At 34.8% G+C, this 57671-nt stretch carries 57 protein-coding genes, 1 other RNA gene and 1 riboswitch (1 of these 59 running past the window's edge); of the genes, 33 read left to right on the forward strand and 25 right to left on the reverse strand.

What is annotated here, in order from left to right; translation table 11 throughout:
* From DYH56_RS06370 to DYH56_RS06380, 3 genes are all read left to right on the forward strand, one after another.
* On the forward strand, positions 1-575 hold a 575-nt coding region (locus DYH56_RS06370; protein ID WP_147269596.1), incomplete at its 5' end, for an alanine:cation symporter family protein.
* Positions 576-686: 111 nt separating this feature from the next.
* Positions 687-1505: a MerR family transcriptional regulator gene (locus DYH56_RS06375; RefSeq protein WP_114642036.1), complete on the forward strand. Its 819-nt coding sequence runs from the start codon at positions 687-689 to the stop codon at positions 1503-1505.
* 64 nt (positions 1506-1569) lie between these two features.
* Complete coding sequence (locus DYH56_RS06380) at positions 1570-2241, forward strand: DUF554 domain-containing protein (protein WP_114642037.1); 672 nt, start codon at positions 1570-1572, stop codon at positions 2239-2241.
* Positions 2242-2400: 159 nt separating this feature from the next.
* Here DYH56_RS06380 and DYH56_RS06385 read toward each other — a convergent pair whose 3' ends face one another.
* From DYH56_RS06385 to DYH56_RS06395, 3 genes are read right to left on the reverse strand one after another with little or no spacing between them, the layout of a single operon-like run.
* Positions 2401-2820: a pentapeptide repeat-containing protein gene (locus tag DYH56_RS06385; protein ID WP_114642038.1), complete on the reverse strand. Its 420-nt coding sequence runs from the start codon at positions 2818-2820 to the stop codon at positions 2401-2403.
* A gap of 16 nt (positions 2821-2836) precedes the next feature.
* Positions 2837-3175, reverse strand: a complete 339-nt coding sequence (locus DYH56_RS06390; protein ID WP_114642039.1) for a hypothetical protein — start codon at positions 3173-3175, stop codon at positions 2837-2839.
* Positions 3176-3216: 41 nt separating this feature from the next.
* The gene (locus tag DYH56_RS06395) at positions 3217-3519 is read right to left on the reverse strand and encodes a hypothetical protein (RefSeq protein ID WP_114642040.1); all 303 of its coding nucleotides are present in this window, start codon (positions 3517-3519) and stop codon (positions 3217-3219) included.
* A gap of 579 nt (positions 3520-4098) precedes the next feature.
* Here DYH56_RS06395 and DYH56_RS06400 point away from each other — a divergent pair.
* From DYH56_RS06400 to ffs, 5 genes are all read left to right on the forward strand, one after another.
* A complete protein-coding gene (locus DYH56_RS06400) occupies positions 4099-4449 on the forward strand; it encodes an STAS domain-containing protein (protein ID WP_114642041.1) in 351 nt (116 codons plus the stop codon).
* Positions 4443-6566, forward strand: a complete 2124-nt coding sequence (gene glgX / locus DYH56_RS06405) for a glycogen debranching protein GlgX (RefSeq protein WP_114642042.1) — start codon at positions 4443-4445, stop codon at positions 6564-6566. The genes DYH56_RS06400 and glgX overlap by 7 nt, the downstream gene beginning before the upstream one ends.
* Before the next feature lie 95 nt (positions 6567-6661).
* Positions 6662-7069, forward strand: a complete 408-nt coding sequence (locus DYH56_RS06410) for an ATP-binding protein (protein WP_158539083.1) — start codon at positions 6662-6664, stop codon at positions 7067-7069.
* Between the two features lie 46 nt (positions 7070-7115).
* Positions 7116-9278, forward strand: coding sequence for a SpoIIE family protein phosphatase (locus DYH56_RS06415; protein WP_158539084.1), 2163 nt, complete (start codon positions 7116-7118; stop codon positions 9276-9278).
* Between the two features lie 82 nt (positions 9279-9360).
* Positions 9361-9626: signal recognition particle sRNA large type (gene ffs / locus DYH56_RS06420), an RNA gene on the forward strand.
* Positions 9627-9633: 7 nt separating this feature from the next.
* Here ffs and DYH56_RS06425 read toward each other — a convergent pair.
* Complete coding sequence (locus DYH56_RS06425) at positions 9634-10227, reverse strand: DNA-3-methyladenine glycosylase (RefSeq protein WP_202922757.1); 594 nt, start codon at positions 10225-10227, stop codon at positions 9634-9636.
* A 211-nt stretch (positions 10228-10438) separates the two neighbouring features.
* Here DYH56_RS06425 and DYH56_RS06430 point away from each other — a divergent pair, with 211 nt between their 5' ends.
* From DYH56_RS06430 to DYH56_RS06480, 11 genes are all read left to right on the forward strand, one after another.
* Entirely contained in the window at positions 10439-12046 is a 1608-nt protein-coding gene (locus DYH56_RS06430) for an oleate hydratase (protein WP_199532984.1), read from the forward strand.
* A 250-nt stretch (positions 12047-12296) separates the two neighbouring features.
* On the forward strand, positions 12297-13520 hold the full coding sequence (locus DYH56_RS06435; protein ID WP_114642046.1) for a GNAT family N-acetyltransferase: 1224 nt from the start codon (positions 12297-12299) through the stop codon (positions 13518-13520).
* 108 nt (positions 13521-13628) lie between these two features.
* Entirely contained in the window at positions 13629-15794 is a 2166-nt protein-coding gene (locus DYH56_RS06440; protein WP_114642047.1) for an ATP-dependent helicase, read from the forward strand.
* Between the two features lie 11 nt (positions 15795-15805).
* A complete protein-coding gene (lpxC, locus tag DYH56_RS06445) occupies positions 15806-16636 on the forward strand; it encodes a UDP-3-O-acyl-N-acetylglucosamine deacetylase (protein WP_114642048.1) in 831 nt (276 codons plus the stop codon).
* A gap of 13 nt (positions 16637-16649) precedes the next feature.
* Positions 16650-17069, forward strand: coding sequence for a 3-hydroxyacyl-ACP dehydratase FabZ (gene fabZ, locus DYH56_RS06450; RefSeq protein WP_114642049.1), 420 nt, complete (start codon positions 16650-16652; stop codon positions 17067-17069).
* A gap of 11 nt (positions 17070-17080) precedes the next feature.
* Entirely contained in the window at positions 17081-17854 is a 774-nt protein-coding gene (gene lpxA / locus DYH56_RS06455; protein ID WP_114642050.1) for an acyl-ACP--UDP-N-acetylglucosamine O-acyltransferase, read from the forward strand.
* Positions 17854-18657 carry an LpxI family protein gene (locus tag DYH56_RS06460; RefSeq protein ID WP_114642051.1) on the forward strand — a complete coding sequence of 268 codons (804 nt, stop codon included), beginning with the start codon at positions 17854-17856 and terminating at the stop codon, positions 18655-18657. Before lpxA ends, DYH56_RS06460 begins: the two co-directional genes overlap by 1 nt.
* Positions 18658-18669: 12 nt before the next feature.
* Complete coding sequence (lpxB, locus tag DYH56_RS06465; RefSeq protein WP_114642052.1) at positions 18670-19740, forward strand: lipid-A-disaccharide synthase; 1071 nt, start codon at positions 18670-18672, stop codon at positions 19738-19740.
* A 1-nt stretch (position 19741) separates the two neighbouring features.
* A complete protein-coding gene (locus DYH56_RS06470) occupies positions 19742-21499 on the forward strand; it encodes an ABC transporter ATP-binding protein (RefSeq protein WP_158539085.1) in 1758 nt (585 codons plus the stop codon).
* A 120-nt stretch (positions 21500-21619) separates the two neighbouring features.
* Positions 21620-22342 carry a ribonuclease PH gene (gene rph, locus DYH56_RS06475; protein WP_310739948.1) on the forward strand — a complete coding sequence of 241 codons (723 nt, stop codon included), beginning with the start codon at positions 21620-21622 and terminating at the stop codon, positions 22340-22342.
* A gap of 345 nt (positions 22343-22687) precedes the next feature.
* Positions 22688-23266, forward strand: a complete 579-nt coding sequence (locus DYH56_RS06480; RefSeq protein WP_114642054.1) for an XTP/dITP diphosphatase — start codon at positions 22688-22690, stop codon at positions 23264-23266.
* 177 nt (positions 23267-23443) lie between these two features.
* Here the strand turns inward: DYH56_RS06480 and DYH56_RS06485 are convergent, their stop codons facing one another.
* Entirely contained in the window at positions 23444-24034 is a 591-nt protein-coding gene (locus DYH56_RS06485; RefSeq protein ID WP_114642055.1) for a DJ-1/PfpI family protein, read from the reverse strand.
* Positions 24035-24181: 147 nt separating this feature from the next.
* Here DYH56_RS06485 and DYH56_RS06490 point away from each other — a divergent pair, with 147 nt between their 5' ends.
* Complete coding sequence (locus DYH56_RS06490; RefSeq protein WP_114642056.1) at positions 24182-25063, forward strand: LysR family transcriptional regulator; 882 nt, start codon at positions 24182-24184, stop codon at positions 25061-25063.
* A 218-nt stretch (positions 25064-25281) separates the two neighbouring features.
* Here the strand turns inward: DYH56_RS06490 and DYH56_RS06495 are convergent, their stop codons facing one another.
* The 12 genes from DYH56_RS06495 to DYH56_RS06550 form a co-directional block, all read right to left on the reverse strand.
* On the reverse strand, positions 25282-26241 hold the full coding sequence (locus DYH56_RS06495; RefSeq protein WP_114642057.1) for a carbohydrate kinase family protein: 960 nt from the start codon (positions 26239-26241) through the stop codon (positions 25282-25284).
* A gap of 141 nt (positions 26242-26382) precedes the next feature.
* The gene (locus DYH56_RS06500; RefSeq protein ID WP_114642058.1) at positions 26383-26700 is read right to left on the reverse strand and encodes a cell division protein SepF; all 318 of its coding nucleotides are present in this window, start codon (positions 26698-26700) and stop codon (positions 26383-26385) included.
* Positions 26701-26714: 14 nt separating this feature from the next.
* Complete coding sequence (locus DYH56_RS06505) at positions 26715-27542, reverse strand: GNA1162 family protein (RefSeq protein WP_114642059.1); 828 nt, start codon at positions 27540-27542, stop codon at positions 26715-26717.
* 1 nt (position 27543) lies between these two features.
* Complete coding sequence (locus tag DYH56_RS06510) at positions 27544-28461, reverse strand: CsgG/HfaB family protein (protein ID WP_114642060.1); 918 nt, start codon at positions 28459-28461, stop codon at positions 27544-27546.
* A complete protein-coding gene (locus DYH56_RS06515; RefSeq protein WP_114642061.1) occupies positions 28461-29474 on the reverse strand; it encodes a DHH family phosphoesterase in 1014 nt (337 codons plus the stop codon). Before DYH56_RS06515 ends, DYH56_RS06510 begins: the two co-directional genes overlap by 1 nt.
* On the reverse strand, positions 29464-30357 hold the full coding sequence (folK, locus tag DYH56_RS06520) for a 2-amino-4-hydroxy-6-hydroxymethyldihydropteridine diphosphokinase (RefSeq protein WP_114642062.1): 894 nt from the start codon (positions 30355-30357) through the stop codon (positions 29464-29466). The genes DYH56_RS06515 and folK overlap by 11 nt, the downstream gene beginning before the upstream one ends.
* The gene (gene folB, locus DYH56_RS06525) at positions 30344-30718 is read right to left on the reverse strand and encodes a dihydroneopterin aldolase (RefSeq protein ID WP_114642063.1); all 375 of its coding nucleotides are present in this window, start codon (positions 30716-30718) and stop codon (positions 30344-30346) included. Before folB ends, folK begins: the two co-directional genes overlap by 14 nt.
* A gap of 36 nt (positions 30719-30754) precedes the next feature.
* Positions 30755-31624 carry a YitT family protein gene (locus DYH56_RS06530; protein ID WP_114642064.1) on the reverse strand — a complete coding sequence of 290 codons (870 nt, stop codon included), beginning with the start codon at positions 31622-31624 and terminating at the stop codon, positions 30755-30757.
* A gap of 24 nt (positions 31625-31648) precedes the next feature.
* Positions 31649-33550 carry an HPr(Ser) kinase/phosphatase gene (gene hprK / locus DYH56_RS06535; protein ID WP_114642065.1) on the reverse strand — a complete coding sequence of 634 codons (1902 nt, stop codon included), beginning with the start codon at positions 33548-33550 and terminating at the stop codon, positions 31649-31651.
* 34 nt (positions 33551-33584) lie between these two features.
* Positions 33585-33785, reverse strand: coding sequence for a hypothetical protein (locus tag DYH56_RS06540; RefSeq protein WP_114642066.1), 201 nt, complete (start codon positions 33783-33785; stop codon positions 33585-33587).
* Positions 33786-33789: 4 nt separating this feature from the next.
* The gene (locus DYH56_RS06545; protein WP_114642067.1) at positions 33790-35022 is read right to left on the reverse strand and encodes a bifunctional folylpolyglutamate synthase/dihydrofolate synthase; all 1233 of its coding nucleotides are present in this window, start codon (positions 35020-35022) and stop codon (positions 33790-33792) included.
* Between the two features lie 275 nt (positions 35023-35297).
* On the reverse strand, positions 35298-35990 hold the full coding sequence (locus tag DYH56_RS06550) for a 5'-methylthioadenosine/adenosylhomocysteine nucleosidase (protein ID WP_114642068.1): 693 nt from the start codon (positions 35988-35990) through the stop codon (positions 35298-35300).
* A 278-nt stretch (positions 35991-36268) separates the two neighbouring features.
* On the opposite strand from DYH56_RS06550, the gene DYH56_RS06555 reads away from it, so the two are divergent.
* Positions 36269-36910, forward strand: a complete 642-nt coding sequence (locus DYH56_RS06555; protein WP_114642069.1) for an LPP20 family lipoprotein — start codon at positions 36269-36271, stop codon at positions 36908-36910.
* Between the two features lie 117 nt (positions 36911-37027).
* Complete coding sequence (locus DYH56_RS06560) at positions 37028-38035, forward strand: LPP20 family lipoprotein (protein WP_114642070.1); 1008 nt, start codon at positions 37028-37030, stop codon at positions 38033-38035.
* Between the two features lie 165 nt (positions 38036-38200).
* Here the strand turns inward: DYH56_RS06560 and DYH56_RS06565 are convergent, their stop codons facing one another.
* From DYH56_RS06565 to DYH56_RS06575, 3 genes are all read right to left on the reverse strand, one after another.
* Positions 38201-39022 carry a hypothetical protein gene (locus DYH56_RS06565; RefSeq protein ID WP_114642071.1) on the reverse strand — a complete coding sequence of 274 codons (822 nt, stop codon included), beginning with the start codon at positions 39020-39022 and terminating at the stop codon, positions 38201-38203.
* 5 nt (positions 39023-39027) lie between these two features.
* Entirely contained in the window at positions 39028-39558 is a 531-nt protein-coding gene (locus DYH56_RS06570; protein ID WP_114642072.1) for a hypothetical protein, read from the reverse strand.
* Between the two features lie 368 nt (positions 39559-39926).
* Positions 39927-40931, reverse strand: coding sequence for an energy-coupling factor transporter transmembrane component T family protein (locus DYH56_RS06575; protein WP_114642073.1), 1005 nt, complete (start codon positions 40929-40931; stop codon positions 39927-39929).
* Between the two features lie 837 nt (positions 40932-41768).
* A riboswitch (cyclic di-GMP riboswitch) is annotated at positions 41769-41844 on the reverse strand.
* A gap of 348 nt (positions 41845-42192) precedes the next feature.
* Here DYH56_RS06575 and DYH56_RS06580 point away from each other — a divergent pair.
* The gene (locus tag DYH56_RS06580; RefSeq protein WP_114642074.1) at positions 42193-43059 is read left to right on the forward strand and encodes a LysR family transcriptional regulator; all 867 of its coding nucleotides are present in this window, start codon (positions 42193-42195) and stop codon (positions 43057-43059) included.
* 89 nt (positions 43060-43148) lie between these two features.
* Here DYH56_RS06580 and DYH56_RS06585 read toward each other — a convergent pair whose 3' ends face one another.
* The 5 genes from DYH56_RS06585 to DYH56_RS06605 form a co-directional block, all read right to left on the reverse strand.
* Positions 43149-43496 carry a RidA family protein gene (locus DYH56_RS06585; RefSeq protein WP_114642075.1) on the reverse strand — a complete coding sequence of 116 codons (348 nt, stop codon included), beginning with the start codon at positions 43494-43496 and terminating at the stop codon, positions 43149-43151.
* 70 nt (positions 43497-43566) lie between these two features.
* On the reverse strand, positions 43567-44583 hold the full coding sequence (locus tag DYH56_RS06590; RefSeq protein WP_114642076.1) for a molybdopterin-binding protein: 1017 nt from the start codon (positions 44581-44583) through the stop codon (positions 43567-43569).
* Positions 44584-44593: 10 nt separating this feature from the next.
* A complete protein-coding gene (locus tag DYH56_RS06595) occupies positions 44594-45403 on the reverse strand; it encodes an XdhC family protein (RefSeq protein ID WP_114642077.1) in 810 nt (269 codons plus the stop codon).
* 11 nt (positions 45404-45414) lie between these two features.
* Positions 45415-46227 carry a selenium-dependent molybdenum cofactor biosynthesis protein YqeB gene (gene yqeB / locus DYH56_RS06600; protein ID WP_114642078.1) on the reverse strand — a complete coding sequence of 271 codons (813 nt, stop codon included), beginning with the start codon at positions 46225-46227 and terminating at the stop codon, positions 45415-45417.
* 95 nt (positions 46228-46322) lie between these two features.
* On the reverse strand, positions 46323-47144 hold the full coding sequence (locus DYH56_RS06605; RefSeq protein ID WP_114642079.1) for a peptidoglycan DD-metalloendopeptidase family protein: 822 nt from the start codon (positions 47142-47144) through the stop codon (positions 46323-46325).
* Positions 47145-47392: 248 nt separating this feature from the next.
* Between DYH56_RS06605 and megL the strand changes: the two genes are divergently transcribed.
* From megL to aspS, 10 genes are all read left to right on the forward strand, one after another.
* On the forward strand, positions 47393-48583 hold the full coding sequence (megL, locus tag DYH56_RS06610) for a methionine gamma-lyase (protein WP_114642080.1): 1191 nt from the start codon (positions 47393-47395) through the stop codon (positions 48581-48583).
* 163 nt (positions 48584-48746) lie between these two features.
* Positions 48747-50132 (forward strand): TldD/PmbA family protein, encoded by a 1386-nt coding sequence (locus DYH56_RS06615; RefSeq protein WP_114642081.1) that lies wholly within the window; start codon positions 48747-48749, stop codon positions 50130-50132.
* Positions 50133-50134: 2 nt separating this feature from the next.
* Positions 50135-51463, forward strand: a complete 1329-nt coding sequence (locus tag DYH56_RS06620; RefSeq protein ID WP_114642082.1) for a TldD/PmbA family protein — start codon at positions 50135-50137, stop codon at positions 51461-51463.
* Between the two features lie 319 nt (positions 51464-51782).
* Positions 51783-52079, forward strand: a complete 297-nt coding sequence (locus DYH56_RS06625; protein ID WP_233500004.1) for a spherulation-specific family 4 protein — start codon at positions 51783-51785, stop codon at positions 52077-52079.
* Positions 52045-52260 carry a hypothetical protein gene (locus DYH56_RS06630; RefSeq protein ID WP_114642084.1) on the forward strand — a complete coding sequence of 72 codons (216 nt, stop codon included), beginning with the start codon at positions 52045-52047 and terminating at the stop codon, positions 52258-52260. Before DYH56_RS06625 ends, DYH56_RS06630 begins: the two co-directional genes overlap by 35 nt.
* Positions 52261-52289: 29 nt before the next feature.
* On the forward strand, positions 52290-52853 hold the full coding sequence (locus DYH56_RS06635) for a nitroreductase family protein (RefSeq protein ID WP_114642085.1): 564 nt from the start codon (positions 52290-52292) through the stop codon (positions 52851-52853).
* Between the two features lie 48 nt (positions 52854-52901).
* The gene (locus tag DYH56_RS06640; RefSeq protein ID WP_114642086.1) at positions 52902-53537 is read left to right on the forward strand and encodes a hypothetical protein; all 636 of its coding nucleotides are present in this window, start codon (positions 52902-52904) and stop codon (positions 53535-53537) included.
* 135 nt (positions 53538-53672) lie between these two features.
* Complete coding sequence (truB, locus tag DYH56_RS06645; protein WP_114642087.1) at positions 53673-54533, forward strand: tRNA pseudouridine(55) synthase TruB; 861 nt, start codon at positions 53673-53675, stop codon at positions 54531-54533.
* 22 nt (positions 54534-54555) lie between these two features.
* Positions 54556-55794 carry a histidine--tRNA ligase gene (gene hisS / locus DYH56_RS06650; RefSeq protein WP_114642088.1) on the forward strand — a complete coding sequence of 413 codons (1239 nt, stop codon included), beginning with the start codon at positions 54556-54558 and terminating at the stop codon, positions 55792-55794.
* Positions 55795-56339: 545 nt separating this feature from the next.
* Positions 56340-57671, forward strand: partial view of an aspartate--tRNA ligase gene (aspS, locus tag DYH56_RS06655; protein WP_233500002.1) — the 5' portion only. It continues 453 nt past the right edge of the window; the window shows 1332 of its 1785 coding nt (coding positions 1-1332); the start codon lies at positions 56340-56342; the stop codon falls past the right edge of the window.

Genomic DNA, 57671 nt, shown 5'->3' on the forward strand with positions numbered 1-57671 from the left:
GATTATTCTCCAATGAAGCCGGGAGTGGAAGTGCACCCTGTGCCGCTGCTGCTGCTGAGGTCAGCCATCCTGCAAAACAAGGATTAATACAGTCTTTAGGAGTTTATATAGATACCCTTGTTATTTGTAGTGCCACTGCATTCGTTATATTATTAGCAGATAAAACTACTACTGAAGGGAAAACAGGGATGAGTCTTTTACAGGCTGCCATGAGGCATCATCTGGGTGAATTCGGAGTTATATTTATTGCCATCGTTCTCCTGCTCTTTGCTTTTAGTACTTTTTTAGGTATTCTTTACTATGCAAAATCCAATGTTTCCTTTATTGTTGAGGGGAAATTAGCTCAGAACCTCTATAAAACCTTTGCTCTTTCTATGCTGTTTGCAGGGGGCTTAAGCCAGTATCTGTTTGTTTGGGCTCTAGCAGATATGGGAGTCGGACTTATGACAGTCTTAAACCTCTTTGCCATAGTTCCTTTAGGTAAAATAGCTTTAGATTCTTTGGCTGATTATGAGGAAAATTATATGAATCCTAAGACTGAGACTGAAAAACCTAATGAAATAGAACAGGCATAGTATATCAGGAGTTCCCAGACATAATATAGGGAGCTCTTTTTGTTGAATTTATACTGAATCTGGGTTATTCTTAGATGAAGTATATCGATAAAACACTACGGAGGAAGGATCGTGAAAAATAAGTTCAGAATCGGAGAAATTTCAAAACTTTTTAGAATAAGTATAAAAACACTGAGATATTATGATGAAACAGGTATTTTCAAACCAGACCATATCAACCCGGAAAATAGATACAGATATTACTCAGCAGATCAATTTGAACTTTTAACTATGGTAACCTATATGAGACACTTGGAAATGCCGGTAAAAGATATAAAAAAAACGCTGGAGAATATGACTGTTGATAATATAATAAGTTTTTTAGAAGGCCACCAGTCAAATTTGGATGAAAAAATAAGGGAATTAGAGTTTCTTAAGAAAAAGGTTGAATTCAGAGTAGAAAATCTAAAAATAGGGAAAAGTATGATTGGAAAAGAAGAGTATACCCTAGAAGAACTTCCTCCAAGAAACATAGCCAGGCTGTCGAGAAATTTTTCAAAAAAAGAAGATCTGGAAGTTGCCGTTAGAGAATTTGAGATAAAACTCAAGAAATTAAACCTTTTTGCCTTAGGCAAGGTAGGAGTCGTATTAAATAAGGACAGACTTAACCTAAGAAATTTTAGTGAATATGATGCCCTGTATTTTTTATTGGATGATTTGGAATCCATAGATGGTTTTGAAACTCTTCCAGGTGGAACTTATGCTTCCTTATATTATAGGGGCAGTATCGAAGAATCTAAAAATTATTATCCTAAAATATTGGATTATATAGATAACATGGGATATGAACTTATAGGTCCTGCCTTTGAAAGAGCTATAATAAGTAATTCTGCAACCAGTGAAAAAAATGAATATGTAAGAAAAATTGAAATCCCCGTAAAAAAAAGTTGACCCTCCAGTTACTGGAGGGTTTATAATTTTTCGGATATAACAATTTAAATGAGGGAGGAAAAAAATGACAGGGATTATGATAAATACAGCCTCTATTGTAGGAGCTGGGTTTATAGGTTCATTATTTGGTAAAAAAATTGATGTAAGATATAGGGAAGGAACAATGACAGCCTTAGGGCTTGTAGCTTTAACCATAGGTATAGGGACAATTGCGCAAGTTTTCCCATTGATCAAAAAACCCTTAATATTTATTATAAGTCTTTCTCTGGGATCCTTGCTGGGAGAATGGATAAATTTAGAAGGATCAATCAAGAAATTTACAGAAAAGAAAAGAGGAAGTGGAATGGAAGGTCTGTTGACATGTATATTTTTATTTTCTTTGGGGTCCATGTCTATTTTAGGCCCTATTCAGAGTGCACTAAATAACGATAACACCCTTCTAATTGCAAATGCAATATTATCAGGAGTAGCATCCTTTTTCTTTGCCTCAACTTTTGGCAAAATAATATCCTTTTCAGCATTTCCATTGCTTATAATACAAGGATCAATATTCTTTTTAGCGAAGATGTTTTCCAATTTTATTACAGATAGTTTTTTAATAGAAATCACACTGTTAGGAGGAATATTTATTCTGGTTAGCGGACTAAATATATTAAAAATAAGCAATATTAGGAGTCTTAATTTACTGCCATCTTTATTATTTCCTGTAATTTTTAGTTTGTTTGGATGGCTATAAAACCAAAAAAATCCAGTTCAATAATATCAGGATTGAACTTAATCTTTTTTTATTCTTTGTCATCTTATAGGATAATCTTTTTGCCACTAATCTACACTAATCGAGATATGGATATTAAATAAAAAGACACTAAAATTAGTGTCTTTTCTGGATTTCCTATCAACTATCGCTATCTAAGATTTCTTTAAATTTTTCAGGCCAAACAGCCTCTTCTGGATTTTTAGTAGATAAAATCTGTTTTCGGGTTAAGCCTAATGTATGACTAAAGTCTACACCGTTAACTTTGGCACTGCGTAAATCAGCATCTTGTAAATGAGCTTCATCTAAATCAGCCCCGCTTAAATCAGCCCCACTTAAATTAGCTTTACGTAAATCAGCCCCCCGTAAATTAGTGCCCCGTAAATCAGTACCCCGTAGATCAGCTCCACGTAAATCATCACCACTTAAAACAGTAGCAACTAACTTAGCTTTACGTAAATCAGCTTTACGTAAATCAGCCCCCCGTAAATCATTGCCGCTTAAATCAACATCACGTAAATCAGTTTCACTTAAATCAGCATCTTCAAATTTTTTTTTCATTTTCCCTCCTTTTTAATTATTCAATATATTTGTCTAATGTTTTTTCAATATTATTCAATGAAGATAATGCTTCTTCACATTTCCTGGCTCCCTCTTCCCAAAATTCTTTATACTCACCGCTGCTTTTAGAAAGTTCTATATGATCACTTAAATTTGCTTGGATTGTCTCTCTTTGATCTGATATTAAATTTAAATTTACCGTTCCTGTCATTCCTGTTCCTTCTAAATAAATTTCATTATTTTCTACTAAATGAGCTTTTAATACATAAGAAAGATAAATTTCATCTCCTTTCGTTGAAAGACCATTAAAAAAAAATGATTTATCAACAATTATTGTTTTTATTATTTCCAACATAATTTCACCCCATCCTTACTTTAAAAGTATACACCTATTTTTTATAAACAATCTATACAATCGACTGCTGTTTCACCTAAAACAGTAATAATACCAGGTACATTATCCGGTCCTCCACAAGCAGACACGGCCGCTGCTAAGAATGCAGCACATCTTAGTTTTTTACCCCAACTACAATTTTTTGTTTCTTCTCCCAAAGAGTAAATAGGTTTTTCTAAAACCTCTTTAAATTTATCTATTGTAACTTGGTCACCAGTAAATACAATTATTTTCCCGCTTCTTAAAAGTTCAGCTCTTTCAAAAATTGCAGATATTTCTTCGCCACTAATAAATATTTCCGACATTAAAATCCCTCCTTTTATTTTTATAATGATCATATTATCAAAAAGTTACCCTCAGATATAACCTACCTGATTAAATAATAAATTCCTCTATAAAAATAAAAAAATTCAAATGAAAGTTCCGAAATACTCTATCCGGATAAAGGTTGGTATATTTATTTGACAATCTTAAATTTATGATGAAATATATATTAATAACTTGACCTGTGCAAATTTTAAAATTCAATAAAATTTTGTATCACAAAATCAGTATTTTTTATGCAGGAATTCTTAATTTCAATAGGAGTTCCTTTTTTATTTTCCTTCCTTTATTTCATAATAGATATATCTATTGAACAGGCAACTCCTTTGGTGTTTTATGTCGTTACCGTAATATTACCTTAGGATTTAACTATTTTTTTATTTATTTTTGAAGGAATAATCATTTGTTTTAGGTAATTAAACAAATAAGAAACAAAATTTGCACAAGTCTGGTTAATAAGTATATTTTAAAATCAAAAAATATAGTGGTGAAAATACCCAAAAAAACATAAAAAACTTAAAGTACAAAAGAAGATTACTTCCGCAATAAGGGGGGAAAAAATGAAAATTAATTTTGAAAAAAGAGGAGATGTCGATATAGTAAGTCTTATTGGAAGATTAGATGGAAATACTGCGTCTTCGGTAAAAGATGAAACTATGGAGAAATTAACTGAAAATACCAAGCTGATTATTGATATGAAAGATTGCGAATATGTGTCAAGTGCAGGTTTAAGAGTTTTGATGATAGTAGCGAAAACATTAAGAGCAAAGGGTGGAAATGGAGTGCTTGTAGAAATGAATGAAGAAGTCGGTGATGTGATGGAAATGACAGGTTTTGGTAATATTTTCAGATCTTTTAATACTATAAATGAGGCACTTGAATTCTTACGAAAGGGAGGGGAGGAATGCTAAGAATAGATGTATTTCCTACTCACCAGCAAAATGGAATAAAATTTAGAAGAGGAAGGGCCCTGCCTTTTGGATCAACTATTGTTCCAGAAGGAATTAATTTTTCGGTATTTTCAAGATATGCAACCAGCTGTGATTTGGTTTTATTTAATAAAAAAGAAAAAGAACCCTTTGCGATAATACCCTTCCCTAAAGAATTCAGAATTGGAAATGTATTTGCAATGACTGTTTTTGATCTTGATTTTGAAGATATTGAATACGGATATAGAGTGGATGGACCATATGATCCTGCAGAGGGGCACCTATACAACAAAGAAAGAATATTGATGGATCCATATGCAAAAGCTGCCGGCGGAAGAGAAATCTGGGGGATAGAACCAGACTGGAATAATCCCTTCCAGCATAGGTCTAGAATTTTTTTTGATGATTTCGAATGGGAGGGCGAAAAGCCCCTGGAACTGGAAATGGAAGACTTAATTATTTATGAATTACATGTAAGAAGCTATACAAAACACCAGACTTCAAAAGTAAAGCATCCTGGTACTTATGCTGCCATTATTGAAAAAATCCCTTACTTGAAAGAACTGGGAATCAATTGTATAGAGCTTCTTCCTATATATGAATTTGATGAATTTGAAAACTCAAAAATTTCAAAAGAAAATGGGGAAAAGTTGATGAATTACTGGGGTTATAGTACCGTAGGTTTTTTTGCGCCAAAAGCCGGCTATGCTGCAACAGGTAAATTTGGAATGGAAGTTGATGAATTAAAAAATCTCATAAAAGAATTACATAAAAATGGTATAGAAATAATTCTTGATGTTGTCTTTAATCATACAGCTGAAGGAAATGAGGATGGACCTTATATTTCTTTTAAGGGACATGATAATAAAACCTATTACCTGCTGACTCCGGAAGGACACTACTATAATTTTAGCGGGTGCGGGAATACACTAAATTGTAATAATCCCATAGTCAGGAATATGATCCTGGATTGTTTGAGATACTGGGCATCTGAATACCATATTGATGGATTCAGATTCGACCTTGCTTCTATTCTTTCAAGAGATCAAGAGGGAGCACCAATGGCAAATCCTCCATTGCTGGAAACATTGGCATTTGATCCGATTTTAGGGAAATGTAAACTTATTGCAGAGGCATGGGATGCCGGTGGTCTCTATCAGGTGGGTTCATTTCCTTCTTGGGGAAGGTGGGCAGAATGGAATGGGAAATTTAGGGATGATATCAGGAAATTCCTAAAGGGAGATAAACGGGCGGTTAAAAAAGTGATTGAAAGAATCCAGGGATCACCCGATCTTTATGGATGGGAAAATAGAGGTACCACAGCTTCCATAAATTTTATCACCTGCCATGATGGTTTTACTATGATGGATCTTGTTTCATACAATGAAAAACATAATATTGCAAATGGAGAAGACAATTGTGACGGCACAGATGACAATGAAAGCTGGAATTGCGGATGGGAGGGTCCCACAGATGACCCGGATATTAATTTTCTGAGGAAAAAACAGATAAAGAATGCAATAATTCTGCTGCTTGTTAGCCGCGGGATTCCAATGATCCTTTCAGGGGATGAATTTGGAAACACCCAGTTTGGGAATAATAATGCTTACTGTCAGGACAATGAGATTTCATGGTTAAATTGGGATTTAGTAAAAGAAAATAATGATCTTTTTTCATATTTTAAAAATATAATAGCCTTTAGAAAAGCATATCCTGTTTTAAGGGTCACCAGATTTGACAGCTATCATACTGACGCAGGGTATCCTGAGATTTCATGGCATGGAACCAAAGCGTGGAATTTTAATTATGATTCTCTATCATATACGGTAGGAGTAATGTTTTTTGGGTCTGCTGAGAAGTATGGAACTGAAGATGACGAATTTATTTATATGGCTATGAATTCCCATTGGAAGACCCATGGATTTGAACTTCCAGTACTCCCCGGGGAAAAGTCTTGGTATGTAGCTGTCAACACGGATATGCCCAGTGGAGAGGATTTCTGGCCTCAAGGGAAGGAACAAAAACTGAAAAATCAAAAGAAAATCTTGGTGGGGTCTAGATCTGTAATTGTCTTAATTTCAAAAAAGAACAATAATTAATTGAGATAAATACAGGTGAAAAATTAGAATTCATCGTTGAAAAAGGATACCTATTAATAGATATTGTATTTATTCTGAAAACTATGGTGATGAATATGTCAAAAAAATTTTTTAAGGCAGAGATGGATAATCTCGAAGAGATGATACAATTTATTCTTTTACAAGCTAAGAGAATAGTTAAAAATAGAAAAATAGATTATCAACTGAGATTAGTTAGTGAGGAAGCATTTATAAACATTATAAATTATGCATATGGTAAAGAAAGTGGAGAACTTAAAATTGATTGCAAAATCGTAAACAATGATACGATTTTCATAGAAATAATTGATACAGGAACTGCCTTTGATCCCCTGCAAAAAGAGGATCCTGATATTACACTGCCGCTAGAGGAAATAAAGGATTGGGGACTTGGAATCTTCATAATCAAAAATATTATGGATACAGTTCATTATAAAAGGGAAGATGAACAAAATATACTTACTTTGACTAAAAAGTTACTTTAAATCTTCTATATTATTGATGGTAGTATGGATATTGGAGTTGGTTAAAATGTCGATAAATAAAAAAGCAATAAAAACAAAGATACTGTCATTATTATTGGGAATGACTTCCATCTCTCTGCTTATATTTTTATTGATTACCAGTATAGATATAAAAATGAAAGCGAAGGCTTCTTTGGAATCCAGTAAGGAAGTATGGGATGAATCTATTTCAAAGAGTAGAGAAATACTCAGATCGGATACTGAAGGGTATATGCGTGCACTTGTAAAATCTCAGGCTGATTATTCTGATTCTTTGTTTAATAAAGTGGAATCTGGTGTTAATGTTATGAGTGAGTATGCAAAAGTTATTTTTTCTGATCCGACTATGTTTAAATATGTAGATACATATTATAGGGAGGTGGAGCCTGAGAATCCTCAAGATGTTTCAGTTGTAAATTTACCCCCGGGTATCTCCAGAAATATTATGAAGGAGCAGATAGATCTTTTGAGTAATATGGATTATGTTTTCAGGCCGATCTATTCAAATGATAAGAATTTATTGTCGGTATACATAGGGACAGAGGATGGAATATACAAAGGCTTTCCCTGGCGGTCTACACTGGTAAAGGATTATGATCCAAGAAAGAGAGGGTGGTATAGGGAAGCGCTGAAGACAAAAGACCTCGGGTGGACAACTCCCTATATAGACGCAACGCCTTTTCCTGACCGTTATAATGATATGAGTAAAAAAATAATTGTGACCTGTTACAAGGCAGTATATGACAATAAGGAAAACTTCGTAGGTGTTGTCGCTTCCGATATAACCGTCAGATCATTGTTGGGAATAATAAACACTCAGGTAAAGGATATAGGGACTGCCTATATAATTGATAAAAAAGGAAAGGTAATTGCATATTCTGGCAAGAAAATTCAGTTTGTCTATGAGAACAGTTATAATTTATTAGAGACTGAAAACAAAGATTATAAAAGGATCGTTGAAAAAATGATCTCTGGAGCAACAGGTTTTGATAGATACTATGATGATAGTGGGAAGGAAAAGGATTTAGCTTATGCACCAATTCTCAGTACCGGATGGAGTCTTGCAGTTGAGATTTCCGCTGACAAAATAACCGCCAGTGCAGATATAGTTGAAAATACCTTTGAAAAAATTCATGAACACAGGGACACCGAGATTGATGGAGCAGTGAATAGTGCCCTGAGAGATATGATGATCGCATATCTAATACTGATAATAATAATAATATTTGTTGGAGTGAAAATGTCCAATAAACTCTCAAACCCTATTATCAAACTTGTAAATTATGCGGAATTTGTAGGGAGAGGTAACCTGGATGAAAGCATCGAAATTAATACAGGCGATGAGATACAGCTCCTTTCCGAATCATTTAATAAAATGACAAGGGATCTAAAACTATATATATATGAATTAAAAGAGACTGCTGCAGCTGAGGAAAAAATTGAAAATGAACTTGAGATTGCAAAAAGAATACAGGTAAGTATGCTTCCAAGAATTTTCCCCCCATTTCCTACCAGAAAAGAATTTGATATTTTTGCCAGTATGGAACCTGCAAAAGAAGTTGGGGGAGACTATTATGATTTCTTCTTGATTGATGAAAATAGACTTTGTTTTTCTATTGCCGATGTATCCGGCAAAGGGGTACCTGCTTCATTGTTTATGGTTATTGCCAAAACTTTAATGAAAAATGAAGCTTTAAGAGGAATTTCTGCCGAGGAGGTTCTGTTTAATGTAAATAATATGCTTGTGGAAGATAATGATGAATGCTTATTTGTTACAGCCTTTATTTGTATATTAAATATAGCAACAGGGGAAGTAGAGTATTCAAATGCAGGTCATAATCCACCGTTAATCTGTAGAAAAGGTAACTCTGAATATGAATATTTATCCATGGAAAAAAACTTTGTTGTTGGGGGAATACCTGGATTTAAGTTTAAGAAAGAAAATTTAAAACTTGAAAATGGAGATATTCTATATCTCTATACAGACGGAGTAACAGAAGCAATGGATAAGGAAAATAAACAATATTCGGAAACAAGACTCAAAAAATTAATTTCGGAAATGAAAAAAGATAAAAGAGATGTATATAATATTGAAAAAGTAATTAAAGAAGATATTAAAGAATTTGTTGATGGGGCAGAACCATCCGATGATATTACAATGGTTATACTAAAATATAACGGTAATGTATAATTAAGTATTAATTCTTCTAAATTTTGAGTCGATCTGGGAAATTAATTTGCATTAATATAAAAACCATGATATACTCATTTTGTCGTACTAACCGGGGAGCCAGCGGTGCCTTGTAATCTACAATCCGCTTTAGTAGAGGTGATGTCGACCTGAGGATCGGTCTGTCATAGCAGGTCCTGTTAGAAAATGTTGAGAATAGAGTCCTATACGGCGAAATGCCAGTGAACCGTGTCAGATCCGGAAGGAAGCAGCACTAAGTTGGTTATTTTGGGTGTTATAGGGTAGCTTTGTTTGAGTTTTTTAATAGGGTGCCGTGTGGTTGGAGTGTTTTCGAAGGTCGATGTACGGCTTTTTTTTATGATATAAATTTATTGTTTTTAATATAAAAGCGCCAGAGCTTTTCCTTGTATTCTTTTGCATATTCTATCCCAATTCTTTTGCACTCTACTATGAATTTTGGTTTATAGCCGTCATCTTCTATCCATAAATTTTCTTCAGTCGTCAAATCGCAGCCATCGTCGTCTATGTTTATATTAAATGCCTGGCATAATTTCCCCGGTCCGTTTAAAAGCTCCTGGTCTGTTTTAGACCTTCTGTTTTCATACATGAATTCTATACCATCTAATGGTTCTAAGGCTCTGATTAAAACGGCATGTGGAATACCTTTAAGGTTTGCAACGACATTAAAACAGCTGTAGATACCATATATCAGGTAAACGTAGGAATGTCCCCCTTCCATAAACATGGTTTTTGTTCGTTTTGTTAATCGGTTGTTATATGCATGGGAGGCTCTGTCTTCAGGAGCAAGGTATGCTTCTGTTTCTACAATCCTTCCTCTCATGATATTTTTTCCTGTCTTTTTGACAAGGATCTTTCCCAAAAGTTCCCTTGCCACTGAATGTCCATCCCGGATATAAAATTCTCTATTTAAAACCACAGCATCTTTCAATTTATTCCCTCCTTTTTATTTTTTTTATTTACTGCATAAAATCTCCTTTCCTGTATTTTTTTATTAAAAATGGAATCCTTAGGTCTTTTTACAGATGGTAACTGAGGTTATTTAAATAAAAGGATTTTTTAGTTTTTTTTTGAAATATATATTAATTGATATTGGTTTGATTATATGTCATATTTAAATAAGAACCTTAAAGGGGGCTGGAATGATGCAGAGGGAAAAAAATAAAAATCCAAAAAATTCAAAAATATATCTTATAGGGAGTGGTATAGCATCGTTAGCAAGTGCAGTTTATTTAATAAAAGATGCTGAGGTATCCGGAAAAAATATTCATATATTGGAACAAAACAATATTTTAGGAGGTGCCCTTGATGGTGCGGGAGACCCAGAAAATGGATTTGTCGTTCGTGGCGGAAGGATGCACGAGGAGCATTTTGAATGTTATTGGGATCTTTTATCTAATATACCATCCTATGAGGATCCGAATATTTCTGTTAAAGATGAATCTTTTGAATTTAGTTCTAAATTTGTTTCAAATGCAAAAGCCCGTTTACTTAAAAATGGAGAAAAAATGGACCTCACATCTTTCGGACTTTCATTAAAAGAAAAGATTTCTTTATTAAAGTTGACACTTACATCTGAAAAATCATTAGACAACAAACGGATCGAGGACTGGTTTGAAGAAGAATTTTTTGAAACCAATTACTGGAAACTCTGGACAACGATGTTTGCATTTCAAAAATGGAGTAGTTTAGCAGAGATGAGACGTTATATGAGGCGTTTTATACATCTTGTAGACGGGCTGCCCAGACTTGGAGGCATTATGCGTACTAAATATAATCAATATGAATCGGATGTCATACCCCTTAAGCGATTTCTTCAAGAAAAAGGAGTTCAGTTTGAGATGGAGAAACAGGTCGTAGATATCGACTTTAATTTTTCTGCTGACAAAAAAATAGCTGAGGTATTGCATATTTTTGATAAAAATGGAAAAAAAGATGAGATTATCTTGAGGGAAAATGATTATGTATTTATAACCAATGGTTCTATCACAGAGAGCACAGACAATGGTTCTTGGACAAAACCTCCAGTTTTAAAAGGTAAATCAACTTCAGGGGCGTGGATGCTCTGGGAAAAAATAGCAAAAAAAGATAAAGGATTTGGTAACCCGGGAGTTTTTAGTGATAATATCGATTTACAAAAATGGTATTCCTTTACTGCCACACTGAAGGATAGAACATTTCATGATTATATGGAAAAATTTTCCGGTAATATAGATGGAACCGGCGGTTTGGTGACTATGACAGATTCCAACTGGCTCATGTCAATTGTAATTGCCCGTCAGCCACACTTTTCCAACCAACAAAATGACGTAAAGATCTTCTGGGGATATGGTTTGTACCCCGACAAAGAGGGGAATTATATAAAGAAAAAAATGTCTGAATGTAACGGTGAGGAGATCCTTGAAGAACTATGGTATCATCTCAAAATTCAAGACTTAATGAAACCCATTGTAGATTTAGGGGCAATTAATTGTATTCCGGTAGCCATGCCTTTTATCGACAGTTTATTCATGCCCCGTGCAAGGGGGGATCGTCCCGAGGTCTTGCCGGAAGGAGCAGTAAACTTTGCTTTTCTCGGACAGTTTGCTGAACTTCCAAAAGATTGTGTCTTTACAGTTGAATACTCTGTACGATGTGCTCAAACGGCAGTTTACGGACTCTTTGAAACTGGAAAGGAAGTCTTGCCGGTTTATGATTCAATTAATAAACCTCAGGTGCTGCTAAAAACCATTAAAGCGATGAGTAAGTAGGGGAAATTATGAAAAATGATTTGAAATAATCTTAAATTAGAAGATATTAAAACAAAAAGAGGCTTTCCCTTTTGGGTCAGCCTCTTTTGTTTACTAAATCTAGTAATTAAGTGACTAGAAAAACACATTATTTAGTAGTTGCTTCAAAGTAAAATCTACTTATGAATCCCCCTTTTTTAATATAAATTGGAGTAAATTAAAAAATTGTATTATAATAGGTTAAATAAAAACAACTCTTACGGAGGGAAAGATGTATAGGATATTAAAAGGGAAGACTTTGGCAAAATTTATAGAAAGATTAAAAGAATTGAATCCTGATATTTTAACAGATTCAGATGATACAGTATTTATAATCTTATCTGAAGAAAAAATTATAGGATATGCTGTATTGGGGAAAGATAAAGTTTTAAAGGATATATTTATAGAAGAGAGCCGGAGATATAGTTCCTCGGGGACTAAATTAATAGAATTTATTAAAAACTATCTCTCCGCTAAGGGAATAGATGAGATCTACTTGGACAGATACTTAGAAAATGCCATATTTTTTAAAAAAGTAGGGTTCAAAGAGTGGTCTGGAAATCTATATAAGATAGATGGGCTTACAGCCAGGGAAAAAAGGAAAAAAGATGGGATAAGAAGTACCCTTATATCTATTGTAATTAATATGCTTTTAGCAGGGATAAAGATATTCTTTGGAATAATCGGAAAAAGTAAAGCCCTGGTCGCTGACGGATTTCATTCTGTTTCAGATATAGTGGGGTCCATCGTAGTTTTAGTAGGGGTATATCTGGGGAACAAACCGGCAGATGAGGAGCATCCCTATGGACACGGAAAATTAGAGAGTATAGCCGGAAATATAATCGGTGTAATACTGGTGATCACTGCATACAGTTTGATTGTGGAGAATATAGGAGATTATTTCAGAGAAACTGTCCGAATAATCCCAGAGAAGATAACCTTGGTTATCGTACTGATCGCAATAGCTGTTAAATATGTATTATACAGGTATAAATATAATGTGGGGATGAGGATAAAAAATGATGCTGTTATAGCCGATGCCAGAGAGCATAAGAGTGATGTATTGTCTTCTATAGGGGTCTTGGTAGGGATACTGTTATCGATCTATGTAAACCCGATATTTGACCTTCTGCTCAGTATAGGGGTAGGGCTGATTATTGGTAAGGAAGGACTGCATATAATTTTTCAGACTTCTAATAACTTAATGGATGTACAGGATAAAAAATTAATAGAAGAGGTAGATAAATATGTGAATTCATTTGGATTTATAGAAAATACCCACGATATAAGGATGAAAACATCGGGAAATATGATCTATCTGTCACTGCACATCAGGTTAGATGGAAAGATGACCATCCATGAGGGACATGAACTGTCCGATGATATAAAATACTCCATTCTAAATAAATTTGAGGATGTAGGAGATGTAACGATCCATATGGATTGCACAATATAAATTTTAATTGAACTGAACTAATTCAAGGGCTGTTTTACGATAAATTGAAATAGAAAAAGAGATATGATATAATTTAGAAAGAATGTAAAAAAGAGTATAGGTGGGAATATGAGTATATTAAACGGGTTGAATAGCGAACAGAGAAAAGCGGCAGAAAAAATAGATGGACCGCTCTTGATCTTAGCAGGAGCAGGAAGCGGAAAGACAAGAACAGTTACATATAGGATAGCCCATATGGTGCTGGAAAAAGGAATCAGTCCATATAAGATCCTGGCTGTAACATTTACAAATAAGGCAGCCAAAGAGATGAGAGAAAGGGTAGAAAATTTAATAGGCTTAGAAGCTAAAAAAGTTATGGTATCCACATTCCATTCATTTGGAGTGAGGCTGCTCAGGGTATACGCTGCAAAATTAGGTTATGATGCCAATTTTAATATCTATGATGCAGATGATCAGAAAAAATTAGTAGGCAGATTGATGAAAGAGCTGGTGGTAACAAATAAGCAGCTGACTCCGGCCTCTGTAGTATCTAAGATATCCAAATATAAGGAAGATGGGGATGAGCCCTCAGATGTAGCTAAGGAAGTTTATAATGCCGATACAAGAGTTGTGGCAGCTGTGTATGAAAAATATGCCCAGGAGCTTATAAAAAATAATGCTATGGACTTTGCCGATCTACTCCTAAATACCAATAAACTATTGGATGACCCGGAAGTTTTGGAAAAAATACAGGGCAGGTATGAATATGTAATGGTAGACGAATACCAGGATACCAATAATATTCAATATCAGATAATAACTAAGATAGCTAAAAAGCATAAAAATATATGTGTTGTTGGGGATGAAGACCAGAGTATATACGGGTTTAGAGGAGCAAATATAAGAAATATCCTGGATTTTGAGAAGGAATATAAGGATGCCATGGTAGTGAAATTGGAGCAAAATTATAGATCTACTCAGAATATATTGGGAGCTGCAAATAGTATTATTAAATTAAATACAACTTCCAGGGGTAAAAACCTTTGGACCGAGAAGGAAAAAGGTCATTTAATTGAGATATTTTCTGCATCGGATGGAAGAGCAGAGGCAGATTATATCCTGCAGGAGATAATAAAGGGTAAAAATAACGGCAGATCCTATAAAGATTATACTGTTTTATACAGAACCAATGCACAGTCAAGGGTATTTGAGGAAGCTTTTTTAAGACATAGGATCAGCTATAAAATATTTGGCGGGATGCAGTTCTATCAGAGGGTAGAGGTAAAGGATATCCTTTCCTATATGAGGGTAATAAATAATCCCAAAGATACTGTTAGTTTATTCAGGATAATCAATGTTCCCAAAAGAAAAATCGGAGCAAAGACCATTGAAAAAATCAGGGATTTTGCCGATGAAAATGAGATCATATTTTTTGAAGCCATGGGCAGGATAGAGGAAACCGGTCTGGGGTCGGCTGTAAAAGTGACTGTGCTCAGACTGTATGAAATGTTAAAAAATATAATGGAAGAAAGTCAATTTCTAACAGCCTCAGAGATATATGATATGATCTTAGAGGGAACTAACTATATGAATTATTTAACTAGTTACGATGAAAAATTTGAAGCTAGGATGGATAATGTAAGGGAACTTCGAACTTCCATACAGGAGATGGAAGATTCGGAGCAATATGAAGGATTTATTAGTGTAGGAGAGTTTTTAGAACAGACGGCATTGGTAGCGGCTACAGATGACTTAGAGGAAGATACAGATTATGTGAAATTGATGACGATCCATAACTCCAAGGGATTGGAATTTCCAATAGTTTTCCTGGTGGGGATGGAGGATGAATTATTTCCAAGTGCTAAGGCTGATTTTTCCGATGATGATTTAGAGGAAGAGAGAAGACTCTGCTACGTGGCTATAACACGTGCCGAGGAAAAATTACATATCTCCCATGCATCTGAAAGGATGGTATATGGAAGGATCTCATATATGAGGGATCCCTCCAGGTTTTTAAAGGAGATAGATGACAGGTATGTGGATTATATAAATAAAGCAAAGGTTACTCCTAAAAAGAAAGAAAGTAAATTAGGAGGATTAAACTTAATAACAAAGGCAGACTTTAAGGTGGATGAAAAATCACCGTTTAAAATTGGTGAAAAGGTAACCCATAAAAAGTTTGGTACGGGGATTATAAAGGATGTAGAAGCAGGTAAAAGACTAGTAATCAGGTTTAGAGATGGGGATAAAAAATTACCCCTGGTTCTAGCTGAAAAGTTTTTGGTCAAAGAATAGGGAGATTAACTATGAGAAGGAAAACCATTGCAAAAGAGATAAGTTATGAGGGGATAGGTCTTCATAAGGGTGAATTGATAAAGATAAAACTAATCCCAGTTACGGAAAAAACCGGGATTATATTTAAAAGGGTAGATCTAAAAGAGGGAGAGAATGAGGTAATAATGGACCTGGAAAATACCTTTGATCTGACCCGTGGAACAAATTTAAAAAATAAATATGAGGCTAAAATTCATACTATCGAGCATTTTTTATCGGTACTATCGATATTTGAAATAACAGATTTAATGATAGAGATCGATGGGAATGAACTGCCCATTGGAGATGGAAGTGCCAAAATATTCGGGGAATTAATAAGGGATACAGGAACCTTTGATTTGGATTCTGAGATAGAAGAGTTAATAATAACCGAGCCGGTACACCTGACTCGTGGGGACAAGCATATTGTGGCATTGCCCCATGATGGATTTAAGATAACTTATACCATAAAATTTGATCATACATTCTTAAAAACACAGATGTTGGAAATAGATCTGAGCAAAGAGAATTATCTGGAGGAGATAGCACCAGCCAGAACTTTTGGATTTGACTATGAGGTGGAATATCTGAGAAAAAATAACCTGGCCTTAGGCGGGACTCTGGAGAACGCCATAGTAATTAACAAAGATGGTGTGGATAATCCCAGTGGTCTTAGGTTTGAGGATGAATTTGTAAGGCATAAAATTTTGGATATAATAGGTGATCTGAAAGTAATGAACAGGCCTATAAAAGGTCATATAATCGCCATAAAAGCAGGACATGCACTGGATATAGAATTTGCAAAATTATTAACTAAAAACTAGGAGTGATTAAAAGATGATGAATATAGCTGAAATAAAAAAAAGAATACCACATAGATACCCGTTTTTATTGGTAGACAGAGTTACAAAAATTGGAGAAACTACTTTGGAAGCCTACAAAAATGTAAGTGTAAATGAGGAGTTTTTCAATGGACATTTCCCTGATTTCCCAATTATGCCAGGAGTATTAATAGTAGAAGGAATGGCCCAAGCACTGGGATTATTAGTCAATGCAGATGATGAACCTATTACGCCTCTTTTTGCCTCAATTGAAAGTGCAAAATTTAAAAAACCTGTAGTACCTGGAGATAGATTGGTGTATGAAGTGGAAGTAATAAAAGCTAAGAGATCTATAGTAAAGGGTAGAGGAGTAGCAAAAGTAGATGGAGAGGTAGTAGCCACAGCAGATCTAATGTTTGCTATTATGAAAAAGTAGGGAGGAAATTCATGGCTAACATACATAAAACCGCAATCATTGGGGAGGGAGCTGTACTTGGCAAAAACGTAGAAATAGGTCCCTACAGTATCATTGGAAGCGAAGTAGTAATAGGGGATAACACCATAATTGAATCCCATGTTGTGATAGACGGAATTACTATAATAGGTAAGAATAATAAGATATACTCATACGCTTCAATAGGAAAGGAGTCACAGGACCTTAAATATAAGGGAGAGCCTACTAAGACCATAATAGGCGACAACAACAAGATAAGGGAATTTGTAACGATCCACAGGGGAACAGATGATAAGTGGGAAACGGTAATAGGTAACAATAACCTGCTTATGGTATATGTGCATGTAGCCCATGATGTCATCGTAGGAGATAACTGTATTTTGGCTAACAATGTAACCTTGGCAGGGCATGTAACCGTGGGAGATTTCGCAATTATAGGCGGGCTTACCCCTGTACATCAATTTTGTAATATAGGAGCCCACAGTATGACCGGTGGAGGGTCTCTTATAGTCCAGGATGTACCTCCATATATTTTAGCAGAGGGATCCCGTGCAGTAGCCCGTGGATTAAACAGTGTAGGTCTTTCAAGAAGAGGTTTTTCAAAGGAAGATTTATCCATATTAAAAAAAGTATATAGATTAATATTTAGATCTAAGATGCTGTTGAAGGATGCACTAGCTGAGATAGAGGAAACATATGGTGAAAATGAGTATGTAAAAAACTTTGTAGAATTTATTAAAAACAGCAGCAGGGGGATTATCAAATAATGGAGAAGATAGCTGTTATTGTAGGGAATGGAGATCTTCCGGTAAAATTTTTAGAATCTGCTAAAGAATATGGGATAGATCCATATCCAATAGGGCTGTTTGATACAGTATCAGAGAAGGTAAAGGCTCATCCTAATTATATAGAGATGAATATAGGGGAGATGAAAAAAATACTTCTATATTTATTGACTAATAATATCCAAAAGATGGTTATGCTGGGAAAGGTTGAAAAAAAAATATTGTTTAATGACCTTTGTTTAGACGAAGTAGGAGAGGAACTTCTAAAGAAGATGCCCGATAAAAAAGATGAAACTTTATTATTTGGTGTGATCTCTCTATTCAGGTTAAATGGCATAAAAGTACTGCCTCAAAACCACCTTATGAAAGATATGATGTTCTCTGAAAAAGTATATACAAAAACTATCCCCAGTGGGGATGAAAATAAAACTATAAAAATAGGTATAGAGGGGGCCCGGGCTCTGACTATTATAGATGCAGGGCAGTGTGTGGTCTGTAAAGATGGCTCTATCATTACCCTGGAGGGTATAGAAGGAACCGACAAAACTATTGAAAGGGCCTATGAGTATGCAGGGGATAACTGTATCCTGGTGAAGATGGCCAGACCCCAGCAGGATATGAGGGTAGATATACCGGCAATTGGTTTGGATACAATAAAAAAAATAATATCTATCGGTGGAAAGGGTATAGTTGCGCAAGCTGAGAGGATGTTGTTTTTAGACAAAGAAGAGTGTATAAAATTAGCAGATGACAATAACATTTTCATTGTAGGAGTGAGGGTATAGAGGAGGGACAGTATGAAGTATTTTGTTTCCACAGGTGAGATCTCAGGGGATCTCCACCTATCATATCTTGTAAATGCAATGAATAAAATTGACAACAATGCCAGTTTTTTTGGAGTAGCAGGTAAACATTCCAAGAAAGCTGGTGTTACTGTTATACAGGATATAGATGAATTAGCTGTAATGGGTTTTTGGGAAGCTTTAAAAAAGTATAAATTTTTAAAGAATAAAATCTACGAATATATAGAGTTTATTAAAAAAGAGGAGATCAAAAAAGTAATCCTAGTAGATTATGGAGGATTTAATCTGAAATTTATGGAACTTCTCCAAAAACATGTAGAGGACATAGAGATATACTATTATATACCTCCTAAAGTTTGGGTTTGGGGAGAAAAACGTGTAGAAAAATTAAGACATGTAGATCATATAGTGGTTATATTTCCATGGGAAGTGGATTTTTATAAAAAACATGGGATAGATGTAGTCTATTATGGGAATCCATTTTTGGATATCTATAAACGGATAGATCAGAGGGGAGAGAAGATTCTTTTACTCCCCGGGAGCAGAAAAAAAGAGGTGCAGAACCTCCTCCCTGTAATGCTGGAAGTTGTGGAAAAATCTGCCAATGAAAATTTTATATTAAAACTGGCTAAAATGGAACATCTGAAGTGGGTGGATCTGGATATAAGCAGATATAAAAACTTAGAGATCGTAGATAATTCGTCTCTTGGAGATGTTGTAAAGCGGTCTAAATATGCCATAGCGGCTTCAGGAACAGTAATATTGGAATTGGCACTTTTGGGATTGCCAGGGGTTGTGATCTATAAGATCGACAGATTGAGCGGACTTATAGGGAAATATATATTAAAATTAAAATATGTATCTCTGCCTAACTTAGCCCTGGACAGGGAAGTTTATAGAGAACTTCTCCAAGGGGACTGCAATAGAGATAAGATCTTAGAAGCTATACAAAATATAGAAGATAACAGGGAATATTTTGAGGAGCAGATAGGTGAAATAATAGAAAAACTAGGCGGAAATAATATAATAGAAAAGTATGCTAAATTCTTTTTGGAAGGAAAATAATATGAAAAAAATGAAATTAAAAGTTCAAAAAACATCTCTAAAAAAGATGTTTGACTATGGAATGCACTATAAATATAGATTTATGGTGATAGTGATATTATCTTTAATAGTAGGGTTGGGAAAGGCAGCACCGGCATACTTATCTAAATACCTCATGGATAATGTACTCATAGCCAAAGATACGAAGATGCTGTTACTGGTGTCCGGTGGTTTAGTTATTTCAGCGGTTATAAAGGGTTTTTCCATGTATTATAAGGAAACTTTTTCTTCCTATACAACGAGGTTGGTTGTCAGGGATATCCAGCAGGATATCTACAGGCATCTTCATAAATTAAGTCATTCTTATTTTGATAAAACTCCTCAGGGGGAGATAATGGCAAGGATAAGCGGAGATGCAGATAACCTGGGTAAGATCGGGTTTATGGTGTTTCAGATCCTGCCGGAATTCCTGACTGTAACGGTACTTCTTATAGGATTATTCAGGATCGATGTAATCCTTGCTCTAATGACCTTGGTGTTACTGCCTGCAATGATGATGATTTTAAAGAAAATTTTGAAAAAAATAAAGAAAACTGCCAGAAAAAGGCAGGATCAGCGGGGGGAATTAAATTCCCTTATCCAGGAATCTCTATCTGGAATCAGAGTGGTAAAAGCATTTGCTACTGAGCAGGATGAGATAAAAAAATATGAAGAAAAAAATATGGAAGTATTGAATACCGAATATAGAAATAAGAAGGTAGAGGCCAGAATTTCACCTATAAATGAAGTTGTAACCACTACTATAGTAGTGGGAGTACTGCTCTATGGGGGAAATAAGGTTATCATTGATGCTAACTTTACAGCTGGAGATCTTACTTCATTTTTAACTTCACTGGGGCTTATGTTTGAGCCGCTTAAAAAGGTGATTAAAAGGGGTAGTGAACTGATGTCTATCATTCCTTCCGCTGACAGGGTAATGGAGCTCCTGGAGGAAGTACCGGAAGTAGTGGAGAAAAAAGATGCCGCAGACTACGGGGATCTTTCACCTAAGGTGAAATTTAAGGATTTAAAATTCAGATATGGTAAAGACTTGGATTATGCCATAGATAATATTAATTTTGAAGCAAATGCCGGAGAGGTCGTAGCATTGGTAGGTAGAAGCGGAAGCGGAAAAACTACCCTGGTAAACTTAATTCCCAGGTTTTATGAGGTTGAAGAAGGTTCTATAACTATAGATGGTATGGATATAAGAGACCTGAAAATAAAGGAATTAAGAGATCATATAGGAATAGTTCCCCAGGAGACATTCTTATTTAGCGGCAGTATCTATTCCAATATCCTCTACGGTGCAGGAAGAGATGTAACTAAAGAGGACGTCATAAATGCTGCTAAGATGGCCAATGCCCACAACTTTATAATAGAGTTTGAAAATGGATATGACCAAGAGGTAGGAGAACGGGGAACATTGTTGTCTGGCGGGCAGAAACAAAGGATAGCCATAGCAAGGGCACTCCTGAAAAATCCGGAAATCATGATCTTAGATGAGGCCACATCTGCACTGGACACAGAGTCTGAAAGACTGGTTCAAGACGCACTGGAAAAATTAATGGTAGGAAGAACAACCTTTGTAATAGCCCATAGATTATCTACAATAGTCAATGCAGATAAGATCGTAGTTATGGACAAGGGAAAAATAGCAGAGGCTGGAAGTCATGAGGAATTGTTATCCCATGGAGGAATCTATAAAAAGCTGTATGAAACACAATTTGGAGAAGAGTAACCCTCTAGCCCTCTCCCCGAATAGGGGGAAAGGGTTTTGAGTTTGAATTTAATTAAAAAGTTAATAAAAAGATTACGAAGTAATCTTTCTATTATATAAAAGGAGAAATAAATAATGAGTATTTTAAGAGGCGATAAGAGAAAAAACAATGACTTAAGAGATGTTAAATTAATAACGGGATTCACAATTCATGCTGAAGGGTCGGTATTGATAGAGATGGGACATACTAAGGTAATTTGTACTGCATCTGTAAGTGAAAGTGTTCCAAGATTTTTAAAAAAGACAGGAAAAGGATGGCTTACAGCAGAATATTCAATGTTACCGAGAGCTACTGAAGACAGAAACAGAAGAGAAGCTTCAATGGGTAAATTAGGTGGAAGAACTATGGAGATCCAAAGATTGATCGGGAGATCTCTTAGAGCATGTTTAGACATGGGTAAACTAGGGGAAAGAAGTATAACCATCGACTGTGACGTAATCCAAGCTGACGGTGGGACAAGAACCGCTTCTATAACTGGTGGATATGTAGCTCTTGCTATAGCAATAAATAAATTAGTTGCAGATGGTAAGTTAGAAGAATCTCCATTAATCTCAAATGTAGCTGCTATCAGTGTAGGAGTAGTAGGAGGAGTTCCAATGTTAGACCTTAAATATACTGAGGATGCAAGTGCAGATGTAGATATGAACGTAATAATGAACTCTAAGATGGAATTTGTAGAAGTACAGGGAACAGGAGAGGAAACTACATTTACAAGAAAGGAATTAAATGACCTATTGGACCTGGCTGAAAAAGGGATCAAGGAATTATTTGAAATACAAAACGAAGCAATAGAGAGAGCATAAAAAAAGAAAAAAATATCTCCTGCATTGATTTGTAGGAGATATATTTTTTTTACGAACCTTTAATGTGGTATAATTAAAATATAGTTGCAATAATAAATATTGAATTAAATTTTAATAAAAAATCATTATTAATGTTTTTCTAATTTTTGCAGTGGCTGTCAAATTGTGAATATCCACAGATAGAGAGGTGATAATTATGTTTAATACTACAAAAATACTAATGTTATTTTGGCTGGGAGTGCTTTTTATTTGGTGCCTTATAAATGCCAATAAAGAAGACTAAAAAATTAAATGAACTAGAAATAGTGCATATATAGCTCTATTTCATTATACAAGGAGAAAAAGATGAAAAAATTATTTTTAGCTACAGGAAATAAGAAAAAAATAAAGGAGATATCTGAAATCTTAGATGGATATGAGATCCTTTCCATAAATGACGGATATACAATTCCAGATGTGGTAGAGGATAAAGATACCTTTGAAGGAAACAGCCAGAAGAAAGCCTTAGAGATAGCCAAAGCTGTAGGTATGCCAGTCATTGCAGATGACAGCGGATTGTGCGTAAATGCTCTAGGAGGAGCTCCTGGGATATATTCAGCCAGGTATTCTGGAGAAAATGCTACAGATAAGACAAATAATATTAAATTGATCCGGGAACTAAAAGGAAAAGAGGATAAAAGTGCTAAATTCGTATGTGTTATAACTCTAGCAAAACCAAATGGTGAATACCATAGTTTCAGGGGAGAGGTAGAAGGGGTAATAGTAGAAAAGCCGGGGGGAACAGATGGATTTGGATATGACCCTCATTTCTATATTGAAAAATATGGTAAAACTTTTGCTGAGATTCCAGAGATAAAGAAAGAGATCAGTCATAGAGCTAAGGCACTGAAAAAATTACAGGCAGAGATTGATAGATATTTATAAAAAAAAAGGGCGACCCAAGTAGATTTTCTACTTGGGTCACCCTCTTTTTATTTGTATATGATTATACTAACTCCTATTAACTAAAGTACTCTTTAATTTAAAAATATCGATAAAAATTGATGAATCGACTAAAATTAAAGAAGGCTGGTGATTTAAAAGTTTAAAGTGTTAGGAGTTTTATTTTATAAATCCCATTAATCTTTTAATATTGGTTGTATTTTCTTTTGAAGTAAGAAGTTCTAATAGAGTAAAAGCAACATCAAATGCAGTGGATGGATTATATGAAGTAATTATATTGTTATCAATAACTATAGATTGGTCTGCTATTACATTTGCACTAAAATCAGATAATTGCTTCTGACGCTTTTTATTATTGAGATTATAAGTAGTTGCATTTCTTCCATTAAGAACACCACTTTTTCCAATAGGAAGTGCAGCAACACAAATGGAAGCTATAATTTTACCCTGTTTATCAAATTTTTTGATAACATCTAAAAAGTCTTCACTAAAAGCATCTTTGTAGAACCCTGCCTCTTCAAAGCCGCCAGGAATTGCCAATGCATCAAATTCGTCAACATTTATATCTCTGATATGCATTTCTGGGGTAACTGTAAAATTCCACGTACATTTTAATGTGTCTTTCGTACCTGCTGTAATTAACTCTGTATTACCATCGCCTTCAAATTGATTCCAACCCATTACATCTGTAAAAACAGCTGCTTCAACTGCTTCAAATCCATCAGCAAGTAACAAACAAATTTTCTTCATAATAACTTCTCCTTTTGTTAAAAAATATTTACAAATAAAATAATTTATATTATTATGATAACATAAGTTATTAGTTCGGTAAAATCAAAATAATAGAAATTAATGTTCGTAAAATACGAACCTATTAAATGAAAGGAGGTTAAATAAATGGAAATACGTAAATTTCAAACATTTAAAAAAGTAGTTGAACTTAAAAGTTTTTCTAAAGCAGCGGAGAGTTTATATTATGGAAAATCCACTGTTAGTGAGCACATACAATCCCTTGAAAGAGAGGTAGGAGCACCTCTTTTTGATCGTCTTGGAAAAACAATAAATGTAACAGATACAGGAAATGAATTATACAAGTATGTAGTTGAGTTACTGAATACTTATGATATAATTAAGAATATTTCAGTAGATACAATAGATACAAAAGGAGAGTTAAATATCGGTGTTTCGGAGTCGCTGGTCATATATCGTTTAAATTCAGGATTGTCTCAATTTAATCGTGCCTATCCAAATGTTAATTTAAAAATTATAAGTGATAATTGTTATAAGCTTAGAGAAAGATTATATGCTGGTGAGCTTGACCTTATCATTACATTAGAACCTAAAACGAATTTTGAAGATTTAATAACTCATAAAATTAGTGAAGAAAATCTTGTATTTATAAGTGGTAAAGAGTTTGATATTAAAAATATTAATAGAGAAAATAAAGGTGAGATAGAGAAAAAGTGTTTTATTTTTACAGAAAAAGAATGCTCTTTAAGACGATTTTTTCAAAACTATCTCTACAATATAGATGTTTCGCCGTTAAGAACATTAGAGTTTTCAAGTATTGAAGCCGTAAAGCAATGTGTGGTAAGTAATCTTGGAGTAAGCTTACTACCTCAATTTTGTGTAGAAGATTTAATAGAAGCTAAAAAGATTAGAGTTATTAAGGGAAATAGGGATAAAATTAAATTTTCAACTCAGATATCGTATCATAAAAATAAATGGTTATCACCATTGCTGAATGAATTTATGAAGCATATTATTAAAATAAACTAAAGGATATTTATATTTGTTTGGCGAAAAAGGCTTTTCATAAAGTTATTAAGGGGTTTCAAATTCAATGTAAATTTAATATTATTCTTCCTAGTGATAAAAGTGATATACAGAAAGAGAGCTAAAGTTTTATACTATAACCTGGAAAGTGGACACTAAAAAAAGCAGGAGATTCTGTTTAGAATCTCCTGCTTTAAATCTTTAATTTATTCATCTATTTTTTAGATGAATTTTTCTTCCCATGAGACGTCCCTCATAGTTTTAGCAATTTTCATAAGATCCATGTCGGGATGGATAGTCCCTTCATAGGAGATGGTAATAATAGACATGGTCATAGAAAACTTTACAATTTCCTCCATATCCATATCGTTCATATATCCGAATCCCAGTCCGGCCACAAAGGAATCCCCTGCACCTGTTACGTTTTTAACGGTTACATTACAGGCTTTGACCTTTCCGCTGGATATTCCATCGGTATAGTACACCCCTTCAGAATCTAAACTTATAAATACTTTTTTTACACCTAAGTTTAAAAAATATTCTCCGGCTTTCTTTAGATCTTCATCTGTGTCTATAGAAAACCCAGTCAAGATTTCAGCTTCATTTTTATTTGGTTTTATTGTATGAAAATAGCCGATTAGATGCTTTATCTTCTCAGCCTTCTCAGAAGATACCGGATCTAAGATGAATTTAGTTTTACCAGTAAACTTTTTTAAGATATACTCTAAATTTTCGGGATCATCAGCATCTAAGAATGTGTATTCTGCATCTTCAATTAAGTGAGATTTAGAATCGATAAAATCTGTATTCATAGCACTGATACTTTCCATATCTGCCACTGCTGAAACCATTTCTCCAAATTGATCCAATATAGCCAAATAACTTGGTGTTCTTCCACCCTCTAAAATAAGAGAATCTTCCATATCATACCCTATCAGCTCTGAATGGTCCAACATAGCACGACCCTTTTCATCGTCTCCTAAGATAGAAATAAACTTGGTATTTAGACCAATTCTAGCCATATTTTCTGCAATGTTTCTAGAGACACCACCAAAGGCCATCCTTACTTTTCCAGGATTAGAGTCTTTCACCCTGTATTTTACCCCAACATTACAAATTCCAAATATGTCTACAACTGATGCTCCAAATACCAAAATATATGGTTTATTTTTCTTATACATAAACTACTCCCTACTCCTTTATTTTAAAAAATACTATCTATTTTATCACGTTTTCAAAATAATTTAAAGGCGTATAGTATATTGAACACCTATTTTTATTACAAATTTTTAATTTTATATTCTTTATGATTAAAAATTATCTTAAAAAACAGGTTTTATTTCTTCTTCCTCGTCATATCTTAGATCTACCAGACTAACTTTATTTTCTTTCACGCCATCCTCTTCACCCCAAGAAAATGAAGTTTCTTTTGGTATAGAAAGATAGATGTTTTCTGCCGGATTCAATAATTTTGCATCCTTTAGATAGACTGCTCCACTTATAAAATCCAGTACCCTTTGGTACATTTTTTTATCTGATGAAGTTAAATTGATATGTAAAATTTTATCTTCTACAATATAATTTACGATTCTTTTAGAATCTTCAAAACTTTTAGGCTTTATAAAAATAACATCGCTCATATTGTCACTCCTCTTTAATTTAATATTGGAATAATTTCCTCCAACACCTCGGCTTTTTCCTTCTCTTCTATATACATCTCATCGGTGACTATAGATTCTTTATTACTAACTTTTTCCCGGAGATATTTGATCTCATCTTCACTTTTTTTTACATAAGCCGGGTTATCCCGGCTCCCCCTGGGGATGACATGGGATAATTTTTTACTCACCAGGGCCATCTCTGGGGCTAACTCGTGATCTAAGCCTGCAATAGTAGCATATTTTATTCCCTGATGGACAGCTATGTCTATGGCGGCACGGGTCATCCCTGCATTTAATTGATCGGAGTCGCCGCTGACTGCTCCGCTTATGGTATTTATTGCCGAACTGACACCAAAATATTTTATAGCTACCCTGATTGGTTTTACCCAGATCAATTTTTCAAAATTATACACCATAAAAGTTCCCTTGACAGAACGGGTATGGTAGTAGGGATAGGTCATAAAATCCAACTCATCCAAGTCTGTATAGAGGAGACCATCCACCCCTAAGATCTCAGACAGCTCGATGGGTTTTACAAATTTTAACTGTCCTCCATCTGTTATTCCTGCTTCATTTAGGAGTTCATCGGTTTTATTGATATTTTGGATATCATATCCAGCATTATCCTGTTCAAAATTATTATAAACTACCTTCCGAAAGATAAATCCTCCAGCTACATCATTTGTATTATTATTGACGGGTAAAATTGCCAGTTTAGCCGGGGATATTGACGGGGTAGCTTTTAATACAAAATCCTGCTTTGGTGTACAACCTATAAATATTAAGAGAATAAATAATAAAAATAACTTATACCTCTTCATATTACTTCATCAACTTTACTACGCCGGGAATGGTGAAAGCTTCCCCTTTATACTCTAAGATAGCGGCATCTTCACCCAAATAATCCACTACCCTTGCTTCTCCTACTTTATTCTCTTCAAATCCTAAGAATTTACCGTTAAATTCGATCTTTTCTCCCTGCTTATATACACCTAATTTTGTACCTATCTCCACATTACTTTTTCTACCTGCATTGATATAAAGTTTATTCCCGGAGACTTTGGCTACATTTGCCATCCAAGGGGTCTTATCCACAGTCTCTATGATATTATCCATAACGTCTATAGCTGCGGCTCTAAAGGCTTCCTGCTCCAGACCTTCATCATATCCACCTGTGGTACCTACACCTAGAGTAGTGCTGTATTCAACGTCTGATACACCCTCACCTTGGTCGGATAATACTACTTCCCCGGTTCTTACATTTATCATCTTCATGTCAAATGAGATCTCGGCTCTCTGGGTTTTGCTGGTAGAGATGACACCTTTATTTCCAGTGGTGTTTACAGAATATTTAGTGATTGCACCTGTGATAACATAGTCTGCATCCTGGAATTTTCTCTCAGATGCCAGCTGCCCCTGTCCCAGAGTATTAGAAAAATTTATCTCCTGCATTACCTTGGCCAGATCTTCCCGCTCTAAAACAATAAATCTGTTACTTTTTACCAGTTCTGTAATAATAACATCGGTTAAATTATTTCCCAGTCTTCTGCTGCCAAATCTGGTTTGATTTTTAAATTCAGCTATGACAACTTTTCTTTTAGGAGATACTACCCCCTGTACAGAATCATAATCCCTCATACTTTGAATTTTATCATCTTTTCTTACATTGGATTCCCCTTTGTTTGAACAAGCACCCAGGGTTAATGCTAACAGAGCAACTACTAATAATTTTTTCTTCATTATTCGCCTCCTAAACTCATATTTTTAATTATTATATCCAATATTTCATCGGAAGTTTTATCAGTTTTAAATCCAGCCGCCTTAACATGACCGCCGCCGCCCAAAAGACCAGCCAGGGCATTTACATCTACATCATATTTAGACCTGAAACTTCCCTTGATATGCCCCTTATCCTCCCTGAGAAAGAGGGATACACTTGCATTTTCATAGGAAAGGAGGAGTTCTCCCAGGCCACCGGTATCATCTTTACCAGCTCCTAATTCAGATAGTTCCGCCTCACTGATATAATAGTACACCAACTTATGGCTGTCTACAAATTTAAAATCGGATAAAACCCGGCCTGTTAATTTTAGTTTTTCCATGGATTTGGTGTTAAAAAAGTTTTTGATAACTTCATCTGGTTCTACCCCATATTCCAGAAGCTCGGAAGCTGTCTTAAAAACTTTTTTAGTGGTATTTGAATGTTTAAAATTACCGGTATCATTGACTATACCTGTGTAGAGAGACTCTGCTATTCCGTGGTCCAGTTCGATCCCTGCTTCTTTAAAAAAATCAAATAAAATCTCTGAAGTGGATGAAATGTCTCCTACATAGTTGTAATCTCCAAACCTGTCGTTACTGATATGGTGATCGATATTTATAACTTTAGTATTTTCGCCCTTTAATTCTCCTACCCTTCCAATTCTGTCAAAGTTACCGCTGTCAAGACAGATCATAAGGTCAAACTCATATTTCGAATCGTAGTTTCCGAATTCTTCAATGAGGATAGAGTGGGTTAAAAACTTTAAATTTTTAGGGGTTTTATCCTCCAAGATAAATCTTAAAGTTTTATCCAGGTAGATCTCACCCCTCCCTTCAGTTTGCTTTTTTAAAGTTTCATTTAATTTATTCAGAGCTAAAAGCAGAGCTAACCCGCTCCCTATGGCATCTCCATCGGGGCTGGTATGTCCTGTAATTAATATTCTATTACTTTTTTTTATAACCTCCAATATCTCACTAAACTTATTGTTCATCCTTATTCACCTCGATTATGTCTATTCCTTTTAGTAGGAGTTCGTCTGCTGTTATTCCATTTCTGGGAATCATATTTTTCGTGAAAGTCCCGTCATATATAGTATCTATTCCACAAGACGGGCTTTTTCCTTTTAATAGAGCAAGTTTTATATTGTTTTTTAAGGCTTTTTCCAGAGCTTTACCGGCTCCTGCCTGAAATTCATGGGTAACATCTATACCTTCAATAGTTACCACCTTATCACCCTTTCTTTCAGCTGATGGACGGGGGATACCGAGTCCCCCCTCTACTTCGGGGCAGGTTTCTATGAATTCAAACCTGTCTTTTAGGAGTTCAGCCGCAATATAATTGTAACTGGCCGTACCTTTATACGAAGTTTTTTTCCCAACAAGACAACTGCTGATTAGGAGAGATATTTTTTTCTCTGCTCTGACACTTCTATCATTATAATCTATGATAGATCGGATATAGCTTTTATCCCTAATAACATCTAAAAGGGGAATCAATACAAAATTTCGCTCCTTATACCTGGGATGGGGCAGAATAAGATCATCATTGTTTAACTTTAGATTCCCATAGGATATAATATCTATATCCAGGGTTCTAGGTCCCCATCTCAATTTTCGCTCCCTCTTTAACTTCAACTCTATCCTTTGAAGTTCTCTGAGGAGTTCAAAGGGTAACAATTGGGTTTTAATCTCAATTGCACAATTTAAAAATTCATCCTGCTCCAGATATCCCACTGGATCTGTTGAATAAAATCTTGAGACAGCGGTAACCTTAGTTTTTTTTAGTTGAGATATGGCAAAGATACCTCCTAAGAGGTAGTAGTATTTATTCCCTATATTAGATCCCATACTGAGATAAACTCTAGTCCATCTCATAGTTTTTTGCCTCTCTGGTTATTCCCACTCCTACATAGTCAAAACTGCCATTTATAGGAGCACCGGGTTTCCTGATCTCTACTTCTACCTTTTCTATACCATATTTTACCAGTAAAGTATGAGCGATCATCTCAGCTAAAGCTTCTATCAATTTAAATTTTTTATTCTTTATGATATCTTCTACATCATAATATACATCTACATAGCTTATACTTTTACTCAGATCATCTGTAAGACCTGCTTTCTTTAATGATTTATATAAGGTTACATCAGCATAAAAGTTTTGACCCAATATATTTTCCTCGGTTAAAGCACCGTGATACCCATATGCCTTTATATTTTTTACTATTATCTTGTCCATTGTTCTCCTCCAAGAGTTTTTTTTACGTCACATTGTCTAATCCAGTGGTTTAAACCCTTCACCTAACACCTCGTAAACCTCTGATATGATCATGAATGCACTTGGATCCACTTGTTTTATAAAAGCCTGAAGATCTCTGATCTCCTTGTTTTTTAAGACAGTCATAATCATTGATTTACTCTCATCTGTATAGAGTCCCTTTGCCGATAGAGCTGTTCCCCCTTTTTTTATATCATTTATTATTATTTCCCTTATAACTTCGTAGTGATCACTTATGACATAGACCATCTTAGTGTATCCTACCCCTTCAAAGATCTTATTGATAACTACGTTAGTTGTAAACATTGCAATGATTGCATATAATCCTTTTTCTATTCCAAAGATAGCTATTCCGCTGACTATAATAATTGTATCATTGATCATCATACAGTAACCTACCGGTATCTTGGTAATTTTATTGACCATTTGAGCTATAATATCGGTTCCGCCGGTACTGCCACCAAATTTTAAAACTAACCCCAGACCTACTCCCAGTAAAATACCTCCAAAGAGTGGTGCCAATAAAAAATTACTCCCCTTTGTAAAATCTATTACATTATCGAGTCCCACAATCTTTCTGAATAGATCTATATAAAATGACAGCATTATGATGCCGAACAATGTTTTAGCACCATATTCCTTACCAAAAGTTTTAACCCCTATTAAAAATAACGGGATATTGATAAACAGCATACTGGTCCCAACAGACAGGTTAAATGTATAATATAATATGGTTGCTATCCCCGTTACCCCACCACTGACTATCTTTGCAGGAACTATAAACAGCCCTATTCCAATTGCGGCTATAATAAGTCCTAAATTAATTACAAAATAATCGATAGCCAATGTCTTTACCCTTCTTTTCATTTCCTTTTTGCCCCCTAATATGTTTTATATAAACTCTTTGTGTCTCACTCTGCCCTTATATGCCTTTTCAGGATCATAGCCATACTTGATAGCTATTAAATTCATGATAGTGGTTTCTACCATGGTCGCTGCATTTCTTCCGGAACTTATATATAGTTCTGCGTGATCTACAGGATGACCCAAGACCTCTACCTGGATCCCTTTGGAGCTGGTCTTAGTCAAATATTCATCGCTTTTTAATTCCTTCAGCTCTATTATTGCGTCTAATCTTTTTTCCTTTCTTACAGACCCCAGTCCATAGAGTGCCTTGATGTCTATGATTCCCAGCCCTCGAAGTTCCATAAAGTAAGGGATCCTGCCGGCTTTTCCTATCACCATTCCACTGGGGTGTTCATGAAAAGTTACCTTATCATCTGTAATTAATCTATGTCCTCTGTGAATTAATTCCAGGGCGGTCTCACTCTTACCTATCCCGCTCCTTCCTGTGAGCAGTACCCCAAATCCAAACATCTCAACAAATACTCCATGCATGGTGATTTTAGGAGCAAACTTTTTTTCTAAAAATTGATTTAAATCTGCTGTTAACTGGGTAGAAGTTTGGTCGGAGAGCAGCATGATTTTCTTTTTTTCCCTGGACAGGTCAATAAAACACTGTTCAATCTCATCTGCATCTGCTATGATCATAGCAGGGAAGTCAAAGTCAAAAAAATTGTTTAAATTTCTATATTTAACATCCTGATCCAGACTCTTTAAAAAATTTAATTCCCCCTGGGAAAATAGTTGTAAACTTTTAGATCCATCTTTATAAAACACTTCATAAAATCCAGAAAGTGCCAAAGCAGGGTTATGAAGTGCTGTTTTGGTTATATAAGTTGACTCTAAAAATTCCTCTCCCGTAATAACTTTTAGATTAAATTCATCGACTATTTTTTTTACTGTCAAAATCTTTTTTTTCATCTCATCACCTTTCTTATTTTTTTTATTAAAAGCGATCAATTTTGCAGTTTCTTCTAAAAAATATTCAGAAGAATTCACTCCAATTTGTTTCAACCTTTCATTTATAGCTGCCGTTTCGATTATTACAGCTAAATTTCTTCCTTTTCGTACCGGAAGGCTCAGCTTAGGTATCTTAACTCCCAGGATCTCCTCAAATTTTTTATCGATACCCAGCCTGTCATAAAATTTCATTTTGTCCCATTTTTCCAGATTAATATATAGGTTTATTTCCTTAGTTCTCCTGGTTGCAATGATCCCATAGTTATTGGTGATGTCTATATTCCCGCTGCTAGTCCCCAGATAAAAATGTGTTTTTACATTACTCTTATCATAGCCGTTTTCTCCCAGCAGGATATCACTTCCAACTTTTTTTATAATTAAATTTTCATCGGTGATATACTTGTGTCCCCTTTCAATCAATTCCAGGGTAGCCCCAATCCTTGCATCTTCATAACCACCTATCAAAACTCCTATTCCCAGAATTTCAATTAAAACGTGTTCCTCCAACCTTATTTCAGGTGCTAATTTTCTCTGGAGGAAATATTTTAATTTCCTTATGACAACTGCAGTTTTATTTTGAGTAGTCAGGAGCGGTTTATTATGTTTTATAGCATATTCTATAAAATCAGGGTGGATCTCCTTCTCACAGGCTACGATAATACAAGGAAAATTATAGGAAAAGTATTTTTTTAACCTGTCTTTTCTGTCTTCAGGGGAGAGGGAGTCGATATACCTCATCTCCTCCGTTCCCAAGACATGCAGCTGCTTGTTGAGCTGATCTCCCTTTATTAAAAAGCCGGTTAATTCTGCTCCTACTCTATGTACTGTAGGGAGTAAGATCTTTCTTTCTAAATTATCCAGTCCCCCGTAGATTACAGTGAAATCAAAAGCTTTTACCAGTTTTGATAATCTTACAAATTTTTTAATCATAAGCCCCCCTATTGTCTACCGGTGTCATTGGTGACTAGTTTTTATCTTTCTTTTTTTTATAGAAATCATCTGGTCTGATGCTTAATTCTATCTCATTCTCATCTATTCCCTTTTCCACTATCTGGTCTGGATTTTGTTTTTTATCTCCTGAAATATTTGGAGCTATAAAATAACCTCCCAAGACAATAATGAAGATTAAGATAATCCTCCAAAATAAAACTTGTTTTTTAGTCATAATTCTACCCCTTTTGAATAGATCTTTTGAATTTTGACAACAGATAAAATGATCCGCAGACAACTATAACTTTCTTTGTTTTTTTAGCCAGGTCAAAAGCTTTTACCAGGTCATCTTCCACCCTTTGTTCCTTAAAGTCAGGCACCAGATCCAGTAATTCCCTTCCCGAAGTTCCCCTGTGAAAATCTTCCAATGATGTAAATATTACCTCATCACTAAACTCTGAAATCTCCTCTAATATTCCATGTCTATCTTTATCTCCTAAGATAGAGACCATGGCAACTACATCCTCCTTCTTATATTTAGACAGAATATTTTCCTTTAATCTGGATGCGGCATCTACATTATGGGCTCCATCCAGTATTATAAGGGGATCTTCTTTAGAAAAAATCTCAAATCTTCCAGGCCAGTAAACTTTTGAGACTGCATTCTGTATATTTTGATCCGATATACCTATTTTTTTCAAGGTTTCATAGGCCCCTAAAAAATTATTTATTTGATACTCCCCATAAAGAGCCAGATTAAATTCCAGATTATCTATATAAATTTTAGTTCCGAAATCTTCTGTCAGTTGAAATTTTACATCCCTGTATTTTTTTATCACATCTACATAGTCCTTAGTTTTTTCCTCAACAGCAGCTATTAATTCTGGTTTAGAGTCAGCAATTACCACCGGGCTGTTTTTGATAATGCCGCATTTTTCACGGGCTATATCGGTCAGATTATCTCCTAAAATATTTATATGGTCCAGGGATATATTGGTAATTATTGAAATTTCAGGATGACAGACATTGGTTGCATCAAAACGCCCCCCTAAACCTGTCTCTAAAACTACATATTCACAACCGCAATCTTTGAAATAATCAAACATCATTGCGGTAGTTATCTCGAAGAAGGTGGGGTGAAAATTATTGACTTCAATTAAGGTCCTTATTTTTTTGTAGTAAGAGTATATCTTTTCATCGGATATCTGCTCCCTATTAACCACAATTCTTTCATTGAATTTTTCAATATGGGGCGAGGTATATTTTCCTACCTTATATCCTGCTTCTAATAAACCTGCTTCTAAAATACTTGCTGTGGACCCCTTACCGTTGGTTCCTGCAATGTGCAGGATCTTATAGCTGTCCTGGGGATTCCCCATGAATTTTAAGATGTTTTTTATATTATCTAATCCCAGCTTTATCCCCATATTGGTAAGGGAATAAAGTTCTTCCAAGGTTTTATCTATATTCATAATTTTACTTCCTTTGAATTTTTCTTTTTAACCACGAATAACACAGATTTTTCAAGAAAAAATAACCGTAAAGATCATTACTAAAAATTTTGTAATTCTCTTTGATCTCTGCTCTTTGAGATTAAATTTTTTACGTATTAATTATTGAACTTTCGCAGTGGCACACGCATTTAAAATCATAGAGGTTGCCCGCCTCTGGCGGGCAAACAGCTATAATTTTTCTTTGAAATTATCAAAATACTTTATTTTAAATAGAATTCCAAAGAAAATAAGAATTACACTCTTTTCATCATTTCTACAATTAAGTTTTTAGAGTTCTTAGATGCTAATTTTACGAATTCCTGGAAATCTGTTTTAGCATCATCATTTGCTTTATCCGAGATAGATCTTATGATTACAAATGGAGTTTTGAATAAATGGCAGACATGAGCTACTGCTGCTCCTTCCATCTCTGTACATTCACTGTTGAAAGTTTCTCTCAACCAATTTATCTTTTTAGGTTCAGCTACAAAGACATCCCCGCTTACGATTCTGCCTGTATAGATATTTTTTTTGTCAAATAATTCCAGAGCACTTTTCTCGGCTATTTTAATTAATTTTTCATCTGCTTTAAAGATAGAAGTTTCCATTCTAGGGATCTCTCCATGTTTCATTCCAAAAGCTGTACAGTCAAAGTCATGCTCCATAAGTTCATTTGAGATAACGATGTCCCCTACTTCTATATTAGGGTTGGTCCCGCCTGCTACCCCTGTAAATATCAGTTGATTTACTTTAAATCTGTCGATTAATAAAGTGGTACATACAGATGCATTTACCTTACCTATTCCTCCCTCTACCAATACGATCTCTTTCCCTTCCAAAGTTCCCTTGTAGAAGATAATATCCAGTATTTTCTCCTCCTCTAAGTTTGAAATCATATTTTTTAATTCTATTATTTCCTCGTGCATAGCACCTATTATTCCTATCATTTTTTTATACCCTCCTAATTTATTTATTATCCCGGCTTGTGCAAAAATTATTTTTAAATATAATACTAAAAAGTCAAACTAAAAACACGTTATGTTATATTTTTTTATAATAAAATATAACGATCATTAAAGTAATCTTAAATTGCATAAGTCGAGTTATCTTATAAAATTATATCAAATTTAAATTGAAATTACATGATTTTTTTTAATTTTAATAGGATTTTTAAAAAAATATATGTATAATAAGTTGAATATAATATAAATAGGAGGACATTATCATGAATATAAAAAAATCAATTTTAATTTTAACTATTTTGACTGCGGCAGCATTTGGCGGATGTAGTGCCAAGGAGACAAAACCAGAGTTAGGGACCAATGTAAATTATGAAAAGATGAAGGAATATCCTAAATGGGTAATCCAGCCTACTTATGATAATGGAATTGCCGGTGTGGGATCAGCTGTGATGACAGATCTTGGGTTTGATTTTGCCAGGAAGGAAGCTATGGCTAATGCCAGGATGGATCTGGGAGGGCAGATTAGAACCAAAGTTGATGGATTGTTCAAATCATATACCAGTAAAATCGGGGTAGGTGAATCTACCAGTGTGGATTCCCTTTCAGAAAATGTAATAAAAGAATTGGTCAGTGTAGACCTCAAGGGAGCCTCTCTGAAAGAGACTTGGATATCTCCTGAGGATGAATTATTTGTTTTGATGACTGTAGACAGTGAAATGCTGATTGAGAGTGCAGCAAAGGCTATAAATAACCCGAATAATTATACCGACGAAAATTTAAAATTAAAAATAAAAGCTGAATCCTCACAGGCTGAATTAGAGAGAGAGTTAAATGCTTATTTTGGCAGCTCCAACAATGAAGATTTTCCTGGAACTACTGTGGAAGAAAAAAGCAGCGATGAATAATTAAAAGTTAGTAACTAAACCTGAACCACGAATTACGCTAATTAGCGGTTTCAAAAATTGGTCTTAGTGGCAAAAAAGGTTTTAAATTTCGCCAATAGACGATTAGGAGGAAAGAGCATGAAAAAATTAATAATATTACTTTTGGGAGTTATTATGACCGTCTCAAGTTTTTCTAAGACTTTGGAGGGAGTAGGGATGGGTAACAGCGAGGTGACGGCAAAAAAAGAAGCCTTAGCAGACCTGTCTAACCAGATACAGGTGACCATCAGGAGTAACTTTACCAGCAACGAAAGCCTGACTAACGGGCAGTCAAATAGAGAGGTTTCATCTGGAATATCTACCATTTCAGAAACGAATATCCTAGGTGTAGACTTCAAAGTCAAGAAAAAATGGTTTAGATCAAAGTATACAGCTACTGCTACCTTAGATGAATCCAAGATATCTCTATATGAGAAAAAAGCCAATGAACTCAGGGGTCTGATAAACAGCAACTATAACCAGTTTTCCCAGACAGAAGATTTGAACCTTAAAAAGAACTACTTAACCAGTGCTTTAAAAAGTTATGAGGAGTTTGATTCATATAGAAATGTGGCTGTTATCCTGGGAAGTACCAAAATTTACAACCTGCCCTATACAAAGACTCAGATAAAAAATGATCTCCAAGCGGTGGAGAAAAAAATTAGCAGCGACAGCCTTTATAGCGGCGTAAATATCCTGTATATTAAGAGCAGCGGAAAATTTAACGGAGGTTCCAAGGAGTATTTTGATAATTATTTCAATACTATGTTAGCTTCCATATCCCGTGAAAATGACGATAAGGTAGCTGTCAGCAGTGAGAATGATTCCACAGTTAATACCCTGGTGAAAGTTGTATTAAACAGCAATCATACATCTACTACGCCTGCAGTTCTCTACAATAAGAAAATGATTACCCCGGAATCTTTTGTAACGACACTGAATATCACAGTGGAACTGTATAATAAGAAAAAAGTAGAAAATTTACTCACCATCAGTGCTACCGGAGTGGGAACCGATGAAAATTCACAGGAAGCTGCCTATGAAAAAGCAGTGAAAAACGGATTTGAGCAGATGAAGGATAAATTAGAGAAATCACTTATAAAGTAATCTTATAAACTAAAAAATGAGTGGGAAACCACTCATTTTTTATATTTATCTTATTTTTAAGTTTTTCAAAGATAGATTTTCTTTTGTATATAAAACTCCGTTATACTCACCTTCATAATGAACTCTTTCTGAATAAGGTCCAGCCACATTCATCATCCTCCCGAATTAATTTTTATAAATTTCATATGTGTAATGAGATTGTAGTGGAACTTTTTTATATTTTAATGATTTTGTAACAATTTTTTCAAATTCATCAAGATCCATCGGATCTACAGCAAAAACCCCTTTGGGAATGGAAACCCATCTTTTTAATATTTTATCACGAAACCTTATTCTGACAAACACACCTGCAATATGACGACGAGGTGTTATAAACATTACATTTTTTTTTATATTTAATCTTCTGTATCTGAATAGATAAAATGTTCTATATATGACATCATTCTCTAAAAAAATAAGTCTATTGAAGAGATAATAAAAATATGAATGTGCTGCGTAATGCGAGGCATAAATCAAAAAAAATCCAGGAAAGGTTATACCTGTTTCAATCATTGAATAGAGTATCATAAGTATAAATATGAAAGAAAAAAATAAAAACAGTGGTATCCCCCAGATAATAACTTTCTTTTTTCTATATTTATATTGATAGGGATTATCATCTTCATCTATCAGATCCTCTAGATATTTGGATGTAGTTGTTCTGTAGGTATTTTCCTTACATATCGTTACGAGCTTCCCCAGCTTATTAAATACTTCCTCTATACTATCCTCTGAAAACATGAAATATATTTCCCTTGTCTTTCTGTTTCTCATGATAGATATGATGATATTATTTTTTTCGATCCTCTTTTTTCTGATATCACCCAGTTTTATCATTGTTTTTTTCTTTAAAAATCTGCCCGATTCTTTGACGATATTTCTGTCTGTTAGAATTGTATTTTCATTTTCATGTATTATCGCTTCATTATCTTTAAGCCTGTATCTCATAACTATCACTCCCTTCCTTTCAGTTTACTTTCAATTTTAAATGCGATTGTCTTTGCTTCATCTGCAGTGAGGCTGGATAAAAGAGAGTATGCTTTATATTCAGATTTTTTGTTCTGTAACATTATTATTACTTGAGGAGTATAATTTAAACCTTGATACGAAGCATTTTTTATTTCTGAGTAATAAAATTTATATGAAAAAAATCTAAAAGCATTCCTGATTATTACACCTTTATCAGTTATTACCATTTTACTGATCCAGCCTTCTATAATTTGATTTAAAGGCCATAAAAAATAAAAAGCTAAAACAAGCAGAATTCCCCACTCTCCATCTAAAATAAATTTTCTAAGTGTAAAAATAACATAGATTCCAATTAAAATCATAAATCCGGCTATTAATTTATAAACTGTCCCTTTTTTATAGGATATATATTCCACTACCTCATCTTTATCCAGCAATTTTCTTATTACACGGTCTTTTTTGAGTATTTCTTCAATACTCTTTTTCCCGTTGGTTCCCGTATTTGAAGTTTCCATATTATTTCTTCTCCTATCAATTTTTTTACCACGGATTTGCCCACTTTTAAATCGAAGTTTATAGTCGTTCAGCTTCGGCAGTACTGTTCCTACAACAACGATTGTGACTTACTCTGCTAAGACAAGATGGTTATAGCTTCGGTTTCTCTAATTTGAGAGAAACCATAAGAAGGAGGAGTAAGAATCTTCTTAAACTTCTTTGGTTCTGTTTCTCAGATCAAGTCACATTTAAAATTAGGTTGATTTACATCTAATTTTGATACTTGTGAATCTAAATAGAAAAAAATTAAAATCTAAGGGTTCCACCCTTGTATAATGAGATAGAGCTATAAAAGTGCTATCATATGATTTATTTAATTTTCCCTCCTTTAATAATTTTCAAAATCACTGAAAATATTTTCATTTTCACTACTCAAACGATCTATTTCTTCATAGATTTTATCCATGGTATAATAATAATTTTCATTTCTAATCCCTTTCTTATAATCTCTTTTAGTAATTTCATATTTTTTACCATCTTTAGCATCCCTAAAGGCATTTTTTTGTATAACCAACATTTTATCTGTTTCCTCTTCAAGAAGAGTGTTATCGAATCGTAAGAAAAATCTATCGATATGATTATTATATTTCGAAAATTCTTTCACGAATCCTTTGATAGTTTTAAGGTATTCTTCTTTGGATATTTTTTTCTTCTTCAAGTCCTCTTTATCGGAAAAAATCATTATTTCTATACGATTATCTTTAAATTTCTTTTTTAAGAGTTCCTTATAGGAATCAACCATCCATTTTTCGCTAATCGTGATACTTATCTCTGGAGAATATTTCCAAGAAAAATGTTTACTGATCATCTTTTCATAGAATTTATCGACTTCCCTATAAAAAATTACCCTTCTGTAGTTATCGACTATCTCTCCATCCCTTATCCATACTCCTACGGGGAATTTTTTATCATGTTTTAGATATCCTCCTATAGCTGGATACCATTTCATACCATGAGCTTCATCTCCGTAATAATTGTAATAAATTCTAGTTACTACGAAATCAAAGTCATATTTTTCCTTAAAATGTTTTTCCACTCGTTCTTTAACGAGAGGATGGAAAAGATTGACTCCTATAGGTTTTTTTCCCATTGAATGATATGATTTGTAAAACAAAAACATAAATAAAAATGGTAAAATAAACTTAACTATCATAGTAAAATCTTTACTTTTGATAGTTTTCCATGAAAAAAATATAAACATAGGAATAACTAACAAAATAAATGGGAACAGTATATTGGGAAAAATAATCAGTAAGACAGAATAAATCACCGCCAATATAATTGATTTTCCACCAGTGTTTTTTAATAGTTCTTTAATTTTTTTTATTTCCATATTTGCCTCCTATTTTTGATCTTTCCTTAAAAGTTTCATTTTATATTGAAATCCACTGAGTAGATTTAAAAACCTTTGATTCTTCATCACTGAGAAAAGAAATAAAGAATTACACAAAGAATCTTTTTTCAGTCGCATAACTGAAACTTAGAGTTATGAATATAACTCTGTAGTTGAACTTAGTCAGATATTAGAGATTGTTTGAAATTACAATCTCAATATTCCTGTAGATTACACAGAACTTATACGAATATTAACTTTCGATATCACTTAATAAAGAAAGTTAAATGTATTACAGATATTTTTAAAGTTTATAGTCATCAGACCCTCTCTCTTACTCTCTTTCCCTCAAAGGGAGAAAGAATTTTATATTTTAATCGAAGTTTATAGTCGTCCTACTTCTCAGTAATCATCTAGCGAGTTTCGTCGAACCCACCATGTCCGTCAGGCATCTCACTAAGAAACGGAGATTCATGGCATCTGCCCACCAAGACAATTATAAACTTCTTGACTTTCTTTGGTTCGTTTCTTGTGTCAATACAAGAAATGAACCCGTATTAAAGAGGGACTCTTTAGAATTTTATTTTTGTCGCAGATTACAGAGATTTCCTTAGATTTTTGTACTCGTGAATCAAAATAAAAAAAAACTAAAATCTAAGGGTGTCACCCTTAACAGACTCTATTTACTTTTTATCTGAAAAAGAAATAGAGGAAAGAAAAGCAGAAACTTTGGAACCTTCTGACGCAATATTCTTGATTTTGAAAAAATTCTAGAGTTTTGGTGATGCCCCTTGCGGGTAGACTCTCCTCGATACAAAAAAATACAGACCCCAAAAGATCTGCAACTGGCTGCCATTTTAAAGGTCCTATAGCTTTGCGTCACAGGATTTCCCCTGTTTTGCCAATATTTTTAATTTTTAATTAAAAAATTGTTGTTTTTTAATTAAAAGTGAAGTGTTTTTAACTATTTCTTTATAGAGTAGAACATTTTCTTTTTGTTGTCAACTTTTACAATATCTGACAATTATAATTTTTTATAGTTTAGCTTAATAAGTTTTTCTTCCCCATGAGCCTTATTGTACTTACAGCCAGGATTTTGAAACTTTACTGCCATCCTCATGATTTCGATCCCTCTTCTCATTCAGGTAGTTATTTGATATAATTATACTAAAAATATATATAAAATAAAAAGATATTAAAGATGTCACATTAATATGATATGGGTATAAATAAAAAAACCTAGGTAGAAGGGAGAATTAATATGGATATAAGACAATTAAAATATTTTTTAGCTATCGCAGAGACAAGAAATATAACTAAGGCAGCAAAAAAACTATATATTTCCCAGCCGCCACTGAGTCAGCAGCTAAAATTATTGGAGGAAGAATTAGGAGTAACTCTGTTAGAAAGAAGCACCCGTAAGATGAAACTTACTGAAGCCGGAAAATTATTACAGCATCGTGCCAAACAGATCATTGAACTTATGGAAACTTCTGTAAAGGAGATTAAGAATTTAAATTTAGGAGGTAAGGGAATTCTTTCCATTGGATTTGTTTCGTCTTCAGGAGCCATTCTTCTGCCAGAACAAATTCATAATTTCTATAAGGAATATCCCGAGATTAATTTTCAAATGAAGGAAGGAAATACATATAAAATTTTAGACCTGTTAAATAATGGGATGATTGAGATTGGAATAGTCAGAACACCATTTAATACTGAGAATTTTAATCTTATATACCTGCCTAAGGAACCTATGGTTGCCGTAGTTAGGGAGGATCTGTTTTTTCCCGATTCTCCTAAATCAATATCTTTAAAAGATCTAAAGGATAAGCCTCTGATCTTAGATAAAAGATTTGAAAATCTGATCACTTCCAGCTGTCATCAAGTTGGATTCCAGCCTACTATTATCTGTGAGGGGGAGGACAATAAATCTATCCTTCTATGGACATATACCGGGATGGGAATAGGAATAGTTCCAAAAAGTGCAGCTAAACTTATGCCCAATAAAAATTTGAAGTCGATAATAATAGAGGAGAGTGAATTAGAAACTCAAACTGTTATTGTCTGGGTAAAGAATCGTCCCCTATCCCAGGTGGCAGAAACATTTTTGTTGAATTTTAAAGAATAACGACTGCGATTCTGCTCTATGGATACACTCAGTTAGTTTCTATATTGGTAGTTAAAAAAAAAGAGGCTGACCAGCCTCTTTTTATAGTACTATACTGCTGCTACGACAGAAACTTCTACCAATAATTCTTCTCTGGCCATTTTTGCTTCTACACATGCTCTGGCAGGGGCAAAACCTTCATTTACCCAGTTATCCCAAACTTCATTCATATCTTGAAATAATGCCATATCCTTAACATAGATTGTAGCAGATAATATTTTATCCTTATTTGATCCTACGCTGGCTAATAATTCTTCTATTTTTTCAAGTGTTGTAATTGTTTGTTCTTTCATATCCTTAGTAGAATCCTTGGCTACCTGCCCGCATAGGTATACGGTATTGTTGTGTACTACTGCTCTGCTCATTCTTTTCTGTGTTTCATATCTTTTGATTTCCATCTTCTTCTCCACCTTTTAATTTATTTTTATCTTCAGTCTGTTTATACAAACTAAAGTTGTTACTTATCTCTTATTTACCAAAACTGCAATTTGGATATCTGCATATATCGCAGTCCTGGCAAAGACCACCATGACCATACCTCATGATATCTTCCATACTGAGTTTTTCCCCACTGAGAACTCTGGGTAAGACCAGGTCAAATACAGTTTTTTTACAGTACATCACACAGCCGGGAAGTCCCATGATTGGGATTTCATCCAAATATGAAAGGAGAAACATGGATCCGGGAAGTACCGGGGACCCATAACTTACCAATTCTCCTCCCAACTCAATTATAGAGCTGGGTGTAAGGTCGTCTGGATCTACAGACATACCACCTGTACATATTACCATATCTGCTTTATTATTTATATGGGTTTTAATTGCATCCTTTATCATCTCTTTATCATCTGTTACCACAATCTGACCGATCACATCACAGTTATATTCAGTCACTTTTTTTTCAACTACAGGTCCGAATTTATCTACTATCCTTTTATGGTAGATCTCGCTCCCTGTGGTTACTATACCGATTTTCATCTTTTTAAACTGTTTTACATCTATTAATTTATGAGATGTTATTTGTGCAGCTGACTCCATCTTTGCTTTTTTTATAATGAGGGGGATCACCCTTGCTCCGGCGATCTTCTCTCCTTTTTTTACAGGAATATTTTCAGGTAATGTAGCAAAGGAGATCTGGCCCAGCATATTCAGTTCAAAGAGCTTTTCTTTGTCTACCTTGAGAAGTCCGTCAACTTCTGCATAAAAATCTATCTTTCCCTCTTTTATTTCTTCACTTAAATATACATACTCTCCACAGCCGATCTTTCCTAAAATTAATGCGGCATCATTTTCATGAAGTTCATCTTCTTTAATTTCAAATATATATATATGTTCCTTACCTAATCTTAGGAGTTTTTCTATATCTTCTTCTTTAATTATATGACCCTTCTTAAAGGCTCTTCCCTTAAATTTTCCTGGAATTATCTCTGTTATATCGTGGGAAATAACATGGCCCACTGCATCTTTAGTATCTATCCTTTTCATAACTCCACTCCTATAATATTATGACTTTCACTTCCCTCATATGTTTTCCTGTTCCGTTATTTTTTACTTGGAGGATTTCTGCCATTATTCCCAGAGCAATTTCAGCAGGGTCTCCATTTGATATATCCAGCCCCACAGGAGAATAGATCTTTAAGAGATCCTCTTTATCTACTCCTTCATCCATTAGATCTCTGTAACTTTCAACTACTTTTTTTCGGCTCCCGATCATACCTGCATAGGCGATCTTTCGTCCTACCACAGCCTTTAATGCATCCTTGTCACCCAGGTGTCCACGGGTTACGATAACCAGATAGGATCCCTCATCCAGTGAATAATTTTTTAATATCTCTCCTATATCTCCACAGAGGAGTTCATCGGCTTCAGGAAACCTTTCTTCATTTACATATTCCTCTCTGTCATCTATTATGACAGTGTACATATTGAGATATTTACCCAGTTTATAGAGGTCTACTCCAAGATGTCCTCCTCCAGCTATAACCAGCTTTCTCCTCCTCTGGAAAACCTTGATATATCCCCTGACCTTTCCACCGCAGATCATATCCAGACTGCCCTCTGCTGCCAATGTAAATTCAAACTCCCTGTTTTCACCGATTTTCATAGCTTCTATAGCAGAATTAATCACCTGGAATTCCAGGTTTCCGCCACCTATGGTACCTAAAGTTGTGTGGTCAAAAAAAACTCCCATGATACTGCCTGATTTGCCGGGGCTGGACCCGTCTACACCTGTGAGAGTTACCAGAGCTGCTTTTTCACCCCTATCTATCCTTTTGGCTATTTCCAGCATGATTTTTCCTTCCATCTTCCCTCCTTTTAAATTCTAACTTGTTCCTGCTTTCTCCTCAGGTATAGAACTGCTTCCAGAGCTGAACCGCCGATGTTTCTGGCTTTATCCGATATTGTATAGCAATTCTGCTGCTGATCTTTACGGGGATCCACATCTCCTATCTTAAACCCTTTAGGAACTCTGTATCCATCCCTTATAAGACCCCTTAAAATTCCGGTCAGGGGTGATCTCACCTCTATATCTCCTATGAGAGCAAGGACTTCGTCTTTTTCCACGAAATCTCCAATACCTTTGATGTTTTTAATAATTCCATGGGCTTCACTGTAGATAACCCTTTCCCGTCCATAGCCCTTTATGACTCCCGGAACTCCGGTGTTCTTCCTGGCTTCCCCGGAAAAAATCAATCGTCCCAGGTCGTGGCCGCGCATTGTTTCGATGGCAACATCCACATCTTTTCCTGCCGTGAAACCAGGGCCAAGCCCCACAGTAATAGGAGCCATATGGATATCTGTTCCCAGGTTTTTTTTAGCCAGGATAGCATCGATTACAGCCAATGGCTTTAATTTTTTTATTGTGTCACCATAGGGATCCACAATTACAGCGATATCTCCTCTATCCAATATTTTATCGACCTCATCTATCCCGTGAGCCAGCACAGCCTTACTTTCTTCTAAGATCAGTTCTTTTTGGTATACGGCTTCTCCATAACAGACAGTTCTCCTTATAAAAGACGGGTTTTCTGTCTCTAAAACTACGACTCTAAATCCGCTCCTATGAAATTTCTGGATCACACCGGAAGCTATGTCTCCTCCGCCCCTTACTATTATCAGCTCAGACATTGTTCCTCCTATTTTCTATTTTTAAGTTATTTTAAAAAATAAACTCCTAAATAATAGGAGTCTCCTTTTTTATATTTTGGGAAATTATAAGAAACCTAAAATTTCATCGGGTTCATGGATTGATTTTTATACCTGATCTCATAGTGCAGATGGGGACCGGTGACTCTGCCCGTCTTCCCGGATTTAGCCAGAACCTTTCCTTTTTTTACAGTTTGTCCTTTTTTTACCAGGATTCTATTGAGGTGTGCAAATCTTGTTTCATAGTTATTTCCGTTGTCTATAATGATGATCTTTCCATACCCGTTCATCCAGCCGGCATAGGTGACTATTCCGCTGTAGGGAGAGTATACAGGGGTATTTGTAGAGGCTTTTAAATCTACTCCTGTATGCAGTATTCTTCTGCCTAAAACAGGGTGATCCCTGTACCCGTAGGGGCTGTTTATGGTCATGGTCTTTAGGGGCTGCCCAAAGTTTTTTAAAATAGAGTCTTTAGAATTATTTTTATATGTTGTAGTGGAACTGGAACTGAAATTTAGATCTCCCTTATTTACCATTTTTCCCAGGTATATTTTATCCCCTTTATAGAGGGTGTTATTTTTTAAATCGTTTATTTTTTTCAAATGATCAACTTTTACGTCATATTTTTTTGAGATACTATAGAGTGTATCCCCTGATCTCACCATATGATAGCTGCCTTTGTAATTTTTAGAGGGTTTAAGGTATATCTTTTGACCCGAGTATAATAAATTGCTTTCTAAGTTATTTATATCCTTTAATTCCGGGACTGGAACATCTCTTTTTTGGGCAATTGAATAGAGTGTATCCCCTTTTTTTACTGTATGATATTTACTGTTGGAACATGAAATTAAGATAACCGAAGTTATTATTATAAAAAACATCTTTTGTATAGGTCTCATAAACTCTCCTAAGGTTAAAATTTTATATTAGATTAAAAAATAATAGTTATTAAAATTATACTCTATTTCATTACTTTGTGTAAACAAATGAAGGAAAAATATTGAACTTTTTAGAAAGAAGTACCTGTTTTATTAAAATGGTGTTAATTTTGTTTCTTTTTTGGGGCTGTTTTAAAAAAATTGCTTTTCTTCAGGAAGTGTTGTATAAATGTGGTAGGCTGAAATAACATTTTTTAAGGGGGCTTAAAATGAAGGAAATCGAGGAAAAAGGATTTGGAACAAAAGCAATACATGGAGGAGCAGAAAAAAATCCATTTGGGACATTAACTACACCAATATACCAGAGTTCCACCTTTGTATTTGATACGGCAGAACAAGGCGGTAGAAGGTTTGCTTTAGAAGAAGCCGGATATATATATTCAAGATTGGGAAACCCTACATCAAGTGTTGTGGAGAGAAAATTGGCATTATTGGAAGGAGCAGAAGCTGCGTTAGCTACCAGTTCTGGAATGGGAGCTATCTCTTCTACAATGTGGACACTGCTTAAATCTGGAGACCACCTATTGGCAGACAAAACTTTATACGGGTGTACTTATGCTTACTTCAGTCATGGACTGACTAAATTTGGGATCGATGTAGAATTTGTGGATACTTCTGATTTGGAAGCTGTAAAAAAAGCTATGAGACCAAATACTAAGATAGTTTATTTAGAAACACCGGCAAACCCTAATTTAAAAATTGTAGATATCAAGGCTGTTTGTGAAATCGCACATAAAACTCAAGGAACCAGGGTAGTTGTAGATAATACATTTGCAACACCATATCTTCAAAGACCATTAGAATTCGGGGCTGACCTGGTAATTCATTCAGCAACTAAATATTTAAACGGACACGGAGACGTAGTAGCTGGATTCGTAGCAGGAGATTTAGATACAGTAACCCAGATAAGATTAGTAGGTGTAAAGGATATGACCGGTTCGGTTCTCAGCCCGCAAGATGCTTTCCTTATGATCAGAGGAATGAAGACTTTAGAACTCAGAATGGCAAGACATTGCAGTAATGCATATAAGGTAGCAAAATTCCTGGATGCTAATTCTATGGTGGAAAAAGTATATTATCCGGGTCTTGTATCTCATGAAGGACATGAAATAGCAAGGGAACAGATGGATGGATTCGGGGGGATAATTGCCTTTGATGTAAAGGGTGGATTGGAAGCAGGGAAAAAATTATTAAACAGTTTAGATTTGTGCACTTTAGCAGTAAGTTTAGGGGATACAGAAACTTTAATCCAGCATCCGGCATCTATGACTCATTCTCCATATACAGTGGAAGAGAGAGCAGCAGCAGGAATAACTGAGGGATTGGTTAGAATATCTGTAGGGCTGGAAGATGCAGATGATATTATAGCAGATTTAGAGCAGGGATTGGCAAGATTATAAAATTATTTTAAGGTGGCGGGGGAAACTCTGCTGCTTTTTATTATTATCTAGGAAATTAAAGTTTATAAAAACATTGATTATGATTAATTGGATGCAACGTCACGTTGCTTTTTATGAATAACTGTTAAAATTAAATCAATTAAGATATTAATAGGAGGATATTATGTTAAGCAGGGAGATTATTAAAAAGATCTTTAAAACAGCTTTGGTCAGCGGTGATTTTGCCGAGATTTTTTTTGAAAAAAAAGATACATTTTCACTTACTTTATCATCACAAAAGATAGAGAAAGTACTTTCTGGAAGTGATTTTGGAGTTGGAGTCAGGATTTTAGACAGATCAAATGCAGTTTATGGGTATACAAATAATTTAAGTGATGAGAACTTACTTTTAATCACGAAAAAATTAGCTGATTCATTGGAAAAAAAAGAAAACTCGGTGGAGGGAAGGTTAGGAAAACCTGAAGTTGAAGAAAATAAACATAAGATCAGGAGGATGCCGGACACGGTGCCTGTAGAAGAAAAAGTGGCATTATTAAAAAAAGTAGACAAGGCAGCCAGAGAATATGATGAAAAGATCAGCCAGGTAGAAGCCTCGTATTTTGATACTGTGCAGAATATTAAAATAATTAATTCAGAGGGATTAAATAGGAGTGACACCAGGGTTCATACCAGGTTAAGAGTGGAGTGTATTGCAAAGGATGGAGAAAATGTACAAACTGGTTCATCTGCTCCAGGTGGACAGAAAGGGTTTGAGTTTTATAGTGAAGATGTGGATGTAGCAGAAGCTGCAAAAGAAGCAGCCAGGCAGGCTGTAACACTGTTATCTGCTGAGGATGCTCCCAGTAAAGAGATGACAGTTATCATGGAAAATGGGTTTGGCGGTGTGATATTCCATGAAGCCTGCGGGCATGGGCTGGAAGCTACATCTGTTGCTAAAAAATTGTCTGTTTTTACAGATAAAATTGGAGAAAAGATAGCCAGCAGCTGTGTGACTGCCATCGATGACGGGACTATTGCCAATGGATGGGGATCTCTAAATATAGATGATGAAGGTCATAGAGCTCAAAAAAATATCCTGATAAAAGACGGGATACTGCAGGGGTATATGATAGATAAATTAGGAGGTAGAAGGATGGAAGGAAAGTCATCTGGTTCCGGTAGAAGAGAATCGTATAAGTTTGCTCCGACTTCCAGGATGACAAACACATTTATTGCACCTGGAACTTCTACTTTAGAAGAGATGTTAAAAGATGTAAAATTTGGGTTATACGCAAAATCAATGGGGGGCGGAAGTGTAAATACTACAACCGGTGATTTTAATTTCTCAGTAAGGGAAGGCTACCTGATAGAAGATGGGAAGATAACTACTCCTGTAAAGGGGGCTACTCTAATTGGAAGCGGTCCCGAAATTTTACACAAGATCGATATGGTAGGAGATAACCTGTCCTGTGCCCAGGGAGTGTGCGGATCATTAAGCGGGCACATTCCAACTGATGTAGGCCAGCCCAGGATAAGAGTTTCATCGATCACAGTAGGAGGGAAGAAATAATTATGGACTACACTAATTTATTTAATAAAGCTAAGGAAAAAAAGATAGAGGAGCTGGAAGTTTATTTTTCCAGAAGTGGTTCTACTTCAATTAAATTATTTAACTCAGAGGTAGAGGAATATAAAGTGTCCGATGTTTCGGGGATTTCATTAAAGGGGAAATATAATGGGAAAGCAGGGTCCGTATATACCGAAGAGATCTCAGAAGAAAGTGCAGTTAAATTATTGGACCAGTTGATATTAAATGCTTCAATTGTAGAAACAAATGAGGAGTTCTCTTTATTTGAAGGGGATAAAAACTATCCGGAAGTAAGGACATTTAATGAAGATATAAGAAATATAAAAACTTCCGCTAAGATTGAGCTGTTAAAAAAAATAGATGAAAAGGTAAGGAGTTATGAAAATATAGATACTCTTCAGAGGTTGGTTTTTGTTGAGAGTGAAACAGAAACAAAGATAATCAACTCCAGGAATTTAGATTTAGAGAAAAAGAAAAATACCATCTTAGTTTACTGTTATGCTGCTGCTAAAAAAGGTGATGAAGTCACAACAGGGGGTGATTTTATCCTAACCCATGATATTAACAGTATCGACGTGGAAAAATTTGCTGAAAAGGTAGCTTTAAATGCAGCAAATAAACTGGGAGGAAGGAAAACTGATTCCGGTAAATATAAAACTCTTCTTTCAAATGAGGTTGCAGCTGATCTGTTGGGAGCTATGAGTTCTAGTTTTTCTGCTGAAAATGTTCAAAAAGGATTATCGATGTTAGAGGGGAAATTGGAGAATCCGGTATGTTCTGAAAATATCACCATAACGGATAAGCCACTGGTTGATTTTGGCCCTAATTCAACAGCATTTGATGATGAGGGAGTAGCTGCATCTGATAAGGTTATTGTTGAAAGGGGGAGATTAAAAACTTTCTTACACAACAGAAAAACAGCTGAAAAAGACGGGGTAGAAAGTACCGGGAATGGATTTAAAGCAGGATTTAAAGGGCTGGTAGCAGTTAAACCAACTAATTTTTCAATTGAGAACGGGGGAAGTTCCTTGGAGGAACTGACTGCCAAGGTAGGAGATGGAATATACATAAATGATCTATCGGGAATCCATGCAGGACTAAATCCGGTTACCGGGGATTTTTCTCTGCAGGCAGGGGGATTTTTAATTAAAGACGGGAAGTTAGACCTGCCCGTCAATCTGATAACAGTTGCAGGGAACTTCTTTGAGATGTTAAAAGATGTAAATGATCTTGGAAATGATTTTAAATATGGTTATTCCGGGGTAGGTTCCCCGTCATTATTCATAAATGAATTGAGTATATCGGGGAAATAAAAAAATAGACACAGATTAAAAACCTTTAACTTTTTTGCCACTAATTTACACTAATTAATTTTATTAGTAAAAAATTGGTGTTCATTGGTGGCTAAGTTATTAGTTGTGATATTTAATGATAAAATTGGTATAGCTGATTTAGAGCAGGGAACAGCAAAATTATAGGGTATATATAGATAGTAGGGAGAAATCTCTGCTATTTTTTATTTGCGATAACTGGCGGCATTATAACGGGCCTATAAGCAGGAGGGAGGATAGATATTATTTTGAAAAGCTAGAGAATAAAATAAAACAGATACAGAATAATGGCGGAAAAGTCATCGGGTACGTATCTACCGATTATGGAAACAGGGATGAAAGGGAAGTAAGAAAAGATATAGATCTCTGGAAAAATGAGTGGAATATAGAGGGGGTATTTTTAGATGAAGGGATGGGGAGTTGTGGTGACAGTTGTGAAAAGCTGATAAAAAAGTATCAGGATTACTATGAATATATAGGAGATAAAATCATTGTTACCAATGCAGGGTATATAGATGAAAACTATGAAAAATTTTTAAAAGACGGGGTGATTATGATAGTTTTTGAAAATACCTATAAAAAAATTTATATCTCCTGATAACTATCTGGATAACCTGGATCTGCATAGTGGAAAAAAAGGGGTCTTACTGCACACAACTCCTGTGGATATAGATGGAACAAAGTTAAAAAGCTTATATAAAAAATATGATTTGGACTATATATATTTAACTTCTAAAAATTGGGATACTATATCATTGAAACTTTTGGAAAACTTATAGTATACTGTAAGAAATAATGGAGGTAGACAATGAATGAAATTTTAAAAATAATTAAAGACAGAAGAACCACCAGATCCTATAAGAAAGAGATGATTACAGAGATCGAATTAAATGAAATAATAGAAGCTGGGATGTGGGCTCCCAGTGGACATAATAGACAACCTTGGCATTTTACGATAATAGAAAATAAAGAGATTATGAAAAAAATAAATTTTGAGACAAAAGAAGTGTGCAAAAATATCGATGATCCCCTCTATTTTGGATGGGCTAACAACAATGAATATGATGCATTTTATGATGCACCAGTTTTAATTTTACTGTCTTATAGCGATGACGGATTTTCTCCAATTGATGACTTGGGAGCTGTAAGTCAAAATATGGGGTTGGCAGCAGAAAGTATCGGAATAGGAAGCTGCTGGATCGGTTTCATAAACAAACTCTTTGAGAGCAGTGGTGAAAAACAAAAGGAATATGCAAAGTTATTAAAAATTCCAAAGGGTTATACACTGCATCATGGAATAGTATTTGGGTATCCTGCCAAAGAAAAATTAAAATCACAACCGAGAAAGGGAAGTTTTAATAGAATAAAATAAAAACAACGTGATGTTGCATCCAGATAACAAAAAAATGGAGGTTAAATTATGAAAAATAGACTGAATAAAAAAGCTGTGAGGATAATAATTTTGTTGTCGGTAATATTTTTAATTTATAATGTGATTAGGCCGAAACAACCAGGAGAAGTGAGGGTAAAGGATTATATGCCGAATAAACCTATGGTTAAGATCTTTGATGGAGGATTTGAAGGAGCCGGAAGTGTAGAAATAATAGATAAGATAAGGGGTGAATTTTATCAGAAGAAAACCCTGGATACTGCTGCCATGGGGGTGGCTGTTTACCGTGTAAATAAAGACGGGTACAGGCTGGTATACAGGGAAGGGGAAACTAACCAATTAAAAGATGACTATATAGATGAAAAATCCAACAATAATTTGATCCTGCTGAGATCACCTATTAAAAAAGGGATTTCCTGGATAAATGACGATAAATCTACATATAAGATCTTATCTGTAGATGAAAAGATAGAATTGATGGGTGGGGAAACAGAGGCAGTAAAATTAAGGTACAGGAAAGCTGGGGATGAATACTATATCTATTTTGCAAAAGGACTGGGGATTGTGGAAATAGAGTCCGAGATGGGAAGCAGTAAATTAATCGAAGTGAGGTATGATGTGGAAGATTATCTTTTAAAACTGAAAAAAGAAGAAAAGAAAAACTAACTATGTGTTTCAAGAATTTGAATTTAATGGATATAAATTCATGGTATCAGTGGCTGAGAAAAGATTTCTGTGATTGTTTAAGGCCAGTGAATATGATATACTGTTATGAAAATAAATAATATAGGGTGGATAAAATTGAACGGATTAATTAATGTAGATAAACCAAAAGGATATACTTCCTTTGATGTGATCAGAAAATTGAAAAGAATATTAAAAATGAAAAAAATAGGACATACCGGGACTCTGGATCCCCTGGCAACAGGAGTACTTGTGATCTGTCTTGGAAGGGCTACCAAATTAGCTAATGTAATAGAAGCCAAGGAAAAAACCTATATAGCTGACTTTATTTTGGGATCAAAAACAGATACCTACGATACTGAAGGGGAAGTTATAGATAGAAGTGATGTAAGGGTAACTGCTGAAGATGTAAAGAATATATTGTCTAAATTCAGAGGGGAAATTAAACAGGTTCCTCCTATGTATTCTGCACTGAAAGTAAACGGGAAAAGACTCTATGAGCTGGCCCGTGAAGGGGTAGTCATTGAAAGAAAAAGCAGAGATGTAGTAATATCAAAGCTGGAATTGATGGAATTTGACGAGCAAACACAGACAGGGAAACTTTACTGTGAAGTATCCAAGGGAACTTATATCAGGTCATTGATCTTTGATATGGGGGAAGAACTGGCGACCTATGCACATATGAATGGGCTGAGAAGGACCAAAGTTGGAGAATATCTGGTAGAAGACGGATTTACCATTGAGCAGATGGAAGAGATGGGAGAAAGAGGTGATCTATCTTTCGTAACCAGTGTAGAAGACAGCTTTAACTTTGAAAAAGTAGAGATAAAAGACGAAAAACAGATAAAATTATTTTTAAATGGAAATACAGTGATGTGTGAAAAACCAAATGACAAATACAGGATCTATGTAAATAGAGAATTTGTCGGCTTAGGAGAGGTCATTGATAATAGATTAAAAGGCTGGAAAGTATTTTAGACAAAATTTGTGAGGTGAAAGAATGGAATTGATAAAAGCAATGAGAGGAACTAGAGATATCTATGATGTAGAAGCTCTAAAATTTAACTTTATAGAAGATACGGCGAAAGAGTTATTGGAAAATTATGGTTTTGGAAGGATAATAACTCCTACATTTGAATCTACAGACCTGTTCAAAAGAGGGATAGGGGAAGGGACGGATATTGTAGATAAGGAGATGTATACATTCTCTGACCGTGGAGACAGAAGTATCACTCTGAGACCTGAGGGGACAGCCCCGGTAGTAAGATCATATCTGGAAAATAAGACCTATGCCAAGGAAGATCTGACTAAATATTATTATATCAACAATATGTTCAGATATGAAAGACCCCAGGCAGGAAGATACAGGGAATTTTATCAGATTGGTGTAGAAATCCTGGGAAATGCATCACCTATGGCAGATGCTGAAGTGATATCCATGGGATACAGACTGATGGAAAAATTAGGTATAGAAGATCTAAAGGTTAACATAAACTCTGTAGGAGGAAATGAAACAAGAGCAAAATACAGAGAGATTTTGGTAAACTACCTTACTCCTAAAAAAGATGGATTATGTACCGACTGCCAGACCAGATATGAAGCTAACCCCCTTAGAGTATTGGACTGTAAGAATAAAAACTGCCAGGAATTGACGGTAGATGCTCCAATGCTGCCTGATAATTTAAATTCCGAAGAAAAGGCACACTATGAGACTGTAAAAGAGTACTTAGACATGTTTGGTGTGGAATATGTAGAAAACCCGAGATTAGTTAGGGGACTGGATTATTACTCAAGCACGGTGTTTGAGATCATAACTGAAAAATTAGGTTCCCAGGGAACGGTCCTGGGTGGTGGAAGATACGATAACTTAATTAAGCAATTAGGAGATAAGGAAGTTCCGGCAGTAGGATTTGGATCGGGCCTGGACAGACTTATGATGTTATTAGGAGAAGATAAAATCGTAAATACTCCCGATATATATATAAGCTGGATGGGGGAAGAAAATATAGACTACGCTTTCTTAGTTGCCAATAAATTAAGAGATAATGGGGTAAAAGTTTATATTGAATATGCACCAAAATCTGCCAATGCTCATAGGAAAAAAGCATTTAAATTAGGAGCTCAAAGGGAAGTTATCATCGACTCGGAATCTAAAGCCAATAGAACTATGGGATTGAAAGAATTAAGCAGCAGGGATGTAGAAGTAGTTGCATTTGATGAGTTATTGGAGAAGGTGTAACCCTCTTAACTCCTTTCTTGTTGTCATTTCCTCTTGAATAAGAGGAAACTATAGTGATTGCTTTGGAGTAATTAAAACTTGATTTTTTAATCAGTACAATCTGCGACAAAAAGAAGGTTCTAAGGGTTTCGCCCTTAACTGAGATCATTTCTTGCCTTGATGCAAGAAAAAGATCCAAAGAAAATCAAGAAGATTTATATGTTGTCTTAATGAGTAAGTCACGATCGTTGTTGTAGGAACACTACAGCTGAAGCTTAACGATTATAAACTTCATTTTTAAAATCTAAATACTAGAATAACATGTATAAAAAGGATTAAAGTCAAAATAAAAAGAAGGTTCTAACCAAGAAAAAAGAATTTTAGATCTGTGTTAATTAGATTTTTAATCCATAGAAATCTGTGTCAAAAATATTATTTTAAAGACAACTGTGTAATAGCAGTAAAGTATTTAATTCGTGATAAAAAGAAGAATTTAAAGTCAGACTTTAGTCTGCGTCAAAAAAATAGAAATAAAAATATTTTATATAAAATAGTGAGGTATAGGAATGAATATGTACAGAACCCATAAATTGGGAGAATTAAGAGCAGAAAATATCGGTGAAGTAGTAACTTTATCTGGTTGGGTAGCAACTAAGAGAGACTTAGGAGGATTAACTTTTATCGACCTTAGAGACAGGGAAGGAGTGACTCAAATAGTAGTTCCTCAAGATGCTACAGAAGAGATGAAAGAAATAATCTCTAAGATCAGAAGTGAATATGTAATAAAAGTAACTGGAGAAGTAAAGGAAAGATTTTCTAAAAATGACAAGATGGCTACTGGAGATATAGAAGTATTCATCACAAATATAGAAGTATTAAACTCAGCAGAAGTATTACCGTTTGAAATATCAGATGATGCCAATGTAAACGAAAATTTAAGACTAAAATATAGATATTTAGATATCAGAAGACCTGCTATGATGAACAATATCAGAAAAAGACACGATATGATGATGGCTATCAGAAGATTCATGGACGAGAGTGAATTTATCGAAGTAGATACTCCTCTACTAACTAAGTCAACTCCTGAAGGAGCTAGAGATTTCTTAGTACCGAGCAGAATGAATAAAGGTAAATTCCATGCACTACCTCAATCACCACAATTATTCAAGCAATTATTAATGATTGGCGGAGTAGAAAAGTATTTCCAAATTGCTAAATGTTTCAGAGATGAAGATCTGAGAGCAGACAGACAATTAGAATTTTTACAATTAGATATGGAAATGTCATTTGTAACAATGGATGATGTTATGGAATATGTAGAAGGATTATGTAAGAAGGTATTTACTAGAGTAACCGGTGAAGAAGCTGACTATTCATTCGAAAAAATGCCATACCATGAGGCTATGAGCAGATTTGGTTCTGACAAACCTGATGTTAGATTTGGAGTAGAATTAAAAGACCTAACTTCTATGATGAAAGATTGTGGATTTAAGGCGTTCTCTGGAACTGCTAACTCAGGTGGAATAGTAAATGCCATCGTAGCACCAGGACAAGCTACCAACTTTTCTAGAAAAGTTTTAGGGGACTTGGAAACTTATGTTAAAACTTATTTCGGAGCTAAAGGCTTAGCTTGGATCAAAGTAACTGAAGAGGGAGTAAACTCTCCAATTGCTAAGTTCTTCTCTGAGGAAGAAATGGCACAAATCCTAGAGACTACAGGAGCAAAGGCAGGAGATGTTATATTAATCTTAGCTGACAAAGCAAAAGTAGTTTACGGAGGATTAGGAGCACTTAGATTAAAATTAGGAAATGAATTGGGATTAATCAATAAAGACAGCCATAAATTCCTATGGGTAGTAGACTTCCCTATGTTTGAGTGGAGTGAAGATGAAGAA

The organism is Psychrilyobacter piezotolerans (assembly GCF_003391055.1).
Lineage (GTDB): Bacteria > Fusobacteriota > Fusobacteriia > Fusobacteriales > Fusobacteriaceae > Psychrilyobacter > Psychrilyobacter piezotolerans.

Bases quoted from the DNA above. Each gene is read 5' to 3' on its own strand.
- DYH56_RS06380 (WP_114642037.1), top strand. From the start codon at position 1,570: ATGACAGGGATTATGATAAATACAGCCTCTATTGTAGGAGCTGGGTTT.
- DYH56_RS06385 (WP_114642038.1), bottom strand. From the start codon at position 2,820: ATGAAAAAAAAATTTGAAGATGCTGATTTAAGTGAAACTGATTTACGT.
- DYH56_RS06390 (WP_114642039.1), bottom strand. From the start codon at position 3,175: ATGTTGGAAATAATAAAAACAATAATTGTTGATAAATCATTTTTTTTT.
- DYH56_RS06395 (WP_114642040.1), bottom strand. From the start codon at position 3,519: ATGTCGGAAATATTTATTAGTGGCGAAGAAATATCTGCAATTTTTGAA.
- DYH56_RS06400 (WP_114642041.1), top strand. From the start codon at position 4,099: ATGAAAATTAATTTTGAAAAAAGAGGAGATGTCGATATAGTAAGTCTT.
- glgX (WP_114642042.1), top strand. From the start codon at position 4,443: ATGCTAAGAATAGATGTATTTCCTACTCACCAGCAAAATGGAATAAAA.
- DYH56_RS06410 (WP_158539083.1), top strand. From the start codon at position 6,662: ATGTCAAAAAAATTTTTTAAGGCAGAGATGGATAATCTCGAAGAGATG.
- DYH56_RS06415 (WP_158539084.1), top strand. From the start codon at position 7,116: ATGTCGATAAATAAAAAAGCAATAAAAACAAAGATACTGTCATTATTA.
- DYH56_RS06430 (WP_199532984.1), top strand. From the start codon at position 10,439: ATGATGCAGAGGGAAAAAAATAAAAATCCAAAAAATTCAAAAATATAT.
- DYH56_RS06435 (WP_114642046.1), top strand. From the start codon at position 12,297: ATGTATAGGATATTAAAAGGGAAGACTTTGGCAAAATTTATAGAAAGA.
- DYH56_RS06440 (WP_114642047.1), top strand. From the start codon at position 13,629: ATGAGTATATTAAACGGGTTGAATAGCGAACAGAGAAAAGCGGCAGAA.
- lpxC (WP_114642048.1), top strand. From the start codon at position 15,806: ATGAGAAGGAAAACCATTGCAAAAGAGATAAGTTATGAGGGGATAGGT.
- fabZ (WP_114642049.1), top strand. From the start codon at position 16,650: ATGATGAATATAGCTGAAATAAAAAAAAGAATACCACATAGATACCCG.
- lpxA (WP_114642050.1), top strand. From the start codon at position 17,081: ATGGCTAACATACATAAAACCGCAATCATTGGGGAGGGAGCTGTACTT.
- DYH56_RS06460 (WP_114642051.1), top strand. From the start codon at position 17,854: ATGGAGAAGATAGCTGTTATTGTAGGGAATGGAGATCTTCCGGTAAAA.
- lpxB (WP_114642052.1), top strand. From the start codon at position 18,670: ATGAAGTATTTTGTTTCCACAGGTGAGATCTCAGGGGATCTCCACCTA.
- DYH56_RS06470 (WP_158539085.1), top strand. From the start codon at position 19,742: ATGAAAAAAATGAAATTAAAAGTTCAAAAAACATCTCTAAAAAAGATG.
- DYH56_RS06480 (WP_114642054.1), top strand. From the start codon at position 22,688: ATGAAAAAATTATTTTTAGCTACAGGAAATAAGAAAAAAATAAAGGAG.
- DYH56_RS06485 (WP_114642055.1), bottom strand. From the start codon at position 24,034: ATGAAGAAAATTTGTTTGTTACTTGCTGATGGATTTGAAGCAGTTGAA.
- DYH56_RS06490 (WP_114642056.1), top strand. From the start codon at position 24,182: ATGGAAATACGTAAATTTCAAACATTTAAAAAAGTAGTTGAACTTAAA.
- DYH56_RS06495 (WP_114642057.1), bottom strand. From the start codon at position 26,241: ATGTATAAGAAAAATAAACCATATATTTTGGTATTTGGAGCATCAGTT.
- DYH56_RS06500 (WP_114642058.1), bottom strand. From the start codon at position 26,700: ATGAGCGATGTTATTTTTATAAAGCCTAAAAGTTTTGAAGATTCTAAA.
- DYH56_RS06505 (WP_114642059.1), bottom strand. From the start codon at position 27,542: ATGAAGAGGTATAAGTTATTTTTATTATTTATTCTCTTAATATTTATA.
- DYH56_RS06510 (WP_114642060.1), bottom strand. From the start codon at position 28,461: ATGAAGAAAAAATTATTAGTAGTTGCTCTGTTAGCATTAACCCTGGGT.
- DYH56_RS06515 (WP_114642061.1), bottom strand. From the start codon at position 29,474: ATGAACAATAAGTTTAGTGAGATATTGGAGGTTATAAAAAAAAGTAAT.
- folK (WP_114642062.1), bottom strand. From the start codon at position 30,357: ATGAGATGGACTAGAGTTTATCTCAGTATGGGATCTAATATAGGGAAT.
- folB (WP_114642063.1), bottom strand. From the start codon at position 30,718: ATGGACAAGATAATAGTAAAAAATATAAAGGCATATGGGTATCACGGT.
- DYH56_RS06530 (WP_114642064.1), bottom strand. From the start codon at position 31,624: ATGAAAAGAAGGGTAAAGACATTGGCTATCGATTATTTTGTAATTAAT.
- hprK (WP_114642065.1), bottom strand. From the start codon at position 33,550: ATGATTAAAAAATTTGTAAGATTATCAAAACTGGTAAAAGCTTTTGAT.
- DYH56_RS06540 (WP_114642066.1), bottom strand. From the start codon at position 33,785: ATGACTAAAAAACAAGTTTTATTTTGGAGGATTATCTTAATCTTCATT.
- DYH56_RS06545 (WP_114642067.1), bottom strand. From the start codon at position 35,022: ATGAATATAGATAAAACCTTGGAAGAACTTTATTCCCTTACCAATATG.
- DYH56_RS06550 (WP_114642068.1), bottom strand. From the start codon at position 35,990: ATGATAGGAATAATAGGTGCTATGCACGAGGAAATAATAGAATTAAAA.
- DYH56_RS06555 (WP_114642069.1), top strand. From the start codon at position 36,269: ATGAATATAAAAAAATCAATTTTAATTTTAACTATTTTGACTGCGGCA.
- DYH56_RS06560 (WP_114642070.1), top strand. From the start codon at position 37,028: ATGAAAAAATTAATAATATTACTTTTGGGAGTTATTATGACCGTCTCA.
- DYH56_RS06565 (WP_114642071.1), bottom strand. From the start codon at position 39,022: ATGAGATACAGGCTTAAAGATAATGAAGCGATAATACATGAAAATGAA.
- DYH56_RS06570 (WP_114642072.1), bottom strand. From the start codon at position 39,558: ATGGAAACTTCAAATACGGGAACCAACGGGAAAAAGAGTATTGAAGAA.
- DYH56_RS06575 (WP_114642073.1), bottom strand. From the start codon at position 40,931: ATGGAAATAAAAAAAATTAAAGAACTATTAAAAAACACTGGTGGAAAA.
- DYH56_RS06580 (WP_114642074.1), top strand. From the start codon at position 42,193: ATGGATATAAGACAATTAAAATATTTTTTAGCTATCGCAGAGACAAGA.
- DYH56_RS06585 (WP_114642075.1), bottom strand. From the start codon at position 43,496: ATGGAAATCAAAAGATATGAAACACAGAAAAGAATGAGCAGAGCAGTA.
- DYH56_RS06590 (WP_114642076.1), bottom strand. From the start codon at position 44,583: ATGAAAAGGATAGATACTAAAGATGCAGTGGGCCATGTTATTTCCCAC.
- DYH56_RS06595 (WP_114642077.1), bottom strand. From the start codon at position 45,403: ATGGAAGGAAAAATCATGCTGGAAATAGCCAAAAGGATAGATAGGGGT.
- yqeB (WP_114642078.1), bottom strand. From the start codon at position 46,227: ATGTCTGAGCTGATAATAGTAAGGGGCGGAGGAGACATAGCTTCCGGT.
- DYH56_RS06605 (WP_114642079.1), bottom strand. From the start codon at position 47,144: ATGAGACCTATACAAAAGATGTTTTTTATAATAATAACTTCGGTTATC.
- megL (WP_114642080.1), top strand. From the start codon at position 47,393: ATGAAGGAAATCGAGGAAAAAGGATTTGGAACAAAAGCAATACATGGA.
- DYH56_RS06615 (WP_114642081.1), top strand. From the start codon at position 48,747: ATGTTAAGCAGGGAGATTATTAAAAAGATCTTTAAAACAGCTTTGGTC.
- DYH56_RS06620 (WP_114642082.1), top strand. From the start codon at position 50,135: ATGGACTACACTAATTTATTTAATAAAGCTAAGGAAAAAAAGATAGAG.
- DYH56_RS06635 (WP_114642085.1), top strand. From the start codon at position 52,290: ATGAATGAAATTTTAAAAATAATTAAAGACAGAAGAACCACCAGATCC.
- DYH56_RS06640 (WP_114642086.1), top strand. From the start codon at position 52,902: ATGAAAAATAGACTGAATAAAAAAGCTGTGAGGATAATAATTTTGTTG.
- hisS (WP_114642088.1), top strand. From the start codon at position 54,556: ATGGAATTGATAAAAGCAATGAGAGGAACTAGAGATATCTATGATGTA.